Raw genomic sequence first — 56,101 nt, forward strand, 5'->3', positions numbered from 1 at the left:
TAACCAAAAACGCTGGGCCCCGGCGTACGGCACCTCGCTGAGGCTCGGTGTTCCTTCGCTCCGGGACTCATCCGAGGAGCATCGCCTCCGGTTTGCTTCGCTGCACCTCCTCTCGATGTGTTCGACTTCGTCGAACGGTCGCTTCGCTCCCACCCCCGGATAAATCCCTCCACTCAGCCTGCCGAAGGGGCCGGCACGCCAAAAGCGGTACTCGAGCTAACGCTCATCGTGTTGAGTGGTGAGATGCGAAAGGCGAAGGGCGACGGAGTGCTTTTGCTTTGATCGTTCCCACGCTCCGCGTGGGAATGCAGCCCGGGACGCTCCGCGTTCCATTTCCGAAGGCAACAAAAAAGGCGTGATCCTCTCGAATCACGCCTCTTTCATTACCACGATCTATCAGCTACCCAGCGCCTTCGATGCCAGCCAGAACAGGCCGGCCGACAGGGCCACGGTGGCCGGCAGGGTCAGAACCCAGGCCAGCAGGATGGTTTTCACGGTGCCGCTGTGCAGGCCGCTTTTGTTGGCGACCATGGTGCCGGCCACGCCCGAGGACAGGACGTGGGTGGTGGACACCGGCAGGCTGAAGATGTTGGCCAGGCCGATCATGCTCGCGGCAGTGATCTGCGCCGACATGCCCTGGGCATAGGTCATGCCTTGCTTGCCGATTTTCTCGCCAATGGTCAGGACCACGCGTTTCCAGCCGATCATGGTGCCCAGACCCAGGGCCAGGGCGACCGCCAGAATCACCCAGAACGGGGCGTATTCGGTGGTGGTGGTCAGGTCTTTGCGCAGCTTGTCGAGGTCGGCTTTTTCACGCGCTTCCAGGCCCGGGAGTTTGGCGACTTTCTTCGCGGTATCGTCCAGGCACAGCAGGTAGCGACGCACTTCGATGCGGCTTTCCGCCGGCAGCGAGTGGTAGTCCGATACACCTTTGAGCGTGTGGAGCAGGGCGGAAATGGTCGGTTCGGTCTGCTGCGGGTTGCAGCGGAATTTCTCCGGCAGATCGCCTTCCACGCTTTTGCCCAGGGCCAGGAACTCGCCGAGGGAAGAGGCGTTGCGCTGGTAGAACTGGCTCAGGTGCAGGGTCGCATCGCGGGTACGTTCGATCTGGTAGGTGGTGCTGTTCAGGTCGAGCACGAACTGCGCAGGCACGATACCGATCAGTACCAGCATGATCAGGCCGATGCCTTTCTGACCGTCGTTGGAGCCGTGCACGAAGCTCATGGCCATTGCGGACATCACCAGCACCAGACGATTCCAGAACGGCGGGTGTTTCTTGTCGTCGATCTTGCGACGCTGTTCCGGCGTCTTGTGCATTTTCGACAGCGGGCGCCACCATTTCAGGCCGATCAGCACCAGCGCGGCGACCAGGAAGCCAGCCATCGGCGAGAACACCAGCGAAGCACCGATATCGATCGCTTTCTGCCAGTTCACGCCATCACCCAGCGGAATATCGTTGATCAAGGCGTTGGCCAGGCCGACACCGAGGATCGAGCCGATCAGGGTGTGGGAGCTGGAAGCCGGGATACCGAAGTACCAGGTGCCCAGGTTCCAGGCGATGGCGGCAGCGAGCAGCGAGAACACCATGGCCAGACCATGGCCGGTGTTCACGTTGATCAACAGTTCTACCGGCAGCAGATGGACGATGGCATACGCCACGCCGACGCCGCCCAGCAATACGCCGAGGAAGTTGAACACGCCCGAGAAGAACACCGCCAGATGAGGCGGCATCGCTTTGGTGTAGATAACAGTGGCTACCGCGTTAGCGGTGTCATGAAATCCATTGATGAACTCGAAGGCGAGGACAAATGTCAGGGCGAGCAGGAGGCTCACAAGCACCCAGGCATCCAGTCCGCTGAATAAATCGATCATGAAGGTTTTCTGACCCGGTCATAAGGGGGCGCGATTATGCCAGAAAAGACTGGAAATCGATCCCCTACCTGCTCATCGGTCACCCTCTTCGCTCAATTAATTTGTATCAAGGTGCATTGCCCGAGCATTTTGCAGGGTTTTGCAACCTGTTGATTCAATTGGAAAAAGTGCTTAGGGGTGGCAGATTGGCCGGTGTCCGAGAGGGGGTGGAATCTTGTATGAAAAATCTGAAAGACGTGTCTGACGTGCTCCAGGCCCGCGCAATACGGGGAAGCTGGCCGCTGCCCGCGGGTAGCGGGCGCGCAAGGCCTCGTCAGTCCACCGTGCTTGTAACCCGGTGAGTACGCTGACCTTCGAAAGATACAAAGGACGACGTCAAGGCTCTTCGGCTTTGAGTTCCTTTTCCATCTTCTGCAGTTCCTGCTGGAAGACCTGATCCTGAACAGTGGCGCGTTTGCGCCAGGGTTTGCGTTCCGGTTCGGGCTGGGCGGCGTAGGTGGTGACTTCCCCGCCGTAAACTTCCTTGTAACGTTGTTCCTGGCGCTCAAGTTCCGCGCGCAGTTCGTCTTTCGTCACAGTGCTACCTGTATGAGTTGAGATAAATGTCTGGTGAAACGCACTGCAACGAATCGATTGACCCGTTCGCCGACAAGTCACTGCTCGAAAGGGCAGCGGTGCAATCGGCAAAGTGGCCAGGACTTCCATGTTACAGGCGGCTACGGCACCAGATTAAAACTGACGCAGCATCAGTTTCCTGATTTCAGCGAGCGCGCTGGCGGTGCATGGGTGATGAACATCAGGCGCTGGCCGGGCTGAATGCAATGGACATTGCTTCAGCGAATGGTGTCGGCAGCAGATAAAAGCGCGACACCATTAAGGGGCATTATAGCGGCCGATTCTGGATTGACTATCTTTGCCAAGTTAAAAACGGTTCCGGATGTGTGATTGTTTTGTGACGCGCAACTGTCAGCAGTAGTTGCGACCTTGTTCATCAGTGATGTGTTTCTGGCGCCAATGGTCGAACAACTATGGTTGCGGACCCGGAAGTAAGAAGTTGTTAAAAATCGTCGGCCTGTCGCTTGTGAGGCAATTGCGATTATCGGTCGGTGGTTCGATAATCGCCCGAAGTTGGCAGGCCGGTACTTGTGCATCGGACTGCGAGTCGCTTGTATAGCCGTCGATCCGTACAGGAAAAAAGTCCCGACATGAACGATCAAATGCGCAATTCCTTTACGTCAGTGGCGCCGCCGATCGTTGCCTCACCGGCCAAGCGCATCCAGGCCATGACCGGCGATCCTGATTTCATGACTTCTCTGGCCCGTGGCCTGGCGGTGGTGCAGGCGTTTCAGGAGCGCAAACGGCACCTGACCATCGCCCAGATCAGTCACCGCACGGAAATTCCCCGCGCCGCCGTGCGCCGTTGCCTGCACACCTTGATCAAACTCGGCTACGCCACCACCGACGGGCGTACCTACTCTTTGTTGCCGAAAGTGCTGACCCTCGGTCACGCCTATCTGTCGTCGACGCCGCTGGCCGTCTCCGCCCAACCGTACCTCGACCGCATGAGCGAGCAACTGCACGAAGCCTGCAACATGGCCACGCTGGAAGGGGACGACATCCTTTATATCGCACGTTCGGCCACGACCCAGCGCCTGATCTCGGTGGATCTGTCAGTGGGCGGGCGTTTGCCGGCCTACTGCACGTCCATGGGCCGGATCCTGCTGGCGGCGCTGGACGACACCTCGCTGCGCGAATACCTCGACCACGCCGAACTGGTGGCCAAGACCAGTCGCACATTGCACACCCCCGAGTCCTTGCTCGCCTGTCTGCAAGAGGTACGGCAGCAAGGCTGGTGCATCGTCGATCAGGAACTGGAGCAGGGTCTGCGTTCGATCGCAGTGCCGGTGTACGACGCTTCCGGCCAGGTGGTGGCGGCGCTCAATGTCAGCACTCATGCCGGCCGCGTCAGTCGCAGCGAACTGGAACAACGTTTTCTCCCGGGCCTGTTGAGCGCCAGCCGCGATCTCAGTGCGCAGTTGTTCGCCTGATGAAGCTGTTCGATAAACGCACAGAGTTGCGTTTATCGAATTGACGCTAAAACCCTCGGATCATTAATGTCGCGGCAGCGTCATCCGGCACCGAAATGAATGAGCCCGCCGGATCGTCGACTTCCATAATAATGACAAGAGGCAACTTCCCATGTGCACGTTCCCCGACTGTCGCCGCTCCCGGTCCTGTTGCCGATTTCAGCGCAACGCCTGATTCCCTCCTTATAGAGTTGTATCCGTGCCGGTCATTGGCCGGTCGCCGTTCGACTGCGTTTTCTGCGTGGAATAAAAATAATGAACCAGCCTCAGTCCGCTGTAGGTCACTGCCTCGACGTGCAGTCCTTCATCAATGCCCAACCGATCTCGCGCTATCAGTGGCGGGTGGTGATTCTGTGTTTCCTGATTGTCTTTCTCGATGGCCTCGACACGGCGGCCATGGGTTTTATCGCGCCGGCCCTGTCTCAGGATTGGGGCATCGACCGCGCCAGCCTCGGCCCGGTGATGAGCGCCGCGCTGATCGGCATGGTCTTCGGCGCGTTGGGTTCCGGGCCGTTGGCTGACCGCTTCGGGCGAAAAGTCGTATTGGTCGGCGCGGTTTTTCTGTTCGGTGCTTTCAGCCTGGCTTCGGCCTATGCCACCAGCGTCGAACAATTGCTGGTGCTGCGTTTCCTCACCGGGCTGGGACTGGGCGCGGGCATGCCGAACGCCACCACGCTGTTGTCGGAATACACCCCGGAGCGCAAGAAGTCGCTTTTGGTGACCAGCATGTTCTGTGGGTTCAACCTTGGCATGGCCGGTGGCGGATTCATTTCGGCCAAGCTGATTCCGGCGTTCGGCTGGCACAGTCTGTTGCTGATCGGCGGAATCCTGCCGTTGATCCTCGCCGGAGTATTGCTGGCCTGGTTGCCGGAATCGGCGCGCTATCTGGTGGTACGCAATCGCGGCACCGACAAGGTGCGCAAAACCCTCGCACCGATCGACCCGGCCACCGTCGCCCAAGCGGCGAGCTTCAGTGTGCCGGAACAGAAAACCGTAAAAGCCCGCAATGTGTTCGCGGTGATTTTCTCCGGCACCTACAGCGTCGGCACATTGCTGCTGTGGCTGACTTACTTCATGGGCCTGGTGATTGTTTATCTGTTGACCAGTTGGCTGCCGACCCTCATGCGTGACAGCGGCGCGAGCATGGAGCAGGCGGCCTTCATCGGCGCGCTGTTCCAGTTCGGAGGGGTGTTGAGCGCAGTGGGCGTAGGCTGGGCGATGGACCGGTTCAATCCGCACAAGGTCATCGGCATTTTCTACCTGCTGGCCGGGGTGTTTGCCTACGCGGTTGGGCAAAGCCTGGGCAACATCACATTGCTGGCGACGCTGGTACTGGTGGCGGGCATGTGCGTCAACGGCGCGCAATCGGCAATGCCGTCACTGGCGGCGCGGTTTTATCCGACCCAGGGCCGGGCGACAGGGGTGTCGTGGATGCTGGGGATCGGCCGCTTCGGTGCGATTCTCGGCGCATGGATGGGCGCGACCCTGCTGGGCCTGGGCTGGAACTTCGAACAAGTGCTCACGGCACTGGTGATCCCGGCGGGGCTGGCGACAGCAGCGGTGGTCATCAAGGGCCTGGTCAGTCACGCGGACGCAACCTGAGTTTCATTGCAGGATCGCTCCCACGTCGAACCGGCCTCAAAGGACGCTCCGTGCTCGGCTCAGGAAGGGACGCGGAGCGTCCCGGACTGCGTTCCCACGCAGAGCGTGGGAACGATCAGGGGCGGAACGATAGGTTGATAACAATCTGTTCGATAAACGAACACTCAGTCGATTATCGGATTGTTTGGTGAAAATCAGCGGCTTAATCTTCAGTGACTTCGGCGCATGACCTCGCGCCTTTTTTATCACTGGCGATTCACTGGAAAAACGGGAGCCCGCTCCATGGCTGAGATTCTTTCGCTGCACGACGCGGTGAAGCGATTCGTCAACGACGGCGACACCGTCGCGCTCGAAGGCTTCACGCACCTGATCCCTACGGCGGCGGGTCATGAAATCATTCGTCAGGGCAAGAAAGGTCTGACCCTGGTGCGGATGACCCCTGACCTGATCTATGACCAACTGATCGGTGCCGGTTGTGCCCGCAAACTGATCTTCTCCTGGGGCGGCAACCCGGGCGTGGGCTCGCTGCACCGTCTGCGCGACGCAGTCGAGAAACAATGGCCCCATGCGCTGGAAATCGAAGAGCACAGCCACGCCGACCTCGCCAACGCCTATGTCGCCGGCGCTTCCGGCCTGCCATTTGCGGTGTTGCGGGCCTACGCCGGTTCGGATCTGCCGAAGGTCAACCCGCTGATCAAATCCGTCACTTGCCCGTTCACCGGTGAAGTGCTGGCCGCCGTGCCTTCGGTGCGCCCGGACGTCACCGTGATCCACGCCCAGAAAGCCGACCGTCAGGGCAACGTGCTGTTGTGGGGCATTCTCGGTGTGCAGAAAGAAGCCGCACTGGCCGCCAGGCGTTGCATCGTCACCGTTGAAGAAATCGTCGACAACCTCGACGCGCCGATGAACGCCTGTGTGCTGCCGACCTGGGCTTTGAGCGCAGTCTGCCATGTACCCGGTGGCGCACATCCGTCCTACGCCCACGGTTACACCGAGCGTGACAACCGTTTCTATCAGGCGTGGGATCCGATCGCCCGCGACCGTGAGACGTTTACCGCGTGGATCAACGAATACATCCATGGCTGCGCTGACTTCAGCGAATTCCAGGCCAGATTGGCCGCTGCTTCGGAGGCCAAATAATGACGTACACCACCAACGAAATGATGACCGTCGCTGCGGCCCGTCGCCTGAAGAACGGCTCGGTGTGCTTCGTCGGCATCGGCCTGCCGTCGAAAGCCGCCAACCTGGCGCGCCTGACCTCGTCGCCGGACGTGGTGTTGATCTACGAGTCCGGTCCGATCGGCGCCAAACCCAGTGTGTTGCCACTGTCGATCGGTGACGGCGAGCTGGCGGAAACTGCCGACACCGTCGTGCCGACCGCCGAGATTTTTCGCTACTGGCTGCAGGGCGGGCGCATCGACGTCGGTTTCCTCGGCGCGGCGCAGGTCGACCGTTTCGGCAACATCAACACCACCGTGGTCGGCGATTATCACCAGCCGAAAGTGCGCCTGCCGGGTGCCGGTGGCGCGCCTGAAATTGCCGGCTCCGCGAAAAGCGTGCTGATCATCCTCAAGCAGTCGGCGCGTTCGTTTGTCGACAAGCTCGATTTCATTACATCGGTCGGCCATGGCGAGGGCGGCGATTCGCGCAAACGTCTGGGCCTGCCGGGTGCCGGTCCGGTCGGCATCATCACCGACCTGTGCATCATGGAACCGGAAGCGGGCACCAACGAGTTCGTGGTGACCGCCCTGCATCCGGGCGTGACCCGCGAACAAGTGGTCGCCGCCACCGGTTGGGCGATCCGGTTCGCCGACAGCGTTGCGGTCACTGCCGAACCGACCGAGGTGGAGCTGACCGCCCTGCGCGATCTTGAGGCCCGCACTGCAGCGGCCCACGGCCAGGCTCCGGGAGAAGCATGATGCGTGACGTTTATATCTGCGATGCGATTCGTACCCCCATCGGTCGTTTCGGTGGCGGTCTGGCGGCGGTGCGCGCCGATGACCTGGCAGCGGTGCCGATCAAGGCCCTGATGGAACGCAATCCGTCGGTGGACTGGAACGCCCTCGACGAAGTGTTCCTCGGCTGTGCCAACCAGGCCGGCGAAGACAACCGCAACGTGGCGCGCATGGCGCTGCTGCTGGCCGGGCTGCCGGAGAGCGTGCCCGGTGTCACCCTCAATCGTCTTTGCGCATCGGGCATGGACGCCATCGGCACCGCGTTCCGCGCTATCGCCAGCGGCGAAATGGAGCTGGCGATTGCCGGTGGCGTCGAGTCGATGTCCCGCGCACCGTTCGTGATGGGCAAGGCTGACGCGGCGTTCTCGCGCAACATGAAGCTGGAAGACACCACCATCGGCTGGCGTTTCATCAACCCGCTGATGAAGGCCCAGTACGGCGTCGACGCGATGCCGCAGACCGCCGACAACGTCGCCGACGACTATAAAGTGTCGCGCGAAGATCAGGACGCATTCGCCCTGCGCAGTCAGCAACGCACGGCCGCCGCCCAGGCTGCCGGCTACTTCGCCGAAGAGATCATCGAAGTGCGGATCGCCCACAAGAAAGGCGAAACCGTGGTCAGCCAGGATGAACATCCCCGCGCCGACACGACCCTTGAAGCGCTGAGCAAACTGAAACCGGTCAACGGCCCGGACAAGACCGTCACCGCCGGCAACGCGTCGGGTGTGAATGACGGTGCCGCCGCGCTGATTCTGGCCAGCGCCGAAGCGGTGAAAAAACACGGCCTGACCGCCCGTGCCAAAGTGCTGGGCATGGCCAGCGCGGGGGTCGCTCCACGGGTGATGGGCATCGGCCCGGTGCCGGCGGTGCGCAAGCTCACCGAGCGCCTCGGCGTGGCGGTCAGCGATTTCGATGTGATCGAACTCAACGAAGCCTTCGCCAGCCAGGGTCTGGCGGTGCTGCGCGAACTGGGTCTGGCGGACGACGCGGCCCAGGTCAACCCGAACGGTGGCGCGATTGCTTTGGGCCACCCGTTGGGTATGAGCGGCGCGCGTCTGGTGCTGACCGCGCTGCATCATCTGGAAAAGACCGGTGGCAAGAAAGGTCTGGCGACCATGTGCGTCGGTGTCGGTCAGGGTCTGGCCCTGGCCATCGAACGCGTCTGACGCAAGCCGTGACGAAAAAGAACAGAGGAAAGCGAAATGACTGACAAGCCTGGTTACCGCCGCCCGCAGGAAGGCACCCAGCCGCCGTACCTGCACCCGACCTATCAATCCACCAATCTGCGCTCGCCGTCCAAACCGTTGGTGTTTCTGCCCCATTCGCTGTCGGAAATCACCGGCCCGACCATCGGTGCCGAGCGTGTGGCCGAAACTGACAACGATCTGACGGCCCAGCATGCCGGCGAACCCTTGGGCGAGCGGATCATCATCCACGGGCGCGTGCTCGACGAAGACGGGCTGCCGGTGCCGGGAATTCTCGTGGAAATCTGGCAGGCCAACGCCGCCGGTCGCTACAACCACGCCCGCGATCTGCACGACGCGCCGCTGGACCCGAACTTCACCGGCACCGGTCGCACCGTGACCGACGCTGACGGCTGGTATCAGTTCCAGACCATCAAGCCCGGCGCCTATCCATGGGGTAATCACCACAACGCCTGGCGCCCGGCCCACGTGCATTTCTCGCTGTTCGGGCCGAGCATTCTGACGCGCCTGGTCACGCAGATGTATTTCCCGGGCGATCCGCTGCTGGCGTACGACCCGATCTACAACTGCGTGCCGGACACCTCGGCCAAGGAACGCCTGATCGCTGCCTTCGATCTGGAAAAAACCATTCCGTCCTACGCCCTCGCTTATCGCTGGGACATCGTGCTGCGCGGCCGCGAAGCCACGCCGATGGAGAAATGAGATGACCCTGACTGCGACCACGTCCCACACCGTCGGGCCGTATTACCACATCGGCCTGACCTGGCTGAACCGTGAAAACCTCGCCACCGAGCTGTCCCTCGGCGAGCGCGTGGCGATCACCGGGCAAGTGCTGGACGGCAACGGCGATGTCGTCAACGACGCCATGCTCGAAGTCTGGCAAGCCAACGCCGCTGGTAAATATGACCATCCGGAAGATCAGCAGCCCAAACCGCTGGACCCGAATTTCGAAGGCTTTGGCCGGGTACCGGTGGATGCCGAAGGGCGCTTTCGTTTCACCACGATCAAGCCGGGGACGGTCGAAGGCCTGAAAGGCACGACCCAGGCGCCGCATCTGGTGGTGCTGGTGTTTGCGCGAGGTCTGGTGAAGCACTTGCTGACGCGGATTTACTTCGAAGGCGATCCGGCGAACGTCAATGATCCGCTGCTCGAATGCGTGCCGGCCGAGCGCCGCACCACGTTGCTGGCGAAGCCGGATGCGGCGGGCGTTTATCAGTGGAATGTGATTCTGCAGGGCACTGATGCGGAAACCGTGTTCTTCGATTATTGAAAGAACACAGCACCTTCCCGCGCAGAGTACTGATCGTTCCCACGCTCCGCGTGGGAATGCATCCCGTGACGCTCTGCGTCACAGTGGACGCAGAGCGTCCATGGCGGCGTTCCCACGCAGAGCGTGGGAACGATCAACGTCGAGGCGCCGAATGCGTTTGCGTGGGAACGATCAATACAGGATGAGGAACGGGACTGTTGCGAAGTGTGTCTAGACTTTCACGTGTCCCCTTCGAGTACATAACAATGACAACCACCACCACGCATTACACCGGCGAAGAGCGCAGCAAGCGCATCTTCGCGATTGTCGGCGCCTCCTCCGGCAACCTGGTCGAATGGTTCGACTTCTACGTTTACGCCTTCTGCGCAATCTACTTCGCCCCGGCGTTCTTCCCCTCGGACAACCCCACGGTGCAACTGGTCAACACCGCCGGCGTGTTCGCCGCCGGGTTCCTGATGCGCCCGATCGGTGGCTGGATTTTCGGTCGGGTGGCGGACAAGCACGGGCGCAAGAATTCGATGCTGATTTCGATTCTGATGATGTGCTTCGGCTCGTTGCTCATCGCCTGTCTGCCGACCTACAACAGCATCGGCGTCTGGGCGCCGGTGCTGTTGCTGTTCGCGCGTCTGCTGCAAGGTTTGTCGGTGGGCGGCGAATATGGCGCCACCGCGACCTACATGAGTGAAGTCGCGCTCAAGGGCCAGCGTGGGTTCTTCGCTTCGTTCCAGTACGTGACGCTGATCGGCGGGCAACTGCTGGCGGTGCTGGTGGTGGTGATCCTGCAGCAGTTCCTCTCCGAAGACGAACTGCGGGCCTACGGCTGGCGGATTCCGTTCGTGGTCGGCGCGGTGGCGGCGCTGATTTCGCTGTTCCTGCGTCGCGCCCTGAAAGAAACCACCAACAAGGAAACCCGTGAGCACAAGGACGCCGGCAGCATCGGTGCATTGTTCCGCGATCACAAGGCCGCGTTCATTACCGTGCTGGGGTACACCGCCGGCGGCTCGCTGATTTTCTACACCTTCACCACCTATATGCAGAAATACCTGGTGAACACCGCCGGCATGCACGCCAAGACCGCCAGCTTCATCATGACCGGCGCGCTCTTCTTATATATGTGCATGCAGCCGCTGTTCGGCATGCTCGCCGACAGGATCGGGCGGCGTAACTCGATGCTTTGGTTCGGCGCCCTCGGCACGCTGTTCACCGTGCCGATCCTGCTGAGCCTGAAAAGCGTCAGCAGTCCGGTCCTGGCCTTCGTGCTGATTACCGTGGCGCTGGCGATCGTCAGTTTCTACACCTCGATCAGCGGCCTGGTAAAAGCCGAAATGTTCCCGCCGGAAGTGCGCGCTCTTGGCGTCGGCCTGGCGTATGCGGTGGCCAATGCGATCTTCGGCGGCTCTGCGGAATACGTGGCCCTGAGCCTGAAAGCCGGGGGCATGGAAAACGCCTTCTACTGGTATGTCACGGTGATGATGGCGGTGGCGTTCCTGTTCAGCCTGCGTCTGCCGAAACAGGCGGCGTACTTGCATCACGATCTCTAAACCGAAGTGCGCGGGCCGCGATGGCCCGCGCCGGCAAGGACTGTTTATGACTCAGCGACCGGGCAATCAATTGTTCGATGCCTACTTCACTGCCCGCCAAATGCGCGACGTGTTCTGCGATCAGGGCCGGGTGCAGGCGATGCTCGATTTTGAAGCCGCGCTGGCTCGGGCCGAAGCGCGGGTCGGGGTGATTCCGGCGAGTGCTGTCACCTCCATCGAAAACGCCTGCCGCGCCGGGCTGTTCGATTTCGCCGCGTTGGGCGAAGCCATCGCCACGGCGGGCAATTCGGCGATTCCGCTGGTCAAGGTGTTGGGCAAACGGATCGCGGCATCCGATGTCGAGGCCGAGCGCTACGTGCATCTGGGCGCCACCAGTCAGGACGTGATGGATTCGGGGCTGGTGCTGCAATTGCGTCAGGCGCTAGCGCTGATCGAAGGGGAATTGGCGCAACTGGCCGACGCCCTCGCCACTCAGGCACAGCGCCACGCCGCGACGCCCATGGCCGGGCGTACCTGGCTGCAACACGCGACGCCGGTGACACTCGGCATGAAGATCGCCGGCTGGCTCGGTGCGATCACTCGCAGCCGTCAGCGTCTGCGCGAACTCAAGCCGCGCCTGCTGGTGCTGCAATTCGGCGGCGCATCCGGCACTCTGGCGGCGCTGGGCGAACAGGCGTTGCCGATCGCCCGTGCCCTGGCCGAAGAACTGAATCTGGCCCTGCCCGAACAACCCTGGCACACCCAGCGTGATCGCATCGTCGAGTTCGGCGCGGTGCTCGGTCTGATCGCCGGCAGCCTCGGCAAACTGGGCCGCGACATCAGCCTGTTGATGCAGACCGAAGCGGCGGAAGTGTTCGAACCGTCGGCACCGGGCAAGGGCGGTTCCTCGACCATGCCGCACAAGCGCAACCCGGTGGGCGCGGCGGTACTAATCGGCGCGGCGACCCGTGTGCCGGGGCTGGTCTCGACGCTGTTCAGCGCCATGCCCCAGGAACACGAACGCAGCCTCGGCCTGTGGCACGCCGAATGGGAAGCCCTGCCGGAAATCTGCTGCCTGGTGTCGGGCGCGCTGCAACAGGCGCGGCTGCTGGCCGAGGGGCTTGAAGTCGATGCGGCGCGCATGGCCCGCAACCTCGAATTGACTCAAGGCCTGGTGCTGGCCGAAGCAGTGAGCATCGTCCTCGCGCAACGGGTCGGCCGCGACACCGCGCATCATCTGCTCGAACAGTGCTGCAAACGGGCAGTGGCCGAACAACGCCATTTGCGTGCGGTACTCGGCGACGAGCCGCAAGTGACCGCGCAACTGAGCGCAGCCGAACTGGATCATCTGCTCGATCCTGCCCGTTACCTCGGTCAGGCGCAGGTCTGGGTCGAGCGGGCCGTGGCCGAACACAACGCATTGTCTGACTGAAAGGAGAGGGCTGTGGCTTTCGTTCAACTCGCCGATGGCGAACTGCATTACACCTTGGAAGGTCCGTCCGGTGCGCCGGTGCTTGTGCTGTCCAACTCGCTGGGCACCGACCTGCACATGTGGGACGCCCAGATGCCGGCGTTCACTGAACATTTTCGGGTGCTGCGTTTTGATACTCGCGGCCACGGCCGGTCGCTGGTGACGCCGGGCCCTTACAGCATCGAGCAACTGGGCCGCGACGTGCTGGCGCTGCTGGATGCGCTGCACATCGAACGCACGCATTTCTGCGGTCTGTCGATGGGGGGGCTGATCGGTCAATGGCTGGGGATCAACGCCCACCAGCGTCTGAACAAACTGATCGTGTGCAACACGGCGGCGAAAATCGGTGACCCGTCGGTGTGGAATCCGCGCATCGAAACCGTGCTGCGTGACGGCCCGGCGGCGATGGTCGCGTTGCGCGATGCATCGATTGCCCGCTGGTTTACGCCTGATTTTTCGACGGCCAATCCGGCAGCGGCCAAGCAGATCACCGACATGCTCGCGGCCACGGATCCTGAAGGTTACGCCGCCAACTGCGCGGCGGTGCGCGATGCGGATTTTCGTGAGCAGTTGTCGTCGATCAAGGCTCCGTTGCTGGTGATTGCCGGCACGCAAGATGCGGTGACGCCACCGTCCGGCGGGCATTTCATTCAAGAGCATGTACGCGGCGCCGAGTACGCCGAGTTTTATGCGGCGCACCTTTCCAACGTTCAGGCCGGCGACGCGTTCAGCGACCGCGTGCTGAGCTTCCTGCTGGCTGATTGAGGGGACTTTTGTGGACGAGAAACAACGTTACGACGACGGCATGCAAGTGCGCCGGGCGGTGCTCGGCGATGCCCATGTCGACCGCAGCCTGACCACCCTGACCGAGTTCAATTCGGAATTCCAGGAAATGATCACCCGGCATGCCTGGGGCGACATCTGGACCCGCCCGGGCCTGCCGCGCCACACCCGCAGCCTGATCACCATCGCCATGCTGATCGGCATGAACCGTGAGGGCGAACTCAAGTTGCACCTGCGCGCAGCGGCCAACAACGGCGTGAGCCGTGGCGAGATCAAGGAAGTGATCATGCAGAGCGCGATCTACTGCGGGATTCCGGCGGCGAATGCGACCTTTCATCTGGCCGAATCGGTGTGGGATGAGCTGGGTGTCGAATCCCGAGCGTGATCTTCTCCGGGCTGGCCCCCTCCAGGACATTCGCGTCCTGGCGGGATCCAGTCATCTCGCATTAGTTACAGCAGATTGATCGGATAGCTGACGATCACCCGGTTCTCGTCGAACTCGTTATTGCTGTAGTCACGGCGCATGGTCGAGTTGCGCCAGCGCACGTTCAGGTCCTTGAGCACGCCGCTTTGCACGGTGTAGCCCAGCTCCGATTCGCGGCCCCATTCCTTGCCGTCGGTGATGGCGCCGGTGTGCACGTTGTCGCCGCTGATGTAGCGGTTCATCAGCGTCAGGCCGGGGAGGCCGAGGACGACGAAGTTGTAGTCGTGGCGGATTTGCCAGGAGCGTTCCTGAGCGTTGTCATAGCTTGAGTTGTAGCTGTCGTTGGCCAGGGTCCCGCCACTGGTGCCGTTGACCCGCATCCAGTTGCTGTCGCCGGTCAGTTTTTGCAGGCCGAGGTAAAAAGTGTTGCCGCCATATCGCGCAGAGAACATTCCCGACCAGGTCTTGTTGTCGAGCTTGCCGGCCCGGGCGCTGCCGTCATCCTTGCCGTAGAAGAAGCCGAGGTTGGCGCCCAGGGTCCAGCCGCCGAGTGGCTGGCTGTGGATCAGGTTGACGTACTGCTGGCTGTAGATGTCCTTGAGTTCGGCATTCCACAGGCCGATCTGCGTGCGTTTGTCATTGAATGCGAATTCGCCGCCCTGGAAGTTGAAGCGATCCGAGGTGAACGCCGGTTTACCGAACATCGACAGGTCGCTCATGCTGCTGTCGTCACGCGGGCTGTTGGCGCGGAACTGGCCGCCGTACAGGGTCAGGCCATCGATTTCCTTCGAGGTGATCTGCCCGCCGCGAAAGGTCTGTGGCAGCGAACGACCATCGTCCGAACGCAGGATCGGCAGCACCGGCATCCATTCGCCCAGCTTGATTTCGGTCTGCGACAGCCTGGCCTTGAACGCCACGTTGGTGCGACCGAAGTTGTCTGCCGGACGACCGTCATGATCCAGCGGCAACAGTTGCGTGCCGCCGGTGCCTTTGCCGCCATCGAGTTTCACCGAGTACAACCCCAATACGTCCATGCCGAAACCGACGGTGCCCTGGGTGAAACCGGATCTGGCGTCGAGGATGAAGCTCTGCGTCCATTCCTGCGCCATGCCCTGGGCCTTGGTCGGGTTGGTGAAGTTGCGGTTGATGTAGAAATTGCGCAGGTTGAGGCTGGCCTTGGCGCCGTCGATGAAACCGGCCTCTTCGGCCATGGCGGGTAAAGCGGCGCCGGTCAGTGCCAAAACAATCAAGCCAGGAAGTGCGCAAGGGGTTTTGCAGTGTGTCATGGGCTCGGGTCTCTCTTATTGTTCGGGGTGCAGCAGAGCGTGGCCGCAACCTGAGGTTGCAGACAAGAAACGGGATGTGAGGAGACGAAGGGCGGATCAGCCCGAGCGGCGAGGACGTGTCGTCATGGGGGGAGCCTTTTTATTGGTTTTGTTGTTGTGGGCAATGGTGAAGGGGATCGACGAGGGGATTCAATCGGGGTGAGCGGGGTTGTGTGCGATTATCGAACGATAATCGACGGTGGTTTTATTCATTGCCAGGTACACATTCTTAATTGAAACCCGTGGTTATGCTTCGTGTTGGTGGCTGTTCCGGCGGTGTTCTATTAATGGCAATTGTGGATGTGGTTATTGCTTTGGTTGTAGGAAATCAACTACAGAAGTTATTGCAATAAAGGCTGGGTAATTAATCGCGGGTTTCAACTTGCCAATTGGTGTTATCGCTTATCGTGAAAAGGTTTAACGGGATATTGTGTTGTATCTGGCAAAGGAAAGAGTCGTTGCTATATTCAAGATTCTCGAAGGGGGCATGGAGGCTGATTGTCACTTTCGAGAAGATTAATTATTGAAAACAAGGAGAGATAACATGCCTGCAAAAGTTAATCAGGAGCGTCTCGCGACGGTGGTCGGTCGTGCCCTTATTGATAAGGACTTTGCGGAACAGTTGCACAAGGATGCTGAAGGCGCGGCCAAGGGCATCGGTGTGCATTTGAGCGCATCCGAACTGGGCGCCGTCAAGAGTATTGATGTGACAAAATTGGGCACCGTCGGGGAGGGTATTCGCAGCAAGCTGGGAGCCGCTGCGATCTTTGACCAGCAACAGCAGCAGGCTCGGATGGATTGATGCCGGGGGCCGTTTGGCGTGCCACGCAGCAGTGATCCGCTTGCGCCACACGCCAAATGGCCCGATTGAAAAACTCGAACAGGGAGTGAGCGGTGTATGCCTGTCACCTTGGTTCCCATGGACGACACGGAATTTTCGGCGTTCACCGAAAGGGCGGTCGAGGAGTACGCCCAAGGCATGGTCGCTTCGGGAGAGTGGAGCCAGACAGAGGCGCCACACCGTTCCGGTACGGCGTTCGCGCAGTTGCTGGACCAGGGTCGGCTCACCGAGGGGCATCAGCTTTGGGTGCTCCGGGACGATCAGCGGCGCATCGGCGAATTGTGGATTGCCCGACGTCACGTCGGCCCCAAGCCGATTGCCTTCATTCTGGATATCTACATCGAACCTGGTGAACGCCGTCAGGGTCATGCCCGTCAAGCCATGCTGGCCGCCGAAAACTGGGCTCGCCGCAACGGCTGCCAGGAAATGCGTCTGCATGTGTTTGGCCGCAACCTGCCGGCCCGTGGTCTTTATGAACAACTGGGCTATGAAGTCGCCAGTCTGACCATGGCGAAACCATTACCGCCTGCCTGAAAGGATGGTTGAAAAATGGATATTGGAAACCACCGCGAATTCGATTCGACGGTTGATGACTTGTTTAAAGGGAATACGTTTCTTGCAGATGCTCGGTATTCCAGGTTTGAGATATTACTTGAGCATGTCAGTCGCAATCGTTTCACGACATTCATGGTTTTATATGCCGAGCTGTTCAAGCTGCTTGGCGAAGATTCGCGATTGTCGGCATTCTTCCAGCGAGCGGTGGAACTTGTATTGTTGCCGCCTCGTGAGCAGGCTTCGATTATCAATGATCCGGTTTTTCAGATATGGGCGGGACAGACTTTTCGGTTGACCAATCATTGTCTGGTCGGCAAGTCGGATAATACGGTCGAACTTGAAAAGGCATTGTTGGAATTCTCCGACATGCTCGACAGGGTCAAGGAGCGCAATACGTCCGTGGCCGCTCAGAGCGATCCGCCGGTCTACCGGTTCGATGCCGATCCTTTGATCATGCAGGCCACTCCGCCCAGCTACGAGTTCCCGGAAGACGAAGCGACGCGCAAGCGCCTGGAGCGGGGCGGATTTTCCAGCCGTTTCTTCGCCGACGTGGTGAAAATTGCCCTGTTGCGCATCGAACACACCTGGCCGGCCTGCCGTGAACAGATGAAGTCCCTGATCAAGTCGATTTGCTTCGTGCCGGACGGTACTTTTCGCAGTTGTTCGGCTTCGCGCTACACCGGCGTCATTCTCCTGGCGAGCCGGGACGAGTCGATTCTCGATCTTGAAGAATCCCTGGTGCATGAGGCGACTCACCAGTTGCTCTATCACATCGTCGAAGTGTCCGACGTGGTCGACCCTGATGCCTCGCAGGAGCCGTCATTCAGTTTGCCGTGGTCAGGGCAGAAGCGTGACCTGTATGGCTACTTTCATGCGTTTTACGTGTACATCGCGCTGGTCAAGTACATGGAGCGAGTGCGATCGCGTTCCGCGGAGGAAATGCAGCGGGCACAGAACCGTCTGCTGTTCATTCTGCGGGGGCTGATCCGGGCTTTGCCGGACTTTCAAGCCAGTGCGGACTTCACACCCCATGGGCGCCAGTTGCTGGACAACCTGGCCGCTGAAGTCCGGGCCATGGAGAGCAAATATGCCGGGCGGCTGGCCGCCTCGCCGACATTGACCACGACGCCGTCGGTATTGGGCGCAACGGCCTGAGCCGGGAGGCAAGCATGACGATGTTCGATGCTTCGCGATTTCCCGAGGCCGGGGTAGGGCTGGAGTACCACTTGCCCCGTCACCGGGTTGCCGATCATGCCGTCGATCCGGCCCTCGAACGGATCCTCGCCGAAGGTCTGCCGTATTTTGATTATCTGGAGTTTCAGCCAACCCACAGCATTCTCGAACCGCGTTTGCTCGAGGTCGGGGAGCAGACGCCCAGCCTGCTGCATTCTTCCAGCCTGTCTCTGGGCAGTGTGGGCATCGCGATGGATCGCGAGTTTCTGCAGATGACCCGACGGCTGTGCGACAGAACCCGCTCACCCTGGCTGGCGGAGCACATTTCCTGGTCGCGGTTTCATGGCGGCGACACCCAGCACTTCATTTTGCCGACCCTGGCCGCGGAGGTGGCCGATACGGTGGTCGCCAACGCTCTTGAGCTGCAGGCACTGACCGCGACGCCGCTGGTGCTGGAGAATGCTCCGCGCCTGTTTTCACTGACGGATGCGGCGGAACAGTCGGAAGGCGCGTTCATTTCCAGCGTGGTGCAGCGCAGCGGTGCGGGGTTTCTGCTGGATCTGGACAGCGCCATCGCGACCGCCAAGGCTCAGGGGTATGAACTCAACGATTATCTGCGTTCGTTGCCGCTGGACCGGTTGATCGAAATCCACACCGGTCATCCGCGCAGGGACTGGGATCTGTTGACGCAGTTGTTTGCCGTGTCTCCCGTGCGGGCGGTGACACTGGAATGGGATATCGCCGACAGGGACGACGACGCGCAACTGCAATGTCTGATTCGCGACATCAAGCGCCTCAAGCCCAGGGTGCTGTTCTGGCAGGGCCGCGACTCACCCTCCGAGCCGGAGACTCCGGCCCTCGAACCCGGTGAGTTGCTCAGACTCAGGGGCAGCGTATGGGTGAGTGTCGGACCTTCATCCTTCGTGTTGCGGGACCGGCAGTCGGGGCTGAGTCTGGAGTTCTGCCTGACCCTGCTGCCGTTGTTGAAGCACTTCATGGTTGCGCGCACGCTGGAGAGTGCCTTGATGCTGCCGGACATTCTGCAGGGGCCCGGGCAGGGCAACAATCTGGCGTTCCTGCAGACGCTGGTCAACCAGGGAATCGTGCAACCCGTCACGCCCCGGCGCGATCGGGTTCACAGACAACCGCTGCAGCTCTGGTCCCGCTGGGAAGCGGCGCTGGAGTTCTACCTCAGTACCCGCACCGGTCTGCAGACACCTTATGTCAGTGTCGTCGAACTCGAGGCCGAACTTGAGAAGAAAGCTTCGCAGCAGCGTCAGCCTTCGTCTTTCAAGGACTATCACTCGCATCCCTTCATTGCGCTGGAAAACCCGCTGCTGGTGCCCGGTGAGACCATCGCCGAAGCAACGCTGCTCGATACACTCTGTGCCCGGCGTACATCCCGGACATTCAGCGGCAAGCCGTTGACCCCGACGCAGCTGTCGCTGCTGCTCTATTACACCTGGGGGATGACGGCCATGGAACCGAACGGCATGGGCGACTATTTCCTGAAAAGAACCTCGCCCTCCGGCGGCTCGCTGCAGGTCACCGAGGTGTATGCAGTGCTGATGAATGTGCAGGGTTTCGAGCGGGGGCTCTATCACTACTCGGTGCGCCGACATGGACTGGAACTGCTGTCACGGGAGGATCCTCGGAGCTGGATAGGCGAGGCCTGTGGCGGGCAACCCTGGGTGAAAGACGCGGCAGCGGTATTTGTGTCTACCGCGCGGGTCGAGCGGCTGGCCTGGAAATACGAGTTCAGCCGTGCGCTGCGGGTGGCGCTGATGGATGCCGGGCATTTGAGCCAGACGTTTTCACTGGTGGCCACGGGGCTGAATCTCGGATGCTTCACCACGGCGGCATTGCGCGATGAAATGTTCGAAAACCGTCTGGGACTCGACTATCTGGAAGAACCGGTGTTTCTACTCAACGGAGTCGGCGGCTGAAGGCGTTGCGCAGACAACAAAAAGCCCACCGAAAGGTGGGCTCTTTGTTTATCGCGACACGATCAGAACAGTTTCATCTTCGGCGCTTCTTCTTTCAGCGGCTCGTTCTGCGCGGTCTGCGCATTCCAGCCGCCACCCAGGGCCTTGTACAGGTTGACCGCACTGGTCAATTGCGCGAGGCGGTCGGTGATCAGGGCCTGTTGGGCGCTGAACAGCTGACGCTGGGCATCGAGGAAGGTCAGGTTGCTGTCGACGCCGATGCGATAACGACGCTCGGCCAGACGGTAGTAGTCCTGGTTCGCGGCGACGAAATCACGCTGGGCCTGCAACTGCTCGGTGTAGGTCTGGCGCGCGGCCAGGCCGTCGGCGACTTCCTGGAAGGCCGTTTGAATGGACTTCTCGTAGTTCGCCACGCCGATGTCCTTCTGGATCTTGGCGTAGTCGAGGCTGGCGCGCAGGCTGCCGGCGTTGAAGATCGGCAGGTTGATCTGCGGCTGGAACAGCCACGTCCCCGAACCGCCCTTGAACAGGCCGGACAGGTCCGGGCTCAGGCTGCCCGCATTGGCGGTCAGGCTGATGCTCGGGAAGAACGCTGCACGGGCCGCGCCGATGTTGGCGTTGGCGGCCTTCAGGTTGTATTCGGCCTGAAGGATGTCCGGACGGCGTTGCAGCAGATCCGACGGCAGACCGGCCGGCACATCGCTGAGCAGGTCATCCGACAGCGGTCTGGCCGCTTGCAGGTTGGCCGGCACGCCGGTGCCCAGCAGCAGGGTCAGGCTGTTTTCGTCCTGGGCCACCTGGCGGGTGTAACGGGCCAGTTGGGCACGGGCGTTCTCGACCGAGGTGCGCGACTGCGCCAGATCCAGCGCCGAGGCCACACCCACTTCGTTGCTGCGACTGGTCAGCTTGTAGCTTTCCTCGAAGGCACCCAGGGTCTCCTGAGTCAGCTTCAGCAGCTCCTTGTCGGCCTGCCAGGTCAGGTAGGCATTGGCCACGCTGGCCACCAGGCTGATCTGGGTGCTGCGGCGCGCTTCTTCGGTGGCGAAGTATTGCTGCAGCGCTTGCTCGCTCAGGCTGCGAACCCGACCGAACAGGTCGAGTTCGTAGGCGCTGATGCCGACGGTGGCGGTGTAGGAACTGTTGATGGTCGCTTCACCGGTCTGCGATGCACGGGCCGGAACCCGCTGACGGCTGCCGCTGGCATTGGCCGAAACCGCCGGGAACAGATCGGCGCGCTGGATGCGGTACTGAGCGGCATAGGCGTCGATGTTCAGCGCCGCGACGCGCAGGTCGCGGTTGTTTTCCAGGGCCACCTGGATCAGCTGTTGCAGGGCAGGGTCATGGAAAAACTGCTTCCAGCCCTGCTCGGCAGCGGCCTGCGCCGGTGCCTGGGCCGACGAATACGCCGGACCCTGCGGGAATTGCGCGGCCACCGGTGTTTCAGGCCGCTGATAATCCGGTATCAGCGAGCAACCGCTCAGCACGAAGGCGGCGACTGCGATGGAGAGTAGCGACTTGCTCATTGGCCAGCCTCTTTAGGAGTTTCGATGGTGTCATCCTCGCCGGCAATTTTGCGCTGGCCCATGGACGACACAGTGACGAAGAACAGTGGAACCCAGAAAATCGCCAGGATCGTGGCCGTGAGCATACCGCCAATCACGCCCGTACCGATCGCGTGCTGACTGCCCGAACCGGCACCGGTGGAGATAGCCAACGGTACTACACCGAGAATGAAAGCCAGCGAGGTCATGATGATCGGTCGCAGACGCATGCGGCAGGCTTCGATCGCCGCATCACGCAGACTGCGCCCATGCTCGTGCAATTCCTTGGCGAATTCGACGATCAGAATGGCGTTTTTAGCCGCCAGACCGATGGTCGTCAACAGGCCCACCTGGAAGTACACGTCGTTCGACAGACCGCGCAGGCTGGTAGCCATCAATGCACCGATGATCCCCAGCGGTACCACGAGCATGACCGCGATCGGAATCGACCAGCTTTCATACAGCGCTGCCAGACACAGGAACACCATCAGCAGCGACAAAGCGTACAGCGCTGGCGCTTGCGAGCCGGACAGACGTTCCTCGTAGGACAGACCGGTCCAGGAAATACCCACACCCGGCGGCAGTTTCCTGGCAATGGCTTCGACTTCGGCCATCGCTTCACCGGTGGAGTAACCCGGCGCCGGAGAACCGAGGATCTCCATCGCTTCCACACCGTTGTAGCGCGCCAGTTTCGGCGAGCCGTAGATCCACTCGCCCTTGGCGAACGCGGAGAACGGAACCATGGTGCCGGCGCTGTTGCGCACGTACCACTTCTTCAGGTCTTCAGGGCTCATGCGCGCACCGGCCTGGCCTTGCACGTACACCTTCTTCACCCGACCGCGGTCGATGAAGTCGTTGACGTAGCTACTGCCGAAGGAAATCGACAGGGTGCTGTTGATGTCGGACAGGCTCAAGCCCAGGGCGCGGGCCTTCTCGTCATCGATTTCCAGGTGGTATTGCGGCTCGTCGTTCAGACCGTTCGGACGCACCTGGTAGAGCACCTTGCTCTGCGCGGCCATGCCGAGGAACTGGTTACGTGCTTCCATCAGTTTTTCGTGGCCGATACCGGCGCGGTCCTGCAGGAACACGTCGAAACCGGTGGCGTTACCCAGCTCCAGTACGGCCGGCGGAGCGAAGGCAAACACCATCGCGTCGCGGAAGCTGAAGAAGTGCTGCTGGGCACGTTGCGCCAGGGCGAACACGCTGTTGCTCGCGTCACGCTCGTGCCACGGCTTGAGCATGATGAACGCCAGGCCGGAGCTCTGGCCGCGACCGGCGAAGTTGAAGCCGTTCACGGTGAACACCGAGGCAACCGCACCGGCCTCTTTGTCCAGCAGGTAGGAGCGCATATTGTCGATCACCACCTGAGTGCGCTCGGCACTGGAGCCGGCCGGGGTCTGCACCTGGGCGAACAGTACACCCTGGTCTTCTTCCGGCAGGAACGCCGTCGGAATGCGGGTGAACAGCCAGATCATGCCGACCACGATCAGCAGGTAGGCCAGCAGATAAGGTGCCTTGCGCTGCAGAATGTTGCCGACACCGCGCTCGTAGCTGCGTACGCTGCGGTCGAAGTTGCGGTTGAACCAGCCGAAGAAACCGCGTTTCGGCGCGCCGTGCTCGCCTTTTGGAATTGCCTTGAGCATGGTGGCGCAGAGCGCCGGGGTGAAGATCAGCGCCACCATCACCGACAGGGCCATGGCCGAGACGATGGTGATCGAGAACTGACGGTAGATCACGCCGGTGGAACCACTGAAGAACGCCATCGGCAGCAGTACCGCCGACAGGACGAGGGCGATACCGACCAGTGCGCCCTGGATCTGGCCCATGGACTTCTTGGTCGCTTCCTTCGGTGACAGGCCTTCTTCGGCCATCACCCGCTCGACGTTTTCCACCACGACGATGGCGTCGTCCACCAGCAAGCCGATGGCCAATACCATACCGAACATGGTCAGGGTGTTGATGCTGAAACCGGCGGCCGCGAGGATGCCGAACGTACCGAGCAATACCACCGGCACGGTCATCGTGGTGATGACGGTGGCGCGGAAGTTCTGCAGGAACAGGAACATCACCAGGAACACCAGTACGATCGCCTCGACCAGGGTTTCAACCACACCCTTGATCGACTCGGTCACCACCGGGGTGGTGTCGTACGGGAACACCACTTCCATGCCTTGCGGGAAGAACGGCTTGAGGTCGTCAATCGTCTTGCGCAGGGCCTTGGCGGTGTCGAGAGCGTTGGCGCCGTTGGCCAGTTTCACCGCCAGACCGGAAGCCGGCTTGCCGTTGAATTGCGCCGAGATACTGGAGTTCTCACCACCCAGACCGACGTCGGCGACATCGCCGATACGCACTTGCGAGCCATCCTGGTTGACCTTCAGCAGAATCGCCTTGAACTGCTCGGCGGTCTGCAGACGGGTCTTGCCGATGATCGTGGCGTTCAGTTGCTGGCCAGGCAGCGCCGGCAGACCGCCGAGCTGACCGGAAGACACCTGGACGTTCTGCGCCGAGATCGCTGCGCTGACATCGGCCGGGGTCAGGTTGTACTTGTTCAGCTTGGCCGGGTCGAGCCAGATGCGCATCGCGTACTGGGCACCGAAGACCTGGAAGTCACCGACACCGGCGGTCCGCGAAATCGGGTCCTGCATGTTCGACACGATGTAGTTGGACAGGTCGTCCTTGGACATGCTGCCGTCACGGGACACCACGCCGATTACCAGCAGGAAGTTCTTCACGGCCTTGGTCACGCGGATACCCTGTTGCTGCACTTCCTGCGGCAACAGCGGGGTGGCCAGGTTCAGCTTGTTCTGGACCTGGACCTGCGCGGTATCGGAGTTGGTGCCTTGCTCGAAGGTCGCGGTGATGGTCATGCTGCCGTCGGAGTTACTTTCCGACGACACATAACGCAGGTTGTCGATACCGTTGAGCTGCTGCTCGATGACCTGCACCACGGTGTCCTGGACCGTCTGTGCCGAAGCACCTGGATAGGTCACGGAAATCGCAATGGCCGGTGGCGCAATGCTCGGGTACTGGTTGATCGGCAACTTGAGGATCGATAGAGCCCCGACCAGCATGATCACCAGGGCAATTACCCAGGCGAAAATCGGACGGTCGATGAAAAATTTCGACATGAGTTACTCCCCTTTGCCGCCGTAGGCCTTGTCATTTGCCTTGGCGGGTGCCGGGTTCTTGGCGACGTTGGTCGCTTCGGTCGGATTGACCTGGACACCCGGACGCACGAATTGCAGCCCTTCGGTGATCAGGCGATCGCCGGCTTTCAGGCCGTCTTCGATCAGCCACTGGCTGCCGACGGTGCGGCTGGCCTTGAGCTGACGCAGTTCGACCTTGTTGTCCGCACCCACCACCAGCGCGGTCGGAGTGCCCTTGAGATCACGGGTCACGCCTTGTTGCGGTGCCAGAATGGCCGCGGCGTTGACACCGGCCTGCAACTGGGCACGCACGAACATGCCAGGCAACAGGGTGTGATCCGGGTTCGGGAACACGGCACGCAGGGTCACGGAACCGGTGGTCGGGTCGACCGACACTTCGGAGAATTCCAGCTTACCGTCGAGCTTGTACTGGCTGCCGTCTTCCAGGGTCAGCTTGACCGCGGCGGCGTTGTCGCCGGCCTTCTGCAGACGGCCGCTTTCCAGCTCGCGGCGCAGTTCCAGCAGTTCGACCGAAGACTGCGTCACGTCAACGTAGATCGGGTCCAGTTGCTGGATGGTCGCCATCGCATCGGCCTGACCGTTGCTCACCAGCGCACCTTCGGTGACCGAAGAACGGCCGATACGCCCGGAGATTGGCGCGTAGACCTTGGTGTAACGCACGTTGATCTGCGCGCTCTGCAGCGAGGCTTCCGATTGCAGGCGGTTGGACACGGCCGTGTCGTATTCCTGACGGCTCACGGCCTGCTCGTCGACCAGTTGCTTGTAGCGGTCGGAGATCGACTTGGTCGAACGCAGGTTGGCTTCGGCGCTCTTCAGGGTCGCTTCATAGACCGACGGATCGATCTGGTACAGCTGCTGGCCGGCTTTGACATCGCCGCCTTCCTTGAACAGACGCTTGAGAATGATGCCGTTGACCTGCGGGCGGACTTCAGCGATGCGGAACGCACTGGTGCGGCCCGGAAGTTCCGACGTCAGGGTAAAGGCTTGTGGTTGCAGGGTGACGACGCCGACCTGAGGAGGCGGTGCGGCGGGAGCCGCCTCTTCCTTTTTACATCCGCTGAGCAGCGATGCCAGGGCGACGGCAGTGACCAGAGCGGTAACAGCTGGCTTGAATTGCATGAAGATCCTCGGGTCAGGCGCGCGAAAAGCGCACAAGAAGTGTGGAAGGGTAAAAAATGGGTGCCGGGTGGATAAGTAGCTTGCTAATGAATATACTTACGTTCATGGTTGTTTGTAAACACCTTGGCTGCGTACCCAATCGGTTACAAAAGTCGTGGCAAGGTCTGAAATTGTAGGCCGGGGAAGTGATCCGCGAGAGATCCGCCCCTTTTTATTCAGCGGATATTCAGCCATCCCTGAACCATCCTGTTTGAGGTTTTACTGCCATGGTTCGTCGTACCAAAGAGGAAGCTCAGGAAACGCGAAGCCAGATTCTGGAAGCCGCCGAGAAAGCTTTCTTCGAAAGGGGCGTGGCCCGCACGACGCTCTCCGACATCGCGAGCCTGGCCGGTGTGACCCGCGGTGCCATCTACTGGCACTTCAGCAACAAGGCGGATCTGTTGCAGGCGATGCTCGAGACGTTGCGTGAGCCGCTCGACGAGTTGGCCAAGGCCAGCGAAAGCGAGGACGAGCTGGATCCGCTGGGCTGCATGCGTCAGTTGCTGATTCATTTGTTTCAGCAGGTTGCGCTGGATCCGAAGACTCGGCGTATCAACGAAATTCTGTTTCATAAGTGCGAGTTCACCGATGAAATGTGCGACCTGCGCCAACAGCGCCGGACTGCCAGTCTCGATTGCAATGTGCGGATCGCGCTGACACTGAGTAACGCGGTCAATCGTGGGCAACTGCCAGCGGACCTCGACACCGCCCGTGCTGCCATCAGCATTCACGCCTTTATCGACGGCATCCTGTATCAGTGGCTGCTGGCCCCGGACAGCTTCGAGCTGTACGCCGAAGCCGAGCGCTGGGTCGATACAGGGCTGGATATGCTGCGCTGGAGTCCCGGCCTGCGCAAATGAAACAAAATGCAAAATCGGATCAGGTTGGATCAATCAAGCAGGCGAAAGAAGATCCCTGTTCGTTCGCCTTGCTGCAACGGACTGCTTTTATATACCTCATCGAATCGAGTTGATACGTAGCGAACTACGTATTTTGTAGGGATTTTGTTTCATGTTTGTGAGCAGGTGTCAGCGCCCAACCTGATCAGCGCCCATGAAAAAGCCCCGGCTCTGGCGAGTCGGGGCTTTTTGCGTTTCGGCGCAGTGGCTTACAGCGTTGGGTAGTCGATGTATCCGACCGGGCCCTTGCCGTAGAACAGTTCAGGGCGAGCATCGTTGAGAGGGGCATCGGCCTTCAAACGAGCCGGCAGGTCCGGGTTGGCAATGAACGGGATGCCGAATGCCACGGCGTCGGCCTTGCCCTCGGCCAGCCAGGCGTTGGCGCTGTCCTTGGTGAAGCGCTCGTTGGCGATGTACGCGCCGCCGAAGGCTTCTTTCAACTGCGGGCCGAGGCTGTCTGCGCCTTCTTTCTCGCGGGAGCAGATGAAGGCGATGCCACGCTTGCCCAGTTCGCGGGCGACGTAAGTGAAGGTTTCGGCCAGGTTGTCGTCGCCCATGTCATGGGAGTCGGCGCGTGGTGCCAGGTGTACGCCGACACGGCCGGCGCCCCAGACTTCGATCGCCGCGTCAGTCACTTCCAGCAGCAGGCGGGCACGGTTTTCCAGGGAGCCGCCGTAGTTGTCGGTGCGCTGGTTGGTGCTGCTTTGCAGGAACTGGTCGAGCAGGTAGCCGTTGGCGCCGTGGATTTCCACGCCGTCGAAACCGGCGGCCTTGGCGTTTTCCGCACCGACGCGGTAGGCGTCGACGATGTCGGCGATTTCAGCGGTTTCCAGCGCACGCGGGGTCGGGAAGTCGGCCAGTGGGCGAACCAGGCTGACGTGACCTTTCGGCTGGATGGCGCTAGGGGCGACCGGGGTTTCGCCGTTCAGGTACGACGGGTGGGAAATCCGCCCGACGTGCCACAGTTGCAGGACGATCTTGCCGCCGGCGGCATGAACCGCCTTGGTCACATTGGTCCAGCCGCGCACTTGATCGTTGGACCAGATGCCCGGGGTGTCCGGGTAGCCGACGCCCATCGGAGTGACGGAAGTGGCTTCGCTGAGGATCAGCCCGGCGGAGGCACGCTGCACGTAGTACTCGGCCATCAGTGCGTTCGGTACGCGGCCTTCGTCGGCGCGGCAGCGGGTCAGCGGCGCCATGATGATGCGGTTGGACAGCTCGAGATCGCCCAGCTTGATCGGATCGAAAATTGTTGCCATGAGATACAACCCTCGTGAAGTCAGTGAGTGAATCAGTTAGCGGTGGCCAGCTCGGGGTTACCGTTCTGGCGGAATGTGATCAGGGTCACCAGCAGCGCCAGGACCGCCAGCGCGGCAGCGGCGAGAGGCACGCTGGTCAGGCCGTAGTCGTGGGCGATGACGCTGCCGCCGACCCAGGCACCCAGCGCATTGCCGACGTTGAAGGCGCCGATGTTCAGGGTCGACACCAGGTTCGGTGCGGCCTGGCCGTAGGTCACGACGTTGACCTGCAGGGCCGGCACCGCGGCAAAACACGCGGTGGCCCAGAGGAACAAAGTGATTTCGGTGGGGATCAGCGCGATGCTGGTCCAGGTCAGAACGGTGGAGGTCAAGGCCATGGCGATGAACACGCCGATCAGCGTGGCTGCCAGGCCCTTGTCGGCCAGTTTGCCGCCGATGATGTTGCCGACGGTCAGGCCCAGTCCTATCAGCATCAGGGTCCAGGTCACGCCACGGGGCGAGACGCCGGTGACATCACCCAACAGTGGTGCGACGTAAGTGAACAGGGTGAACACCGACGCGGCGAACAGCGCAGTCATGCTCAGGGACAACCAGATCCCGGCGCCCTTGAGGGCGGCCAGTTCGGCGCGCAAGTCGAGTTTTTCCTCGTCACGCTTGGCCGGCAAAAAGCGGATCAGGCCGAGCAGCGCAATCACGCCGATCACGGTCACTGCCCAGAAGGTCGAACGCCAGCCGGCTTCCTGGCCGAGGGCGGTGCCCAGCGGTACGCCCAGCACGTTGGCCAGGGTCAGGCCGGTGAACATCAGCGCCACGGCAGACGCGCGTTTGTTCGGCGCCACCAGGTTGGCGGCAACCACCGAGCCGATGCCGAAGAACGCGCCGTGACAGAGGGCGGTGATCACTCGGGCAAACATCAGTACGTTGTAGTCAGTGGCGATGGCGCAAAGCAGGTTGCCGATAATGAAGATGCCCATCAGCGCGACCAGTGCAGCCTTGCGCGGCAATCGCGCAGTGGCCATCGCCATGAATGGTGCACCGATCGCCACGCCCAGGGCGTAACCGGTCACCAGCCAGCCGGCACCGGGGATCGACACACCGAGATCGGTCGCCACATTGGGCAGCAGGCCCATGATGACGAATTCCGTGGTGCCGATGGCGAAGGCGCTCAAGGCGAGTATGAGTAGCGAGAGGGGCATCGTTTGGTCCTTTTGGCTGGCTGACGTTAAGGGTCAGAGCTCTTTGCTGAGGGTGCTGAGGAACGCCTGGATCACGTCCTCGTTGCGTTTGAAAAAGTGCCACTGGCCGGCTTTCTGGCTGCTGATCAATCCAGCGCGTTGCAGGGTGGCCAGGTGGGCGGAGACAGTCGATTGCGACAGGCCGCAGCGTTGGTCGATCTGCCCGGCACAGATGCCGTACTCGTGGTTGTGGATCTGTTCCGGAAACTCGGCTTTCGGGTCTTTCAGCCAGTTGAGGATGTCTCGCCGTACTGGGTGTGCCAGGGCTTTTATTATTTCGTCGAGGTCAATGTTCATGGCTGGTTGCTCGTGATGTATGTAGCGTTATATCGCGATGAGGCGAACTTTAAATCGGTATTTCGCGATATACCAATATGAATTCGATCTGACGACCGCATAAATCGGTATATCGGGTTATAACGATATGTGAGGTGTAAACAAACGCCGGCGCGGTGCTAAGCTGCGCCCATGAACTATCTCGCACATTTGCACCTTGGTGGCCAGCGTCCCGGTCAATTGCTCGGCAGTCTGTATGGCGATTTCGTCAAAGGGCGGCTGCAAGGGCAGTTTGACCCGGAGATCGAAGCGGCGATCGCCCTGCATCGTCAGATCGATGTGTTCACCGATCGTCATCCCTTGGTGGACGCTTCACTGGCGCGGTTCACCTCGACCCGCCGCCGCTACGCCGGCATCGTCCTCGACGTGTTCTTCGACCATTGCCTGGCCCGGGACTGGGCGCTGTACGCCGACCGACCGCTGGGGCAGTTCACCACCGATGTTTACCGCGTGCTGTCCAGCGAGCGGCAATTGCCCGAGCGCCTGGCGAAGATCGCGCCGCACATGGTGGCCAATGACTGGTTGGGTTCGTATCAGGAGTTCGAAGTGCTGGAGCAGGTGCTGCGCGGAATTTCCCGGCGCCTGAGCAAACCTGAAGAACTGGCGGGGGCGATGCAGGAATTGCGGCAGTTGTATGAACCGCTCAGTGATGACTTTCGCTTGTTCTACCCACAGCTGCAGGACTTTGCAGGCCGACAGCTGTAGGCAGAGGATGACGATCAGGCCGCAATCAGTTCGCCTGCGCGGCGTGGCTCGGCCGGTTTGGCCACCTCGCCGAACAACGCTTTCTGCACCGCTTGCTGGGCTTCATACGCCAGCGCCGCGCGCTCCCGACCCTGGCAGGCAATCGGCTTGAGCAGGTGAATGTCCACCTCGCCGCAATCGTTGCTGAACAGACGCATCAGGTGCGACAGCAAATCATCGTCACCAATGAACGGTGCCAGCGTATCGATCTCGCCATTGCGCAGATAACGGATCGCCACCGGTTGCAGCATCACTTCCGAATCAATCGCCGCCGACAGCAGGCGACCATGAAAGGTGCGCAGCGAACGACCGTCGGTGGTGGTGCCTTCCGGGAACATCAGCAGCGGATGATCTGTTTGCAGGTGACGGGTCATCTGTTTGCGGATCAACTGGCTGTCGCCCGAACCGCGACGGATGAACAGGCTGCCGGCCTTCGCCGCCAGCCAACCGGCCACCGGCCAGGTACGCACTTCGGCCTTGGACAGAAACGACAGCGGCGTCAGCATGCCGAGCAATGGAATGTCAGTCCATGAAACGTGGTTGCTGACCCACAGCATCGGCTGCTTCGGCAGCTCACCGTGGACGGTCACGCGAAAGGGCAGGGCATTGCTCAGGCGCGCCATGAAAAAACGCGACCAGCGCTGCCGGCGCTGCATCGAATGGGCCAGCCCCAGGCGTTCGAAAACCCCGAAGACACTGGCCATGCTCAGGCCCAGCGTCACCACCAGCAGCACCCGCGCGATTCGCGCGTACACCCGCAGCCGGCTCATCACACGGCCGCCTTGAAGTGCCTGGCATAGCGCGGGCAGAGCTCGTCGCGCTTGAGCAGGATGAACACGTCGGCGACCTGGAAATCTTCGTCCCAGCACGGCTCGCCACAGATCTTCGCCCCGAGGCGCATGTAGGCCTTGAGCAACGGCGGCATTTCGGCGATCACGTTGGAAGGAATATCCAGCGCCGGCAGCGGATTCTTCGGTTCGGCACGCAAGTGTTCGGTGCACAGATAACGCTCGCGCAGACGCTGCATGATCGCGTGCGCCTGTACGCCACCGTCCTGCATCGGGATGCTCGCGCAACCCATCAGGTAGCTGTAGCCGCCCTGGTTCAGCACCTCGGCCAGTTCGCCCCAGAGCACGGCGATGGTGCCGCCGTTGCGGTAGGCCGGGTCGACACAGGTGCGACCGATTTCCAGGATCGGCCCTTGAAGACCGGCGAGGCCATGCAGGCTGAATTCTTCTTCGCTGTAGAACCGGCCCAGGCTGCTGGCGGCGGTGTGATCGAGCAAACGGGTGGTCGCCACCAGGCGACCGGTGTTCAGGTCACGCACGCCGATGTGGCTGCAGTGAACATCATAGTCATCCATGTCCAGACCCAGTTCCGCGCCTTTCAGCTTGGCGTTGAACTCGCCGCTGAACACGTTGAAACGCAAGGCCTGGGCTTGCTGCAACGCTTCGGCGCCGATCAGGCGTTCGGCTTGCAGGCGGCGTTCATTGCCGGTGTCGCTGATGCGGGCGATCTGAGTCATTTGAATCTCCGTACGGGCCTTTAACCCGTCGTGGGTTACAGCCGATCGACTTTCTTTATGCAGCTGTGTTGTGCAAAGTCAGGCTATGTAGCCCCGGTGTCATCGCCATGAATGTTTGGTGATGCTTATATGACAGCCCACAAGGAGCCTCTGATGACCTGGTCGACCCTGCTTGAATGCCGCGAACGCCTGCCCGCCGTTGCCGATCTGGCGGAGGGTTTCGCCACGCTGTTGCATCAACTGGGCAGCGTCACGCCGTTCGAACTGGCGGTGGCGGGAGGGCGGCGGATGGCGACGCCGGGGCTGGCGTTTCTGGTGGGCTATCAGGCGGCGTTGCGCATGCTCTGGCCGAGCGCACCGCCGAGCCTGGGCGCGTTGTGTGCGACCGAGCAGCGCAGCCTGCGTCCGGCGGACATGCAGACCCGCCTCACGGATCTGCGCCTCACCGGGCAAAAGGATTTCGTCACCGCCGGCGATGCGGCGGACTGGCTGCTGATCGCCGCGCGCAGTGAGCAACCCGGCGAATCACCGCGTCTGAGTCTGGCGGTGGTGTACCCCGGCGAGTCCGGCGTGCGTGTGGAAAAACTCCCGGCGTTGCCGTTGATGCCGGATATCAGTCATGGTCGTTTGCACCTCGACGACGCCCTGTGCGAGTTGCTCGCCGGAGACGGTTGGGATGCCTACGTCAAACCCTTCCGTACCCTTGAAGATGTCTATGTACTGAGCGCCATGACCGCGTGGTTGTTCGGCGTCGGTCAGGACAGCGGCTGGCCGCAGCCGCTGCAATTGCGCTTGCTGGCGCTGTTGGCCGGGTGTGCGGAGGCCAGTCGCCAGCCGCCGAACAATCCGGCGGGGCATGTGTTGCTCGGCGGGTTGTTTGCGCAGTTCGACGGGCTCAAGCCGGAGGTCGATCAGGCGTTGCGCGACAGCCGTCCGGAGTGGGCGGCGATGTGGCAGCGCGATCAGGCGTTGATGCAGTTGGCGGCGGGGGCTCGGGCCAAACGGCTGGCCAAGGCATTGGCAGTGAATTGACTGACCCCTTCGCGAGCAGGCTCGCTCCCACATTCGAACGCTTTCCAATTGGAGGAACTCGATCAAATGTGGGAGCGAGCCTGCTCGCGATGGCGCCCTCAAAAACACCACACATCTGTCATGAACGCCGGCTAGGCTTGGCGGGTTCATCTCCAGAGCCCTCAACATGTTCAAAGGCCTGCCCCTTTTTCTGCTGCTGATCAGCTTCACGGTCCAGGCCGAACAATGGCCGGGCGAACAATGGCCGACCGCTCCGAAAATCACCGGCCCGGCCGTCGAGGCACTGGAGGCTTACGCCTTTCCCGCCCGCGACGACAACACCCGCCTGGGCATCCGCACCGATGCCTTGCTGGTGGTCCGCGACGGCCAGATCGTCTATGAACGCTATGGCGCCGCGACCACCGCCGACACTCCACACCTGACCTGGTCGATCAGCAAAAGCCTGATGGCCACGGTGATGGGGGTGGCCTACGGCGAAGGTTTGTTCAAGCTGGACGATCCCGTCGCAAAGTTTTACCCGGTGCTGGAAAAACACCCCGCGATCAAGATGGCCGATCTGCTGCACTGGGCCTCGGGCATCGACTGGCAGGAAGACTACGAATACGCCCCGCTGAAGTCCTCGGTGGTGGCGATGCTTTACACCCGTGGCCACCGCGACATGGCCGCGTTCACCGCCGATCACGACAGCTACGCGCCGGCGGGCCAGGCGTTCCGCTATTCCAGCGGCGACAGCAATCTGTTGGCGGCGGCGCTGAAAACCATGGTCGGTCCGCAGCGTTATCCGGACTATCCATGGACAGCGCTTTTCGATCCGTTGGGCATCCGCCACGCCACCTGGGAAACCGATGCCACAGGCACCTTCGTCGCGTCGTCCTATGCCTACCTGACGGCCCGGGATCTTGCGCGGATCGGCCTGCTGATGGAACGGAACGGGCGCTGGAACGACCGGCAGTTGCTGCCAGAAGAATGGGTGGCGTTCAACCGCCAGCCCTTCGGCGGCTACAAGGCTGATCAGGACGAAGCCGTACCCGGCGGACAGTGGTGGCTCAATCGCTCGGCGGAGGGCGCCCCCTCGCCATGGCCCGATGCACCGCCCGACACCTTCGCCGCCCTCGGTCACTGGGGCCAGGCGCTGTACGTGATCCCGAGCGAAAGACTGGTGATCGTGCGCTACGGCGATGACCGCGACGGCAGCTATCGCCATAACGAATTGCTCAAGCGCGTGCTCGGGGCGGTGCGGCCATGAAATTGTTCAGACGCCTCCTGTTGGTGTTGTTTGTCGTGCTGCTGGGCTGGGGCTGGCATGAACGGGAAAACCTGTGGGCCTTCCCCGATATCATCAGCGCCTATACCGCCAAGGAATACTGTTCGTGCCGCTACGTAATGAACAACGATGCCGAATATTGCCGGGGTTACGTCAAGCAGTGGTTGCCCGCTGAGCTGACCGATAACGCTGCACAAAAACTCGTCAGTGCCAGCGGCATGGGCCGTATCAACAGCGCCCAATGGCAGGGCGAGCGTCAGGGCTGTCGTCTCAATCCCTGATCAGCAAAATGAACTGCCAGTTTGCAACCCGGCTTCAGGCAGTTAAGGTTCGTGCAGGTTAATCGGCCCCACGAGTTTTCAATGTTCAACCGTTCTCTGTGCAACGCCTTCGCCGGCCTGCTGCTGGGCGCCGCTGCGCTGCCGGCCCAGGCCAACTGGTATCTGGACGGCGAGTCGTCGCGGCTCTCCTTCGTCAGCACGAAAAACGCCAACGTGTCCGAAGTTCAACGCTTTCTGGTACTGCACGGCAAGGTCGATCCCGATGGTCGCGCCGAAGTCGAGGTCGAACTGGATTCGATCAACAGCGGCATTCCGCTGCGCGACGAGCGCATGCGCAAGGAACTGTTCCAGATCGAACAATTTCCCGAAGCGACCATCACCACACAGATCGACCTGCGCCCGATCAACGATCTGGCGCCTGGCGCGCAGCTTGAATTGCGCCTGCCGCTGACCGTCAATCTGCATGGCAAACAGCGTGAATATCCCGCCGAATTGCTTGCCACGCGCCTCGATGACCGACGTTTTCAAGTGGTGACCCTTGAACCGCTGGTGATCAGTGCCGAGGACTTCGATCTGCTGCCGGGGCTGGAAAGCCTGCGCAAAATGGCCGGCCTGTCGGCCATCAGTCTGTCGGTGCCGGTGGGTGCGGTGCTGATCTTTGCGGCACGCTGACATGCGCGGCGCAGTGTTCCCCTGGCGTGACGGCAACCGCTTCGAACTGTTGATCGACGGCCCGCAATTCTTCCCGCGCATGCTTGAAGAAATCGCGGCGGCCCGGGAGCAGATCGAGCTGGAACTGTATCTGGTGGAGGCCGGCGCCTGTGCCGAAACCGTGGTCCAGGCGCTGGTGCTGGCGGCCGAGCGCGGGGTGCGGGTGCGGTGTCTGTTCGATGATTACGGCAGTCTCGCCTTCACCCTGACCTTGCGTCAGCGCCTGACCCTCGCCGGTGTCGAGCTGCGTTTTTACAATCGCCTGAGCTGGCGGCGCTGGGTCGGCAATTTCTACCGCGATCACCGCAAGCTGTTGCTGGTGGATCAGCGGCTGGCGGTGGTGGGCGGCACCGGGGTCACTGACGAGTTCTGGAAGCCGGGCCATGACAGCAGTGAATGGCATGAAGTGATGGTGCACATCTCTGGCCCGCTGGTGCTCGACTGGCAATTGCTGTTCGACCGCCAGTGGATCGCCAACCGCCATCGCCGGGCCTGGAAGCCCCACGCGAATTTTGGTCTGCCTCGACTGCCGCGAGTGCCTGACACGGGGGAGGGCATGGGCCGGGTGGCTTACGCCGACGCCCGTCAGCATCGCGACATCCTGCAGTCCTTGTTCCGTGCCCTGAACAGCGGCCAACAGCGCATCTGGCTGGCCACGCCGTACTTCCTGCCGACCTGGAAGATCCGCCGCTCCCTGCGCAAGGCTGCCGCCCGTGGTCTCGATGTGCGTCTGCTGTTGACCGGGCCGCGCACCGATCATCCGTCGGTGCGTTATGCCGGCCATCGCTACTACCCGCGCCTGCTCAAGGCCGGGGTGAAAATCTTTGAATACCAGCCGTGTTTCCTGCACCTGAAAATGGTGCTGGTGGACGATTGGGTGAGCATCGGTTCGTGCAACTTCGATCACTGGAATCTGCGCTTCAACCTCGAGGCGAATCTGGAAGCGCTGGACCCGTCATTGACGGCAGAGGTGGTGGCGAGTTTCGAGAAGGACTTCGGCCTGAGTCAGCAGGTGAGTCTGGAAGAATGGCAGCGTCGGCCATTGTGGCGCCGGGTGAAGCAGCGGATCTGGGGCTGGGTGGATCGGGTGGTGGTCAACCTGCTGGACAGACGCGGCTAGTCGCTGCCCCAAAACAACTGTGGGAGCGAGCTTGCTCGCGAATGCGGCCTGACAGTCAACATCAATGTTGAATGTGATGGCCTCTTCGTCGGATCGCCGCCCGGAGCAAGCTCGCTCCCACAGGTTTTGCAGTGTGCCTACTGTTACAGCAATTCAAAGCTCTGCTGCGTCACATCCTGGGAATCCAGGCCGATCTGCACGTTGAACTTGCCCGGCTCGGCGGCATATTTGAGCTGGGCGTTGTAGAACTTCAGGTCATCCTCGGTGATGGTGAAGTGCACGACTTTCTGTTCGCCGGCCTTGAGCATGATCTTCTGGAAGTTCTTCAGCTCCTTGACCGGGCGGATCATCGAACCGGTAACGTCCTGAATGTACAACTGCACCACGGTTTCGCCATCCCGCTTGCCGGTGTTCTTGACCATGACACTGGCGTCAAGCTTGCCGGTGGCGTTCAGGGTGGTCGACGACAGCGCCATGTCGCTCAGGCTGAAATCGGTGTAGCTCAGGCCGTAACCGAACGGAAACAGCGGACCTGTGGTGTCATCGAAATACTGCGAGGTGTAGTTGCCCGGTTTGCCCGGCGTGAAAGGCCGACCGATGCTCAGGTGGTTGTAGTAAGTCGGGATCTGGCCCACCGAACGCGGGAATGTCACCGGCAGTTTGCCCGACGGGTTGTAGTCACCGAACAGCACGTCGGCGATGGCGTTGCCGCCCTCTGTGCCGCTGAACCAGGTTTCCAGGATCGCGTCAGCCTGTTCCTTCTCCTGAAGGATCGTCAGCGGACGGCCGTTCATCAGCACCAGCACCAGCGGCTTGCCGGTGGCTTTCAGAGCGCGGATCAGCTCCCGCTGATTTTCCGGAATGTTCAGGTCGGTGCGGCTCGACGATTCGTGAGACATGCCACGGGATTCGCCCACGGCGGCAACCACCACGTCGGCCTCTTTGGCGGCTTTCACCGCTTCGTCGATCAATACGTTGGCCGGGCGCGGGTCATCGACCACTTCCGGGGCATCGAAGTTGAGGAAGTTCAGGTAATCGAGGATCTTCTTGTCGCTGGTGATGTTGGCACCACGGGCGTAGATCAGGTTCGACTTGTCGCCGATCACATTGCTCATGCCGTCGAACAGGGTCACCGATTGCGCCGGACGACCGGCGGCGGCCCAGCTGCCCATCATGTCGATCGGCGCCTTGGCCAGCGGGCCGACCAGCGCGACTCTGGCGGTTTTCTTCAACGGCAGGGTTTCGTTACGGTTCGTCAGCAGCACCAGGCTGCGGCGGGCCACTTCACGTGCTTCGGCGCGGTGCAGGCGGCTGTCGGCGTAGGTGTCGGCCGGATCGTCTTCAGCCTTGCCGATGCGCAGGTACGGGTCCTTGAACAGGCCCATGTCGTACTTGGCGGCGAGGACTTCCCGCACGGCGTTGTCGATGTCTTTCTGTTCGATCTCGCCGGACTTGAGCAGCCCCGGCAGCTCTTTGCCGTACAGGGTGTCGTTCATGCTCATGTCGATGCCGGCCTTGATCGCCAGCTTCGCCGCTTCACGACCGTCGGCGGCCACGCCGTGCTTGATCAGTTCGAAGATCGCGCCGTGGTCGCTGACCGCCAGGCCCTTGAAGCCCCACTCCTTGCGCAGCAGGTCGTTCATCAGCCAGGTGTTGGCGGTGGCCGGGATGCCGTTGACCGAGTTCAGCGCGACCATCACGCCACCGGCGCCGGCATCGATGGCGGCGCGGTACGGCGGCAGATAGTCCTGGTACATCTTCACCGGGCTCATGTCCACGGTGTTGTAGTCGCGACCGCCTTCGACCGCGCCGTACAGGGCGAAATGCTTGACGCTGGCCATGATGCTGTCGGCCGCGCTCGGCGTGTCGCCCTGATAGGCCTTGACCATCACTTTGGCGATGCGCGAAGTCAGGTAGGTGTCTTCACCGAAACCTTCGGAACTGCGACCCCAGCGCGGGTCGCGGGAGATGTCGACCATCGGCGCGAAGGTGATGTCGAGGCTGTCGGCTGCGGCCTCTTTGGCGGCGATGCGCCCGGACTGGCCAATGGCATCCATGTCCCAGCTCGACGCCAGGGCCAGGGGAATCGGGAAAATCGTACGGTGACCATGGATCACGTCGTACGCGAAAAACATCGGAATCTTCAGGCGGCTGCGCATCGCAGCGTCCTGCATCGGACGGTTTTCCGGGCGGGTGATCGAGTTGAACGTGCCACCGATGTTGCCGGCAGCGATCTCTTTGCGGATCAGCTCGCGGGGCATTTCCGGGCCGATGCTGATCAGGCGCAACTGGCCGATCTTCTCGTCGAGGGTCATTTGTTTCATCAGGTTACTGATGAACGCGTCCTTGTTTTCCAGAGGTACCGGGGTCGTGGCGGCCAGTACTTGATGACTGGCCAGACTGACGAACAGGCCCAGCAAACACAGCTTCTTCATGAATAGTTTTCTCAAGGGCCTAAACGGCGTTACAACACCGGCCAGCCAAAATTTAGGGAGCGACTATTGTTGTTCGGGTGCTGATTCAAAAAACGACAGCCGAATAGACGGCGCCAATGTCGGCGACGTGATCGCGCAGGGCCTCTTTTTAGCCCATCGGCCCGCTGCAATCCAGTGGCGCGGCTGATTATGTCCCGGGAGCCGGCCCGGAAGGTCCGGTGTGCGGTCATTCATGTCATGTGCAAGGGAGCTTCGAAACGATGAATGTCAGTCCTGTCTACCGCTCGCGCTTGCAGGTCGCCACCTTGCTGGTGCTGGCCATGCTGTTGACCGCTTGCGGCATCAACAACATTCCCACCCTCGACGAGCAGGCCAAGGCCGCCTGGGGTCAGGTGCAGAACCAGTACCAGCGCCGCGCCGACCTGATCCCCAATCTGGTGGAAACCGTGAAGGGCTACGCGAAACACGAAGAGGCCACCCTGACGGCGGTGGTCGAGGCCCGGGCGAAGGCAACGTCGATCCAGGTGGATGCCAGCACCCTCGACAACCCCGAAAAGCTCAAGCAGTTCCAGCAGGCGCAGGATCAACTGACCGGTGCCTTGAGCCGGTTGATGGTGGTGTCCGAGCGTTATCCGGACCTGAAGGCCAACCAGAATTTCCTCGCCCTGCAATCGCAACTTGAAGGCACGGAGAACCGCATCGCCGTGGCGCGCCGGGATTTCATTCTGGCGGTGCAGAAATACAACACCGAGATCCGCACCTTCCCTGGTCGCCTGTGGCACAGCGTGATGTACAGCGATCTGCCGATCCGCGAAACCTTCGAAGCCACCAGCCCCGGCGCGGACAAGGCCCCGGAAGTGAAGTTCTGAGCCGGGGATGCCCATGCGTGCGTTGAAGTGGGGCCTGGTGCTGATGCTGTGGCTGTTCGCGGTCAGCGCCCGGGCCGATTTGACCTTTCCGGCATTGACCGGACGGGTGGTGGACGATGCGCAGATGATCGAGCCGTCGGTGCGCGCGCAACTGAGCCAGCAACTGCAGGCCCACGAACAGGCCACCGGCGAGCAACTGGTGGTCGTGACGTTGCCGAACCTGCAAGGCGCCACTATCGAGGATTACGGCGTTGAACTCGGTCGGCACTGGGGCATCGGCCAGAAGGACAAGAACAACGGCGCACTGTTGATCGTCGCCCGGGACGAGCGCAAGTTGCGTATCGAGGTCGGCTACGGGCTGGAGGACCGGCTGACCGATGCCCAGAGCTCGGTGATCATCCATCAGGTGATCACACCGGCGTTCAAGACCGGTAATTTCAGCAAGGGCATCAGCGACGGCGTGGCGGCGATGCTGGTGGTGCTGGGCGGCAATCCGCTGGATGAACCGTCCACGGTGTACGAATCGTCTGGCGACCCTTCGGACGACTTTGTCTCGCGACACCCGGGAATATTCGTATTTCTGGTGATGTTGTTCATCCTGACTGTTTTTGTCTGCCAGATGCTCGGTATCCTTCCCGCCGGCCGTGGTGGTTCCGGAGGAGGGGGCGGCTTCGGTGGCGGTGGTTTCGGCGGCGGCGGTGGAGGCGGGGGCTTCAGCGGCGGCGGTGGCAGTTTCGGCGGGGGCGGTTCCTCCGGCGGCTGGTGATAACAATAACGAGCGGGCATTTCACGACATGGCACTACTGACTGAACACGAACAACGCAAGGTCGCCGAGGCCATCGCCCGGGTCGAGCGCGACACTGACGCCGAACTGGTGACGGTGCTGGCGGCCCGCGCCGATGATTACGCGTACATTCCGTTGCTGTGGGCCAGTCTGCTGGCGCTGGTGGTGCCGGGCATTCTGCACTACCTGACCGGATGGCTGACGATGCACAGTCTGTTGCTGGTGCAGTGGATCAGTTTTGTCTTGCTGTGCCTGGTGTTTCGCCTGCCCAGGGTCACCACTCATCTGGTCCCGCGCCACGTCCGGCACTGGCGCGCCTCGAACCTTGCGCGTCGGCAATTTCTCGAGCAGAACCTGCATCACACGGTGGGCGGCACCGGGATGCTGATTTTTGTCTGCGAGGCCGAGCGGTATGTGGAGATTCTGGTGGATGAAGGTATTTCCAGACGGCTGGACGACAGAAGCTGGGACGCGATTGTCGCGGCGTTTACCGAGCAGGTGCGTCAGGGCCAGACGTTGCAGGGCTTCGTCACTTGCATCGAGGCGTGCGGCGAGTTGCTCAAGGTGCATGTGCCGGTGACGCAGGTGCGCAATGAATTGCCGAATCGGTTGGTGGTGTTGGGATAAGCCGTTCGGGAAAATAGCCGTGCCCTCGAACGCCATCCCCCCTTAAACTAGCGGCCATTCCCGATTTGCCCGTCCGAGGCCGTTTTCTGCATGTCTGCCACCGCCGTTTCCACCCCCGATCACCACGCCCGTTTCATCGAGTTGCTGCAAACCAGCCTCGAACAGAACGGTTTCATCAAACTGGTGCTGGCCAGGTACGTCGGCGAAGAAGCGGATCTGCAGCGGATCATCATCAAACCGGTGACGGTCAAGGCGCAGCCTAATCTGTCATTCGTCTATCGCTACAAGACTCGCGACATCACCAAGAACCTGCCGCTGACCGAGGCGGTGGCGACGATTGCAGGGCTGCTGCCGGCGGCTTTCAAGAACGCGCATTTGCTGACATTGACGGATGAAGCCCAGCTCGAATACAGCAAAAAGGGCAAGAGCTCGCTGTTCATGAGCAAGCCCCAGCAATTGCGCGAAGTGCCGTCCGCCGGGCACAACCGCGAGAAGAACCGCTTCCTTGAGTTGAGTCGCCCGTTCCTCAAGGATCTGGGCGTGACCAACGCGCAACACGAGCTGATTCCGGCGATGTCGCGCAAGTGGAAGCAGATCAACAAGTTCATCGAAGTCTTCAGCCATGCTTTGACGTCCTCGCCGCTGGCCCTGGACAAACCGGTGCGGGTGGCGGACTTCGGTTCGGGCAAGGGATACCTGACGTTCGCCATTCATGATTACTTGCGCAACACGTTGAAGGCCGAGGGCGAAGTCACCGGCGTCGAATTGCGCGAAGAGATGGTCAACCTGTGCAATGCCGCCGCGCAGAAGCTCGAGCATCCCGGGCTGGTGTTCAAATGCGGGGATGTGCGCAGCGTGGCGCCGAGCGAACTGGAGGTGATGATCGCGCTGCATGCCTGCGACATCGCCACCGACTATGCGATCCACACCGGCATCCGCTCCGGCGCGTCGATCATCATGTGCTCGCCGTGCTGCCACAAACAGATCCGCTTGCAGATCCAGAGCCCGGCGCTGCTCAAGCCGATGCTGCAATACGGTTTGCACTTGGGCCAGCAGGCGGAAATGGTCACCGACAGCCTGCGCGCGCTGTTCCTTGAGGCCTGCGGTTACGAGACCAAGGTCTTCGAGTTCATCTCGCTGGAACACACCAACAAGAACAAGATGATCCTCGCCGTAAAGCGCGCCGAGCCGGTGGACCCGACTCAGCTGCTGGTGAAAATCCAGGAACTCAAGGCGTTCTACCACATCAGCGAGCATTGCCTGGAAACCCTGCTGCTCGCCGATGGCCTGCTGGCTTGACCTGGGCCCCTGTGGGGCGAGCTTGCTCCGGGCGGCGATCCGACGAAGGGGCCATAACAGGCGACATCATCGTTGACTGTCAGTCCGTCTTCGCGAGCAAGCTCGCTCCCACATGGGGTTTGATGGCGGTCTTGCGCCCGAGCATCACTGTCGCGATCACCCCGCAGGCGAACAGCCAGGTGATCGGCTCCACGTGCTCACCAAAGAACAGCGCGGAAAAGGCGATGGTGAAGAAGATCTGCAACAGCTGGATCTGACTGACCCGGGCAATACCGCCCATGGCCAGCCCGGCGTACCAGGCGAAGAAGCCCAGAAACTGCGAAAACAGCGCGACGTAACCGAAGGCCCACCAGGTTTTCGCCGACACCGCGCCCTGATGCTGGAGCGCCAGGTACAGCACCGGGCCGATCAGCAGCGGCGTCGACAGCACCAGCGCCCAGCAGATCACCTGCCAGCCGCCCATCTCCTTGGCCAGGCGCCCGCCTTCGGCATAACCCAGACCGCCCACCGCAATCGCACCCAACATCAGCAAATCCCCGGCCTGAATGCTGCCGGCGCCGGTGTACAACGCATAACCCAGCACCAGCGCACTGCCCAACGCGGCGCAGGCCCAGAAGGCTTTCGATGGACGCTCATGGGACAGCCACGCCGCGTACAGCGCCACGCACAGCGGCTGCAAACCGTTGACCAGCGCGCCGTGGGACGCCGGCAAGGTCTGCATGGCCCACGCCGACAGCACCGGGAACCCGAGAATCACCCCGGCGATCACCAGGCTCAGACCTTTGATCTGTTTCCAGGTGGGCCACTTTTCCCGTCGCCACAACAGCAGCAATGCCGCCGGAATCGCCGCGAACAATGCGCGGCCCAGGCCGTTGAGCAACGGGTGCAGTTCCTGCACCACGATGCGGGTGAAGGGCAGGGTGAGGCTGAAGATCACAACGCCGAGCAGGCCCAGGGCCATGCCGGTGTTTTCGCGCGAAGACATGATGGCAACCAGATTCAAAGATGACAGGGAGGAAGCTTCATCTAGCCACAAACCTCGCGTTTCACGCTGTTACAGTCCTGCACAGAGTTAGCCGTACAGTTAGGGTAATGCCCGTTGCGAGGGAGCAAGCTCCCTCGCCACGAATTGGACTACTTTGAATACTCCTGTGCATTTACCAGAGGAGTCCTGTCCATGGCCGCGAAAAAGATTCTGATGCTGGTCGGCGATTACGTCGAAGACTATGAAGTGATGGTGCCGTTCCAGGCCCTGCAAATGGTCGGGCACACCGTGCACGCCGTGTGCCCCGATAAAGCTGCCGGCAAGACCGTGCGCACCGCGATCCATGACTTCGAAGGGGACCAGACCTACAGCGAGAAACCCGGTCACCAGTTCGCCCTGAATTTCGATTTCGCCAGAGTCGATGCCAAGGATTACGACGCGCTGCTGATTCCAGGCGGGCGTGCGCCGGAATATCTGCGGCTGAACGAAAAGGTCCTGGAACTGGTGCGAGCCTTCGACAAGGCCGGCAAGCCGATTGCTGCCGTCTGTCACGGCGCGCAACTGCTGGCGGCGGCGGGGATTCTCGAAGGGCGGGAGTGCAGCGCCTATCCGGCCTGCGCACCGGAAGTGCGGCTGGCCGGTGGCACCTACATCGATATTCCGGTCACGGACGGTCATGTGCAGGGCAATCTGGCCACTGCGCCCGCCTGGCCGGCGCATCCAAAATGGCTGGCCGGGTTCCTGGGGTTGCTCGGGACTAAAATCACCCTGTGATCCATCGACCAGGAGGCACAGCATGTCCGGGTGGTATGAGTTGAGCAAAAGCAGCAACGGCCAGTTCAGGTTCGTACTGAAAGCGGCCAATGCCGAAACGATTCTGACCAGCGAGTTGTACACCTCCCACAGCGCTGCTGAAAACGGTATCGCTGCGGTGCAGGGCAACAGTCCGCTGGATGAGCGCTACGAGAAGAAAACGACGAAGGACGGGCATCCCTACTTCAATCTCAAGGCCGCCAATCACCAGATCATCGGCAGCAGCGAGTCCTATTCATCGGACGCGGCGTGTGCCAAGGGGATCGCCGCCGTGAAGAGCAACGGGCCGACGAAAGTGATCAAGGACAAAACCCTGCCGGTACTTTGAATCCAGCACAAAACCCTGTGGGAGCAAGCTCGCTCCCACAGGGTTGATGTGTGGTTTAAAGATCAGCTCAGGGTTTTGAGAATGCCCTGCAACTGGCTGCGCCCGGCCTCGTTCAACGGGAAGACCGGCAAGCGCGGATCGCCGGCTTCCAGATCGGTCAGGCGCAAACCTGCCTTGATCGTCGCCGGCAAACCGCCCTTGAGGATGAAATCCAGCAGCGGCAACTGGCGGTAAAACAATTCCCGTGCCTTGCCCAGATCCCCCGCCAGCGTGGCTTCGTACAGATCCAGGTTGAGTTGCGGGATCAGGTTCGGCGCCGCGGTGCACCAGCCCTTGGCGCCAGCGGCGAACGCTTCCAGCGCCAGCGGGTTGCAGCCGTTGTAGAACGGCACCCGGCCTTCGCCGAGCAGTTGCAGCTTGTGCATGCGCTGGATGTCGCCGGTGCTCTCCTTGACCATGGTCACGTTTTCCACATCGTTGACGATGCGCAGAATCAGCTCCACCGACATGTCGGTGCCGCTGGTGGCCGGGTTGTTGTAGAGCATGATCGGCACGCCGATGCTGTCGCCGATGGCGCGGTAGTGGGCCAGGATTTCCGCTTCGGTGAGCTTCCAGTAGGACGCCGGCAACACCATCACCACGTCGGCGCCGTGGGCTTCGGCGAAGCGTGCCCGACGCACGGCTTTGGCGGTGGTCAGGTCGGAGACGCTGACCACGGTCGGTACCCGTCCGGCGACGTGTTTGATGCTGAACTCGGCGACCTGGTCCCACTCCGCATCGCTCAGGTAGGCGCCTTCGCCGGTGCTGCCCAGCGGTGCGATGGCGTGGACGCCACCGGCGATCAGACGATCGATCGAGCGGCCGAGGGCCGGCAGGTCAAGGCCTTCGCCATGGGCGCCGAACGGGGTGATGGTGTAGCCGATGATGCCGTGAATGTTGGTCATGTGAGTGCTCCGCAAGGATGGGGATTCAGTTCAGGCAATCGGCGTGTTGATGCAAGTTCTGCCGGGCGTAGTAGTTGAAGGCAGCGGCGTGGCGCTTGGGTTTCGACACCCAGTCATGCGCCTCGCGCCCCAGTTCGGGAATGATCGGTTTGATCGTGCCGGCGGCCATGGCCAGCAGTTGCAGTCTGGCGGCGCGCTCGATCAGTTGCGCGATGACACAGGCTTCCTCGATGGTCGCCCCGGTGGACAGTTGACCGTGGTGGGAAAGCAGGATCGCCCGCTTGTCGCCCAACGCGCCGGCAATCAGTTCGCCTTCTTCGTTGCCCACCGGAACGCCGGGCCAGCCTTCAAGGAATGCGCAGTCTTCGTACAGCGGGCACAGGTCCATGTGGGAAACCTGCAGCGGTACTTCCAGCATCGACAGCGCGGCGATGTGTGTCGGGTGGGTGTGGATGATGCAGTTCACGTCCGGCCTGGCGCGATAAACCCAGCTGTGGAAACGGTTGGCCGGATTGGCCATGCCGTGGCCTTCGAGCACTTCCAGATCTTCGTTGACCAGCAGCAGATTGCTCGCGGTGATTTCATCGAAACCCAGCCCCAGTTGCTGGGTGTAGTAAGTGCCCGGCTGCGGGCCACGGGCGGTGATCTGCCCGGCAAGGCCCGAATCGTGACCGTTTTCGAAGAGGATCCGGCAGGTCAGGGCCAGCTTTTGCCGGTCCGTCCACGTATTATCCGCCAGGGTGTTTTGCATCTGTGTCAGCGCTTGCCTGACCAGTTGGTCTTTGGGGAGTGTTAATGTCTTGGCCATATCGGTGTCCTGTGGTGTTGCACATGGATGATACTTGAGAGGCTATATGACACTTTGTGTCATTGGCAAGGGCAAATCGTCTTTCCTCTGCTGGAATAATCGCTGCGCATGTCTATCCGTTTGAAATTATTGAGAAAAAAACTTGGTGTAACCCTGGAAGCGCTGGCCGAGAAATCCGGCATGACCAAGAGTTACCTGTCGAAGGTGGAGCGCGGCTTGAACACGCCGTCGATTGCCGCCGCGTTGAAACTGGCGAAAGCGCTGAACGTGAAAGTCGAGGAATTGTTCTCCGAAGACAACGTCAGCCTCGACAGCTACAGCCTGGTGCGCAGCCACGAACGCCAGTCACTGGCGGCCAACGATCACAGCCCCGGTTACGCGGTGCTGGCTCACCAGGTCAGCGAGCGCAGTCTGTTGCCGTTCATCATCTATCCGCCGACCGAATTCACTGACAAGACCTTCAAGGAACACCTGGGCGAGGAGTTTCTGTTCGTCCATGAAGGCCGGGTCGAAGTGGATTTCATGAACGAACGGGTGCTGCTGGAGCGGGGCGATGCGCTGCACTTCAATGCGCAGAAACCGCACCGGATCCGCTCGGTGGGCGAGAAGCAGGCTCAGTTGCTGGTGGTGGTGCACAGCAGCGAGGAATGATCAGTCCTCGACCGGCACCGACAGCTTCGGGTTGCCCAGTGCATGGGACTTCGAGTCAAAGAACCGCAGTTCCACGCCGGTTCCGTCGAACACCTTCGCGTAATGCCGCTTCTGGTGCTGGATGAACGCAGCACTGCGCGGGTAGATCGAGATCGCCACGGTTTTCGGTTTTGCCAGGCGCAGGGCACGCACGATGTGTGCATCCTGCTCGCCGAGGGCATGGCCGAAGATGCACAGGCTGTCACCGTGCCCCAGCAACTGGTCGTAGCAGAACGACAGGTAATCCGAACTGCGGATGGTCTTGAGTTTGTCTGCACTCGGCCCTTCGTTGACGAACAGCGGTACGTCGTCGAGGGTCTTGAGGGTGTTGTTGATCGCAAAGTTGCCCAGCAGCGTGCCTTCGGTGGCGGTCAGCTTGCGGGCGCTGCCGTCCAGATTGCGCACCAGATGCAGGCCGCCGTGCAGGTACAGCAGACGGGGCTTGTCGCTGCGGCTTGCGCACAGATCGAAGTTGGCGTCGGGGCCGTTGAACAGATCGTCGATGGCGTCGCTGTCGTGTTGCAGGGCCCAGTAGTTGAGCAGGTCGTAATTGGTGGTGAACACCGTGCGATAGCTTGCCAATTCTTTGTTCAGCGTAGCCAGAGTCGAGGTTTCAATCAGCCGCCACGGAATATGCACCGCATGGACGGTGTTGATCAGCGCCTCCTTGATCGCGTAATAACGATTGCGCGGTGCGGCGGAGCTGACGGCCAGTGCCTTGTTGACCCGGCTGGTGGTTTTCAACGCGCCGAGCACCTGCTCGAAACTGCGTGTCTGCAGGGCGTCGAACACGCTCAGTTCCGACGGGCTCAACGGTTTTTCCTCCACCGTGCGGGCGTTTTCGAACAGCGAGTCATAGCCGAAATCGTCCCATACTGTGCGGCTGGCGCCGTTGCCCACCAGCAAACCGCTGAAGTCGGTGGTGGCGCGCAACGCGTTCCAGTCTTCGAGGGTGGCGTCGACATCCAGAAAATCGGTCATTGCAGGGCACGTCTCAAAACTAAGGGGCAGATGGACGGCGACTTTATCACGAGCGGGCATTGAGCCAGATCAACATCCGCCGTGACCGATCGGTCGATCCTGTATGCATCCGCCGGATCGCAGGAGTCGAACCGGCCCCTGTCAGGAGACGCGCCATGAGCAGCACCTTTTTCATTCCCGCGGTAAACATCATGGGCAGCGGCTGCCTCGACGACGCCATGAATGCCATCCGCAACCACGGTTTTCGCAAGGCGCTGATCGTCACCGACGCGGGCCTGGCCAAGGCTGGCGTGGCAACGATGATCGCCGAGAAACTGGCGATGCAGGACATTGATTCGGTGATCTTCGACGGCGCCAGACCCAACCCGAGCATCGCCAACGTCGAGGCCGGGCTGGCGCTGCTCAAGGACAGCCGCTGCGATTTCGTTGTCTCCCTCGGCGGCGGCTCGCCCCATGACTGCGCCAAGGGCATCGCGCTGTGCGCGACCAACGGCGGGCAGATCCGTGATTACGAAGGCGTCGATCAGTCGGCCAAGCCGCAATTGCCGTTGATCGCCATCAACACCACCGCCGGCACGGCCAGCGAGATGACCCGGTTCTGCATCATCACCGACGAAACCCGGCACGTGAAAATGGCCATCGTCGACCGCAACGTCACGCCGCTGCTGTCGGTCAACGACCCGGCGCTGATGGTCGCCATGCCGAAAAGCCTGACCGCCGCCACCGGCATGGACGCACTGACCCATGCCATCGAAGCCTATGTGTCCACTGCGGCCAACCCGATCACCGACGCCTGCGCGCTGAAAGCGATGACTCTGATCAGCAACAACCTGCGTCTGGCGGTACGTGACGGCAGCGATCTGGCGGCGCGGGAAAACATGGCCTACGCGCAATTTCTCGCCGGCATGGCATTCAACAACGCGTCCCTTGGTTACGTGCATGCGATGGCGCACCAGTTGGGCGGTTTCTACGACCTGCCGCACGGGGTGTGCAATGCGGTGTTGCTACCCCACGTGCAGACGTTCAACGCGCTGGTTTGCGCCGATCGCCTCACCGATGTGGCTCACGCCATGGGCGCCGACATTCGTGGTTTCAGCCCGGAGGAGGGTGCAAAAGCTGCGATTGACGCGATCCGCAGCCTGGCCAGGGACGTCGACATCCCTGGTGGCTTGCGCGACCTCGGCGCCAAATGCACTGACATCCCGATACTCGCCGCCAATGCCATGAAAGACGCCTGCGGTTTCACCAACCCTCGGGCGGCGGATCAACGGCAGATCGAGGAGATTTTCCGCAGCGCGTTTTAAGCGGACTGACGATCGGGCGCGAACCTCGTGCAGAGCACCGCGCCTGACACCAGCCCGTAACCTCCCCGCGCCGCCAGATAAATGCTCATGCCCGGTTGGGCGAGGAACACGGTGGCGCAGGTAAGAAGCAGGATAAGGCCGGGGTTCATGAGTCGTCCGTGCAGGCTCAGTGGTCGCGATGGCCGCGGTGAGCCAGAAACAACCCGATGATCACATCGCAGAAGTGGTGGATCAGTGTCGATTCCATATCGGCGCGCAATGTAACGCGAATCGCGGCTTTACCTTGAGCCACCACCGGAAAAAATACCGCGCTGGTGAAAAAGCCGTATTCGGCCAGCTCTATGGCAATACGCGTGGCCAGGGTGGCCTCACCGCAATTGATCAAGCGAATGGCCATGGGGCTGCCATGCTGTTCGGTGCTCAGAAGACTGTCGAACAGGCGAATGTTGGCCTGGAGCCGAACCTGCAGTGCGCGCAGTTCAGCACTGCGATGCAACTGGATCGAAGCAAGGCCCGCGCCGATGGCGGCGCAATTGAGGCTTTGCGACCAGTTGCTCGGCCCGCCGTAACGCTGAATCAACTTCCTCTGCCGCTCATTCCCCAACATCACCAGCCCGCCGCTGGCCCCAAACGATTTGGCCAGTGACGCGACGATCAGACACTCCTCTTCCAATGCCGGCATTCTTGGCCGCACCAGTCCGGCCCCGTTGTTGCCGACCGCCGACAGCGCATGGGAGTCGTCCAGATAAAGGAACAGGCCGTAACGTTCTTTCAGGTACAGCAGACCGTCCAGATTGGCGACGCCGCCCATGCTGTAGGCACCGTCGGCAACGTAGGCGACCGTGGCATGGCGCTGGCACACCGATTCGAGAAAATCCATGTCGTTATGGGGACAGGTCAACACGAGGGTTTCATCGGCGCAACTGGCCTTCAGGTGGTTCATCGAATAGTGCGCCAGACGATCGAACACCATCACCGGCGGGCGGTTGTGCGTGAACGCCCCGCTGGCTAACAGCGGCAGGATCCCGGCACTGGCGGCGCTGCAGGACAGACTGCTCAGGCACACGGCGCCGAACAGTTCAGACAGTTCGCATTCGTAACGATCGAGCAGCGCCAGTTTGCAGCGGTTTTTAGAGTTGGCGATCCGCAGCGTGCCGGTTTCCCGCAGTGCCGAGATGGCGCCTTCGAGCAGGGCCGGGTGGTGATCGAGGCCCAGGTAGGACGTGGTGCAAAAGTGATGGAAGGAGCGCCCGTGCTGATCGACCAGTTCGTTGCAGCCTTTGACTTCGACATTGAGGGCGGCGATTTTTCCGGCTTCGGCGGCTTCCCAGTCGTGGTCCGCCAGAGTGATGACCTTGCGATAGTGAGTGAAGGTGTGGGCGGCGGTATCGGACAGATGATTCACGGCAGCTCTCCTTGAGCATGGCAATCCATGGGATGTTGCAATTTGTGTGTGTTGCCAGACTTTACAGAGAGCGATACCGGGTCAGAATCGGTCATATCTGATAGCGCTGAGGGGCGTTGGAGTTTTGTTTGTAGGGCAATGCCAGGCAGAAGCGTCAGATCGTGAAACGCCTGACGACTGCCGGGTGATGAATCATCCTGCCGTCACAGCGCTTTTTTCTATCGCAGTGGAAAACTGGATCAACACCACACCGGCGATCAACAGCATTGCCCCGAAAACCCGTGGCAAGGTCAGTTGTTTTTCCAGCAGGCCGAATAACCCGAAGTGATCCAGCACCATCGACGCCAGGACCTGCCCGGCCAGGGCCAGCGCGAAGAACCCCGATGCACCGAGCTTCGGCACCAGCACCACCGCCAATGCCACAAAGCACACCCCGAAAGCGCCACCGGCCCACATCCACAGCGGCGCCTTGCCGATGAACGCCAGGGATGGCAGCGGCAAGCGCAGCGCGACGATGACCGGCAACAACACCAGCACACTGACCAGCAATGATGCCAATGTCGCCCACAACGGATGGCCCAGTCCCCGGGCAAGGCTGGTGTTGATCGCACTCTGAAACGGCACTACCGCCCCGGCGAATGCGGCCAGCAGCAACAGGCCAGCCCAATGCAATGTACTCATGTTCGTTCTCCAGCAAGGTTTTGCTGGACTCTAGGGTATTCGTCGCGCAGATTTAAATTCTGTTTTGTCATGCGGAACATGCATCAGATGAATGATCTTCGGCGCATCGATCTCAACCTGTTGGTCGTCCTCGACGCCTTGCTCGCCGAGCAACACGTGACCCGCGCTGCCGAGCGTCTACACTTGAGCCAGCCGGCGGTCAGCCATGCGCTGGCCCGTTTGCGCGACTTGCTCGGTGACCCCTTGCTGGTGCGTGCCGGTTCGGGGCTGGTGCCCACCGCCCGGGCACTGGAACTGATTGCGCCGCTGTCCGAAGCCCTGGCCCAGGTGCAATCGCTGCTGGCGCCGAACACCTTCGATCCCGCCAGTGCCCGTCGGATCTTTCGGCTTGCGATGTCGGATTACGGTGCGGCGATCATCCTGCCCGGGCTGATTCGCACGTTGCGCACGGAGGCTCCGGGCATCGACCTGCAAATCCGTCATGCCAGCCGCGAAGGCATGGTCGAAGGTTTGCTCAACGGCGACATCGACCTCGCTGCCGGCGTACTCCCGGAATTGCCCGGCGAGTTGTGCAGCATGCCGCTGTTCGAGGAACGCTATGTCTGCCTGCTGGATCGCCAGAGCCTTCCCGCCGGTGGTGCTCTCGATCTGCCAACCTACCTTTCCCGCCCCCACGTCCTGCTGGAGATGCGCGGCAGCGGCACGCCGGAAATCGAACGCACCCTGACCGCCCTGCGCGAGCGCCGCCGCGTCGCCGTCAGCCTGCCGCACTGGAGCGTTGCGCCGCAGTTCATCAGCGGCACGGATCTGATCCTGACCGTAGCTTCGCGGGCCCTGAATGGTGTGGATGACAAATCGCTAATCGTCGTGCCGCCGCCGTTCGAGATCGCACCGTTCACCTTTGTCTCGGCGTGGCACAAGCGACGGGGTGGGGATCAGGCGTTGAACTGGTTGAATCGGCGGATCGGGGAGGGGATAGTGCGCGGCTGAAAAACATCAAGGAGTGGGGCGTGACAGTGAAGTCTGTGGTGACGGTGGGGCTGGCGCTTTGCGGGGCGCTGATGGCGGGGGCGGTGTTGGCTGATTGTGTGCCTGCGCCGGTGACGAACGAACGGGATTTTTCTGTTTGCAAGGATTGGCCGGCGTATCCCGGACTGACGCTGAATGCGGTTTCGAAGTTTGAGCCGGATCCGGTGTATGGCAAAAGCGGTGATGTCGGCAGTTATGACCTTGCTCTCTCTGTCGTTTCGGGCGGGGGGTCAGAACCTCTGGCCAGCTATTACAAGCCTTCTGCATTTCTGTCCGATGCTTTCGCACTGGAAAGTGTGGAGTTCGATACCGCGCGCTACAAATTGACCCCTGAAATTCGGGCTTTTGGTGTTCGGGTTGCCTTCAAAGGTTCCTCCCGCGTCAATCCCATGGATGAGACTTCGCTGTCCCTTTACGTGAGAGAGGGTGACACGTTACGTCCAGTGCTGGATCGGCTTGTGGTGTATGGCTACAACGGAGAGTGGGATGGCAATTGTGCAGGCGAACGCGCCAGTACCCAGCGCACCATCGAAATTGGAAAGACCAGTTCTCATGGTTACGCCGATCTGATCGTCAAATCGGTGACTACGGGAACGGTTGGCAAAGGTGATCCAGGCACTTGTAATGAGAAAACCACAACCGGTAAACCTGTGCTGACAACCCTTCACTACGACGGCAAATCATACGTCTTGCCTAAAGGTTTCAAAGCCATCGAGTGATACAGAGCCAACGCGACTTATTTCAAGGAAGAACAATGCTCACCTCGACCCGACTTTTCATTGCCCTCGGTTTTCTGGCCGTAACCGCTCCAGCTCAGGCTCAGGTTTCCTGTGTCACCAAGGATTTCGACAACCAGTCAATGGCACGCTGCAAGACATGGCCGGCGTTCAAGAATCAGGCGATTGCCCTTAAATCCACCTACGTGCCGGATGCTGGTAGTGACGATGCCGGTGTGTTTGATCTTGATTTGGCGATCATAGATACCAGCAACTGGAAAACGCTGGCGACGTATGCGAAACCCGGTGCCTATAACTCCGATGCCATTCGTTTTACCGATCTGTTGGTCGATACCGCTCGCTATCGGCTGGCCCCGGATGTTCGCGCGTTCGGGCTGCGGTCAAAGTTCTCGCACAGTTCAAGTGCCACCCCCTATGAAAAAACCGACCTCACACTCTATGTGCGCGAGGGTAATAAACTGCGTCCGGTACTGGATGGTCTGGTGGTCTACAAAAATAACGGTGAGTGGCTGGAAAACTGCGTGGGTGAAGGTCAGCAAATTCGCCGCACCGTGGAAATCGGCCCGACCAGCCACAACGGTTATTCCGACCTGATCGTCACCACAAGCGGTACGGCGATGAAAACTGTCAAGGCCGGCAAGGAATGCGTTTCCCAGGATTCCCCACTGAAGAAAACCCAAATCACCCTGACCTACGACGGCAAGCAATACACCATCCCCGAAGACCTGCGAGGTTACTGACCGATGCTCACCGGCCTCAACCACCTGACCCTCGCCGTCAGCGACCTGGATCGCAGCCTCACGTTTTACCGCGACGTGCTGGGCTTGCGGGTCGAGGCCACGTGGGACGCCGGTGCCTACTTGTCGCTGCCGGGCTTGTGGTTGTGTCTCTCCCTCGATGCACAACGCCAATCCGAGCCCGCCGCCGACTACACCCATTACGCCTTCACCCTCGGCGCTGCGGATTTCCCGCTGTTCGTGCATCAGCTTCGTGCCGCGAACGTGCCGGAATGGCGCGACAACCGCAGCGAAGGCGCATCGTTCTACTTCCTCGACCCGGACGGGCACAAGCTCGAGGCCCACGTCGGCGATCTGGCCTCGCGGCTGGCCGCGTGTCGGCAAAAGCCCTATGTCGGGATGCGTTTTTTCAACGAGCCGTGAATATTCAAAAGCCGCTGGGATAGACTGGCGGCCACGTTTTCCGGCACTTGCAGGTTCTCCATGACTCCATCGTTGCTTATGGCCGTGCTGGCCTCGGGTTTCATCTACGGCATCACGCCGGGGCCGGGTGTGCTGGCGGTGTTCGGCATCGGCGCTGCGCGCGGTCGTCGGGCCGGGGCGGGGTTTCTGTGCGGACATCTGCTGGGCGATGTGATCTGGTGCAGCACCGCACTGATCGCGATTGTCGGTGCCCGGGAAATCGGCAGTACTGCGTTCGATGTGCTCGGTGTGCTCAGCGGTCTGTACCTGTTCTGGCTCGGCTGGCGCGCCGTGCGGGCCAGACGCAGCAACGGCGATCAACCCCGGGGCGCGGCACGCCAGCCGTTCTGGCATGGCATCCTGTTCGGCCTGACCAACCCCAAGGCCTATCCGGTGGCGGTGGCGACGTTCACCGCGTTGCTGTCGAGCCGTGCCGAACTGCTCAACTGGTCGATGTTGCCGATGCTGATTGCCTTGAGTTTCCTCGGCGGATTGCTCGCCTACGCTATTCTCATTGGCGTTGTCGGCGCCCGTCAGGTGCGTACGCTGTATCAACGCCATGAACTGGCCATTACCCGGCTGTGCGGGATAATGTTCATCGGTTTCGCCATCAACGCGCTGGTGCATGCGCTGCCGGGGCTGATGCCGAACAAGGCTTGAAAGTAATCGCCGGGATGCGAGGTCGAGGTCAGGGACGGTTGATCAGTGCTGCATTGCCGGACACCCACGCTGAACCATGGAAAGCCGAAATTCTGCGCCATTGGCGAGTTACATCGATCTGTTGCTGGACGCCGTCTGCGCGGTCGACAAACAAGGTCGTTTCGTTTTTGTCAGCGCGGCCTGCGAGCGGATTCTCGGCTACACCCCTGACGAACTGATCGGTCAGTCGATGATCGACTACGTCTATCCCGGCGACCGGGAACGCACCCTGGCCGCCGCCAGAGACATCATGGGCGGCGAGCCCAAGCACAATTTCGAAAACCGCTACGTGCGCAAGGACGGCAGCATCGTGCACATCCTCTGGTCGGCACGCTGGTCGGAAGTCGATCAACTGCGCATTGCCGTGGCGCGGGACATCACCGAGCGCAAACTCGCCGAATCCCGTCAGGCGGCGTTGTATGCGATCTCCGAAGCGGCCCATGCGGCGGAAGATCTGCTGGCATTGTTCAAACGCATCCACACGATCATCGGTGAGTGGCTGCCGGCGCTGAATTTTTCCGTGGCGCTGTACGACGAGCACTGTGCAAAGCTGGATTTTCCCTATCACGTCGACGATGACGAGGCGCAACCGGAGCAACCGGGCACGGTGACCGGGCGCCTGTGCGCCGAGGTGATCCGCAGCGGCCAGCCGATCCTGCTGACCCCGGATTGCCCGCAGGCGCCGCCGGGTTTCGAAGCGCTGGTGGCCGGGCAGCAATCACCGTGCTGGCTCGGCGTACCGCTGAATTCGAAGAACGGCACCATCGGCGCCCTGATCGTCAAAAGCCTGCCCGGCGGCGAGCGCTACACCGAGCGCGACAAGGAACTGCTGCAATACGTCTGCGCCCAGGTCGCCACGGCCATCGAGCGCCAGCAATTGCACGCCCGTCTGCGACGCATGGCGCAATATGATCAGTTGACCCAACTGCCCAACCGCGGACTGTTGCGCGAGCGACTCAAGGCTGCGCTGGCCGCTGCCCGGGAAGGCTCGGGGCACATGGCCCTGCTGTATGTCGATCTGGATCGCTTCAAGCAGGTCAACGACACCTTTGGCCACGGCGTCGGCGACATGTTGCTGCAGACCGTGGCCAACCGCCTCAAGGGCTGCGTACGCGAGACCGACACCGTGGCACGGATCGGTGGTGACGAGTTCGTGGTACTGCTGCACAGCGTCCATGCCCC

Annotated in this window: 55 protein-coding genes (1 of these 55 cut by a window edge); 37 read left to right on the plus strand and 18 right to left on the minus strand. The window is 61.3% G+C overall.

What is annotated here, in order from left to right:
• Positions 1–396: 396 nt before the first annotated feature.
• Both BBF94_RS02940 and BBF94_RS02945 read right to left on the minus strand, forming a co-directional pair.
• Positions 397–1,872, minus strand: a complete 1,476-nt coding sequence (locus BBF94_RS02940) for an inorganic phosphate transporter (protein ID WP_065257561.1) — start codon at positions 1,870–1,872, stop codon at positions 397–399.
• 375 nt (positions 1,873–2,247) lie between these two features.
• Positions 2,248–2,448, minus strand: a complete 201-nt coding sequence (locus BBF94_RS02945; protein WP_007986337.1) for a hypothetical protein — start codon at positions 2,446–2,448, stop codon at positions 2,248–2,250.
• Between the two features lie 629 nt (positions 2,449–3,077).
• On the opposite strand from BBF94_RS02945, the gene pcaR reads away from it, so the two are divergent.
• From pcaR to pcaC, 11 genes are all read left to right on the plus strand, one after another.
• Positions 3,078–3,920, plus strand: coding sequence for a pca regulon transcriptional regulator PcaR (gene pcaR / locus BBF94_RS02950; RefSeq protein WP_065257562.1), 843 nt, complete (start codon positions 3,078–3,080; stop codon positions 3,918–3,920).
• Between the two features lie 294 nt (positions 3,921–4,214).
• Positions 4,215–5,561 carry an MFS transporter gene (locus BBF94_RS02955; protein ID WP_065257563.1) on the plus strand — a complete coding sequence of 449 codons (1,347 nt, stop codon included), beginning with the start codon at positions 4,215–4,217 and terminating at the stop codon, positions 5,559–5,561.
• A gap of 282 nt (positions 5,562–5,843) precedes the next feature.
• Positions 5,844–6,701 (plus strand): CoA transferase subunit A, encoded by an 858-nt coding sequence (locus tag BBF94_RS02960; RefSeq protein WP_065257564.1) that lies wholly within the window; start codon positions 5,844–5,846, stop codon positions 6,699–6,701.
• Positions 6,698–7,480, plus strand: coding sequence for a CoA-transferase subunit beta (locus BBF94_RS02965; RefSeq protein ID WP_176704405.1), 783 nt, complete (start codon positions 6,698–6,700; stop codon positions 7,478–7,480). Before BBF94_RS02960 ends, BBF94_RS02965 begins: the two co-directional genes overlap by 4 nt.
• Positions 7,477–8,682, plus strand: coding sequence for a 3-oxoadipyl-CoA thiolase (gene pcaF / locus BBF94_RS02970; RefSeq protein ID WP_176704403.1), 1,206 nt, complete (start codon positions 7,477–7,479; stop codon positions 8,680–8,682). Before BBF94_RS02965 ends, pcaF begins: the two co-directional genes overlap by 4 nt.
• Positions 8,683–8,718: 36 nt before the next feature.
• Positions 8,719–9,423 carry a protocatechuate 3,4-dioxygenase subunit beta gene (gene pcaH / locus BBF94_RS02975; protein ID WP_065257567.1) on the plus strand — a complete coding sequence of 235 codons (705 nt, stop codon included), beginning with the start codon at positions 8,719–8,721 and terminating at the stop codon, positions 9,421–9,423.
• A gap of 1 nt (position 9,424) precedes the next feature.
• Entirely contained in the window at positions 9,425–9,991 is a 567-nt protein-coding gene (gene pcaG / locus BBF94_RS02980; protein WP_065257568.1) for a protocatechuate 3,4-dioxygenase subunit alpha, read from the plus strand.
• 245 nt (positions 9,992–10,236) lie between these two features.
• A complete protein-coding gene (locus tag BBF94_RS02985; protein WP_065257569.1) occupies positions 10,237–11,532 on the plus strand; it encodes an MFS family transporter in 1,296 nt (431 codons plus the stop codon).
• Positions 11,533–11,578: 46 nt separating this feature from the next.
• The gene (locus tag BBF94_RS02990) at positions 11,579–12,943 is read left to right on the plus strand and encodes a 3-carboxy-cis,cis-muconate cycloisomerase (RefSeq protein WP_065257570.1); all 1,365 of its coding nucleotides are present in this window, start codon (positions 11,579–11,581) and stop codon (positions 12,941–12,943) included.
• Positions 12,944–12,955: 12 nt separating this feature from the next.
• On the plus strand, positions 12,956–13,747 hold the full coding sequence (gene pcaD / locus BBF94_RS02995; RefSeq protein WP_065257571.1) for a 3-oxoadipate enol-lactonase: 792 nt from the start codon (positions 12,956–12,958) through the stop codon (positions 13,745–13,747).
• 10 nt (positions 13,748–13,757) lie between these two features.
• Complete coding sequence (gene pcaC / locus BBF94_RS03000; protein WP_065257572.1) at positions 13,758–14,150, plus strand: 4-carboxymuconolactone decarboxylase; 393 nt, start codon at positions 13,758–13,760, stop codon at positions 14,148–14,150.
• Between the two features lie 65 nt (positions 14,151–14,215).
• Here the strand turns inward: pcaC and BBF94_RS03005 are convergent, their stop codons facing one another.
• A complete protein-coding gene (locus BBF94_RS03005; RefSeq protein ID WP_065257573.1) occupies positions 14,216–15,475 on the minus strand; it encodes an OprD family porin in 1,260 nt (419 codons plus the stop codon).
• Between the two features lie 583 nt (positions 15,476–16,058).
• Here BBF94_RS03005 and BBF94_RS03010 point away from each other — a divergent pair.
• From BBF94_RS03010 to BBF94_RS03025, 4 genes are all read left to right on the plus strand, one after another.
• Positions 16,059–16,316, plus strand: coding sequence for an Os1348 family RiPP precursor (locus BBF94_RS03010; protein WP_065257574.1), 258 nt, complete (start codon positions 16,059–16,061; stop codon positions 16,314–16,316).
• 96 nt (positions 16,317–16,412) lie between these two features.
• Entirely contained in the window at positions 16,413–16,889 is a 477-nt protein-coding gene (locus BBF94_RS03015; RefSeq protein WP_065257575.1) for a GNAT family N-acetyltransferase, read from the plus strand.
• A 153-nt stretch (positions 16,890–17,042) separates the two neighbouring features.
• Positions 17,043–18,065 (plus strand): aKG-HExxH-type peptide beta-hydroxylase, encoded by a 1,023-nt coding sequence (locus tag BBF94_RS03020; RefSeq protein WP_225875036.1) that lies wholly within the window; start codon positions 17,043–17,045, stop codon positions 18,063–18,065.
• A gap of 14 nt (positions 18,066–18,079) precedes the next feature.
• Complete coding sequence (locus BBF94_RS03025) at positions 18,080–20,029, plus strand: multinuclear nonheme iron-dependent oxidase (RefSeq protein WP_065257577.1); 1,950 nt, start codon at positions 18,080–18,082, stop codon at positions 20,027–20,029.
• Positions 20,030–20,091: 62 nt separating this feature from the next.
• Here the strand turns inward: BBF94_RS03025 and emhC are convergent, their stop codons facing one another.
• From emhC to emhA, 3 genes are read right to left on the minus strand one after another with little or no spacing between them, the layout of a single operon-like run.
• Positions 20,092–21,552, minus strand: coding sequence for an efflux RND transporter outer membrane subunit EmhC (emhC, locus tag BBF94_RS03030; RefSeq protein WP_065257578.1), 1,461 nt, complete (start codon positions 21,550–21,552; stop codon positions 20,092–20,094).
• Positions 21,549–24,698 (minus strand): efflux RND transporter permease subunit EmhB, encoded by a 3,150-nt coding sequence (gene emhB, locus BBF94_RS03035; RefSeq protein ID WP_065257579.1) that lies wholly within the window; start codon positions 24,696–24,698, stop codon positions 21,549–21,551. The genes emhC and emhB overlap by 4 nt, the downstream gene beginning before the upstream one ends.
• A gap of 3 nt (positions 24,699–24,701) precedes the next feature.
• The gene (gene emhA / locus BBF94_RS03040; protein ID WP_065257580.1) at positions 24,702–25,856 is read right to left on the minus strand and encodes an efflux RND transporter periplasmic adaptor subunit EmhA; all 1,155 of its coding nucleotides are present in this window, start codon (positions 25,854–25,856) and stop codon (positions 24,702–24,704) included.
• Positions 25,857–26,122: 266 nt separating this feature from the next.
• On the opposite strand from emhA, the gene emhR reads away from it, so the two are divergent.
• Positions 26,123–26,755 carry an efflux system transcriptional repressor EmhR gene (gene emhR / locus BBF94_RS03045; RefSeq protein ID WP_065257581.1) on the plus strand — a complete coding sequence of 211 codons (633 nt, stop codon included), beginning with the start codon at positions 26,123–26,125 and terminating at the stop codon, positions 26,753–26,755.
• A 248-nt stretch (positions 26,756–27,003) separates the two neighbouring features.
• Here the strand turns inward: emhR and BBF94_RS03050 are convergent, their stop codons facing one another.
• From BBF94_RS03050 to BBF94_RS03060, 3 genes are read right to left on the minus strand one after another with little or no spacing between them, the layout of a single operon-like run.
• On the minus strand, positions 27,004–28,053 hold the full coding sequence (locus BBF94_RS03050) for an alkene reductase (protein WP_065257582.1): 1,050 nt from the start codon (positions 28,051–28,053) through the stop codon (positions 27,004–27,006).
• A 32-nt stretch (positions 28,054–28,085) separates the two neighbouring features.
• Positions 28,086–29,249 carry an MFS transporter gene (locus BBF94_RS03055; RefSeq protein ID WP_065257583.1) on the minus strand — a complete coding sequence of 388 codons (1,164 nt, stop codon included), beginning with the start codon at positions 29,247–29,249 and terminating at the stop codon, positions 28,086–28,088.
• Between the two features lie 33 nt (positions 29,250–29,282).
• Positions 29,283–29,585, minus strand: coding sequence for an ArsR/SmtB family transcription factor (locus BBF94_RS03060; RefSeq protein ID WP_065257584.1), 303 nt, complete (start codon positions 29,583–29,585; stop codon positions 29,283–29,285).
• 171 nt (positions 29,586–29,756) lie between these two features.
• Here BBF94_RS03060 and BBF94_RS03065 point away from each other — a divergent pair, with 171 nt between their 5' ends.
• Positions 29,757–30,329, plus strand: coding sequence for an acyl carrier protein phosphodiesterase (locus BBF94_RS03065; RefSeq protein WP_065257585.1), 573 nt, complete (start codon positions 29,757–29,759; stop codon positions 30,327–30,329).
• Between the two features lie 14 nt (positions 30,330–30,343).
• Here the strand turns inward: BBF94_RS03065 and BBF94_RS03070 are convergent, their stop codons facing one another.
• Together BBF94_RS03070 and olsB are read right to left on the minus strand one after the other, a co-directional pair.
• Positions 30,344–31,138: a lysophospholipid acyltransferase family protein gene (locus BBF94_RS03070; RefSeq protein ID WP_065257586.1), complete on the minus strand. Its 795-nt coding sequence runs from the start codon at positions 31,136–31,138 to the stop codon at positions 30,344–30,346.
• Positions 31,138–31,893, minus strand: coding sequence for an L-ornithine N(alpha)-acyltransferase (gene olsB, locus BBF94_RS03075; RefSeq protein ID WP_065257587.1), 756 nt, complete (start codon positions 31,891–31,893; stop codon positions 31,138–31,140). Before olsB ends, BBF94_RS03070 begins: the two co-directional genes overlap by 1 nt.
• Before the next feature lie 153 nt (positions 31,894–32,046).
• Between olsB and BBF94_RS03080 the strand changes: the two genes are divergently transcribed.
• The 5 genes from BBF94_RS03080 to BBF94_RS03100 all read left to right on the plus strand — a co-directional run bounded on the left by BBF94_RS03080 (position 32,047) and on the right by BBF94_RS03100 (position 36,301).
• Complete coding sequence (locus tag BBF94_RS03080; protein ID WP_065257588.1) at positions 32,047–32,925, plus strand: acyl-CoA dehydrogenase middle domain-containing protein; 879 nt, start codon at positions 32,047–32,049, stop codon at positions 32,923–32,925.
• A 166-nt stretch (positions 32,926–33,091) separates the two neighbouring features.
• The gene (locus BBF94_RS03085) at positions 33,092–34,171 is read left to right on the plus strand and encodes a serine hydrolase domain-containing protein (protein WP_065257589.1); all 1,080 of its coding nucleotides are present in this window, start codon (positions 33,092–33,094) and stop codon (positions 34,169–34,171) included.
• Entirely contained in the window at positions 34,168–34,470 is a 303-nt protein-coding gene (locus BBF94_RS03090; protein WP_065257590.1) for an amidase, read from the plus strand. The genes BBF94_RS03085 and BBF94_RS03090 overlap by 4 nt, the downstream gene beginning before the upstream one ends.
• Before the next feature lie 81 nt (positions 34,471–34,551).
• A complete protein-coding gene (locus tag BBF94_RS03095) occupies positions 34,552–35,142 on the plus strand; it encodes a YceI family protein (RefSeq protein ID WP_065257591.1) in 591 nt (196 codons plus the stop codon).
• A 1-nt stretch (position 35,143) separates the two neighbouring features.
• Positions 35,144–36,301 (plus strand): phospholipase D-like domain-containing protein, encoded by a 1,158-nt coding sequence (locus tag BBF94_RS03100; protein ID WP_065257592.1) that lies wholly within the window; start codon positions 35,144–35,146, stop codon positions 36,299–36,301.
• 143 nt (positions 36,302–36,444) lie between these two features.
• On the opposite strand, the gene bglX is transcribed toward BBF94_RS03100, so the two are convergent.
• Positions 36,445–38,736, minus strand: coding sequence for a beta-glucosidase BglX (gene bglX, locus BBF94_RS03105; protein ID WP_065257593.1), 2,292 nt, complete (start codon positions 38,734–38,736; stop codon positions 36,445–36,447).
• On the opposite strand from bglX, the gene BBF94_RS27440 reads away from it, so the two are divergent.
• The 5 genes from BBF94_RS27440 to BBF94_RS03125 all read left to right on the plus strand — a co-directional run bounded on the left by BBF94_RS27440 (position 38,735) and on the right by BBF94_RS03125 (position 42,316).
• On the plus strand, positions 38,735–38,923 hold the full coding sequence (locus tag BBF94_RS27440) for a hypothetical protein (RefSeq protein ID WP_141676545.1): 189 nt from the start codon (positions 38,735–38,737) through the stop codon (positions 38,921–38,923). The genes bglX and BBF94_RS27440 overlap by 2 nt on opposite strands.
• Before the next feature lie 73 nt (positions 38,924–38,996).
• Entirely contained in the window at positions 38,997–39,605 is a 609-nt protein-coding gene (locus BBF94_RS03110; protein WP_065257594.1) for a LemA family protein, read from the plus strand.
• A gap of 13 nt (positions 39,606–39,618) precedes the next feature.
• Positions 39,619–40,371, plus strand: a complete 753-nt coding sequence (locus BBF94_RS03115) for a TPM domain-containing protein (RefSeq protein WP_065257595.1) — start codon at positions 39,619–39,621, stop codon at positions 40,369–40,371.
• Between the two features lie 28 nt (positions 40,372–40,399).
• Positions 40,400–41,017, plus strand: a complete 618-nt coding sequence (locus BBF94_RS03120; RefSeq protein ID WP_065257596.1) for a TPM domain-containing protein — start codon at positions 40,400–40,402, stop codon at positions 41,015–41,017.
• A 90-nt stretch (positions 41,018–41,107) separates the two neighbouring features.
• The gene (locus BBF94_RS03125) at positions 41,108–42,316 is read left to right on the plus strand and encodes a class I SAM-dependent methyltransferase (protein ID WP_065257597.1); all 1,209 of its coding nucleotides are present in this window, start codon (positions 41,108–41,110) and stop codon (positions 42,314–42,316) included.
• A 79-nt stretch (positions 42,317–42,395) separates the two neighbouring features.
• Here the strand turns inward: BBF94_RS03125 and BBF94_RS03130 are convergent, their stop codons facing one another.
• Complete coding sequence (locus BBF94_RS03130) at positions 42,396–43,301, minus strand: DMT family transporter (RefSeq protein ID WP_065257665.1); 906 nt, start codon at positions 43,299–43,301, stop codon at positions 42,396–42,398.
• 192 nt (positions 43,302–43,493) lie between these two features.
• Here BBF94_RS03130 and BBF94_RS03135 point away from each other — a divergent pair, with 192 nt between their 5' ends.
• The gene (locus BBF94_RS03135; protein ID WP_065257598.1) at positions 43,494–44,075 is read left to right on the plus strand and encodes a DJ-1/PfpI family protein; all 582 of its coding nucleotides are present in this window, start codon (positions 43,494–43,496) and stop codon (positions 44,073–44,075) included.
• Between the two features lie 22 nt (positions 44,076–44,097).
• A complete protein-coding gene (locus BBF94_RS03140; protein ID WP_065257599.1) occupies positions 44,098–44,442 on the plus strand; it encodes a YegP family protein in 345 nt (114 codons plus the stop codon).
• A 62-nt stretch (positions 44,443–44,504) separates the two neighbouring features.
• Here BBF94_RS03140 and BBF94_RS03145 read toward each other — a convergent pair whose 3' ends face one another.
• Positions 44,505–45,386, minus strand: coding sequence for a dihydrodipicolinate synthase family protein (locus BBF94_RS03145; protein WP_065257600.1), 882 nt, complete (start codon positions 45,384–45,386; stop codon positions 44,505–44,507).
• A gap of 25 nt (positions 45,387–45,411) precedes the next feature.
• Positions 45,412–46,194 carry an aldolase gene (locus BBF94_RS03150; RefSeq protein WP_065257601.1) on the minus strand — a complete coding sequence of 261 codons (783 nt, stop codon included), beginning with the start codon at positions 46,192–46,194 and terminating at the stop codon, positions 45,412–45,414.
• A gap of 108 nt (positions 46,195–46,302) precedes the next feature.
• Between BBF94_RS03150 and BBF94_RS03155 the strand changes: the two genes are divergently transcribed.
• Positions 46,303–46,845: a helix-turn-helix domain-containing protein gene (locus BBF94_RS03155; protein WP_065257602.1), complete on the plus strand. Its 543-nt coding sequence runs from the start codon at positions 46,303–46,305 to the stop codon at positions 46,843–46,845.
• Here BBF94_RS03155 and BBF94_RS03160 read toward each other — a convergent pair whose 3' ends face one another.
• Complete coding sequence (locus BBF94_RS03160) at positions 46,846–47,865, minus strand: DUF4917 family protein (protein ID WP_065257603.1); 1,020 nt, start codon at positions 47,863–47,865, stop codon at positions 46,846–46,848.
• A 155-nt stretch (positions 47,866–48,020) separates the two neighbouring features.
• On the opposite strand from BBF94_RS03160, the gene yiaY reads away from it, so the two are divergent.
• A complete protein-coding gene (gene yiaY / locus BBF94_RS03165) occupies positions 48,021–49,169 on the plus strand; it encodes an L-threonine dehydrogenase (RefSeq protein ID WP_065257604.1) in 1,149 nt (382 codons plus the stop codon).
• Positions 49,170–49,335: 166 nt separating this feature from the next.
• On the opposite strand, the gene BBF94_RS03170 is transcribed toward yiaY, so the two are convergent.
• Positions 49,336–50,565: an aminotransferase class I/II-fold pyridoxal phosphate-dependent enzyme gene (locus BBF94_RS03170; protein ID WP_065257666.1), complete on the minus strand. Its 1,230-nt coding sequence runs from the start codon at positions 50,563–50,565 to the stop codon at positions 49,336–49,338.
• A 201-nt stretch (positions 50,566–50,766) separates the two neighbouring features.
• Complete coding sequence (locus tag BBF94_RS03175; RefSeq protein WP_065257605.1) at positions 50,767–51,255, minus strand: DMT family transporter; 489 nt, start codon at positions 51,253–51,255, stop codon at positions 50,767–50,769.
• Between the two features lie 78 nt (positions 51,256–51,333).
• On the opposite strand from BBF94_RS03175, the gene BBF94_RS03180 reads away from it, so the two are divergent.
• From BBF94_RS03180 to BBF94_RS03205, 6 genes are all read left to right on the plus strand, one after another.
• Positions 51,334–52,245 carry a LysR family transcriptional regulator gene (locus BBF94_RS03180; RefSeq protein WP_176704404.1) on the plus strand — a complete coding sequence of 304 codons (912 nt, stop codon included), beginning with the start codon at positions 51,334–51,336 and terminating at the stop codon, positions 52,243–52,245.
• A 20-nt stretch (positions 52,246–52,265) separates the two neighbouring features.
• On the plus strand, positions 52,266–53,003 hold the full coding sequence (locus BBF94_RS03185; RefSeq protein WP_082302356.1) for a PA3715 family protein: 738 nt from the start codon (positions 52,266–52,268) through the stop codon (positions 53,001–53,003).
• 35 nt (positions 53,004–53,038) lie between these two features.
• The gene (locus tag BBF94_RS03190) at positions 53,039–53,761 is read left to right on the plus strand and encodes a PA3715 family protein (protein ID WP_065257607.1); all 723 of its coding nucleotides are present in this window, start codon (positions 53,039–53,041) and stop codon (positions 53,759–53,761) included.
• A 3-nt stretch (positions 53,762–53,764) separates the two neighbouring features.
• Positions 53,765–54,181: a fosfomycin resistance glutathione transferase gene (gene fos / locus BBF94_RS03195; RefSeq protein ID WP_065257608.1), complete on the plus strand. Its 417-nt coding sequence runs from the start codon at positions 53,765–53,767 to the stop codon at positions 54,179–54,181.
• 60 nt (positions 54,182–54,241) lie between these two features.
• The gene (locus BBF94_RS03200; protein WP_065257609.1) at positions 54,242–54,880 is read left to right on the plus strand and encodes a LysE family translocator; all 639 of its coding nucleotides are present in this window, start codon (positions 54,242–54,244) and stop codon (positions 54,878–54,880) included.
• A gap of 76 nt (positions 54,881–54,956) precedes the next feature.
• Positions 54,957–56,101, plus strand: the 5' portion of a protein-coding gene (locus tag BBF94_RS03205; protein WP_065257610.1) for a sensor domain-containing protein. It continues 205 nt past the right edge of the window; 1,145 of the gene's 1,350 nt are visible here — the first part of the coding sequence; its start codon is at positions 54,957–54,959; its stop codon lies beyond the right edge, outside the window.

Source organism: Pseudomonas bananamidigenes, assembly GCF_001679645.1.
GTDB classification, from domain to species: Bacteria; Pseudomonadota; Gammaproteobacteria; order Pseudomonadales; family Pseudomonadaceae; genus Aquipseudomonas; species Aquipseudomonas bananamidigenes.

What these genes read in the sequence shown, in the direction of transcription:
- BBF94_RS02940 (WP_065257561.1), bottom strand. Translation starts at nt 1,872, where the DNA reads ATGATCGATTTATTCAGCGGACTGGATGCCTGGGTGCTTGTGAGCCTC.
- pcaR (WP_065257562.1), top strand. Translation starts at nt 3,078, where the DNA reads ATGAACGATCAAATGCGCAATTCCTTTACGTCAGTGGCGCCGCCGATC.
- BBF94_RS02955 (WP_065257563.1), top strand. Translation starts at nt 4,215, where the DNA reads ATGAACCAGCCTCAGTCCGCTGTAGGTCACTGCCTCGACGTGCAGTCC.
- BBF94_RS02960 (WP_065257564.1), top strand. Translation starts at nt 5,844, where the DNA reads ATGGCTGAGATTCTTTCGCTGCACGACGCGGTGAAGCGATTCGTCAAC.
- pcaF (WP_176704403.1), top strand. Translation starts at nt 7,477, where the DNA reads ATGATGCGTGACGTTTATATCTGCGATGCGATTCGTACCCCCATCGGT.
- pcaH (WP_065257567.1), top strand. Translation starts at nt 8,719, where the DNA reads ATGACTGACAAGCCTGGTTACCGCCGCCCGCAGGAAGGCACCCAGCCG.
- pcaG (WP_065257568.1), top strand. Translation starts at nt 9,425, where the DNA reads ATGACCCTGACTGCGACCACGTCCCACACCGTCGGGCCGTATTACCAC.
- BBF94_RS02985 (WP_065257569.1), top strand. Translation starts at nt 10,237, where the DNA reads ATGACAACCACCACCACGCATTACACCGGCGAAGAGCGCAGCAAGCGC.
- BBF94_RS02990 (WP_065257570.1), top strand. Translation starts at nt 11,579, where the DNA reads ATGACTCAGCGACCGGGCAATCAATTGTTCGATGCCTACTTCACTGCC.
- BBF94_RS03005 (WP_065257573.1), bottom strand. Translation starts at nt 15,475, where the DNA reads ATGACACACTGCAAAACCCCTTGCGCACTTCCTGGCTTGATTGTTTTG.
- BBF94_RS03010 (WP_065257574.1), top strand. Translation starts at nt 16,059, where the DNA reads ATGCCTGCAAAAGTTAATCAGGAGCGTCTCGCGACGGTGGTCGGTCGT.
- BBF94_RS03015 (WP_065257575.1), top strand. Translation starts at nt 16,413, where the DNA reads ATGCCTGTCACCTTGGTTCCCATGGACGACACGGAATTTTCGGCGTTC.
- BBF94_RS03020 (WP_225875036.1), top strand. Translation starts at nt 17,043, where the DNA reads ATGGTTTTATATGCCGAGCTGTTCAAGCTGCTTGGCGAAGATTCGCGA.
- BBF94_RS03025 (WP_065257577.1), top strand. Translation starts at nt 18,080, where the DNA reads ATGACGATGTTCGATGCTTCGCGATTTCCCGAGGCCGGGGTAGGGCTG.
- emhC (WP_065257578.1), bottom strand. Translation starts at nt 21,552, where the DNA reads ATGAGCAAGTCGCTACTCTCCATCGCAGTCGCCGCCTTCGTGCTGAGC.
- emhB (WP_065257579.1), bottom strand. Translation starts at nt 24,698, where the DNA reads ATGTCGAAATTTTTCATCGACCGTCCGATTTTCGCCTGGGTAATTGCC.
- emhA (WP_065257580.1), bottom strand. Translation starts at nt 25,856, where the DNA reads ATGCAATTCAAGCCAGCTGTTACCGCTCTGGTCACTGCCGTCGCCCTG.
- emhR (WP_065257581.1), top strand. Translation starts at nt 26,123, where the DNA reads ATGGTTCGTCGTACCAAAGAGGAAGCTCAGGAAACGCGAAGCCAGATT.
- BBF94_RS03050 (WP_065257582.1), bottom strand. Translation starts at nt 28,053, where the DNA reads ATGGCAACAATTTTCGATCCGATCAAGCTGGGCGATCTCGAGCTGTCC.
- BBF94_RS03055 (WP_065257583.1), bottom strand. Translation starts at nt 29,249, where the DNA reads ATGCCCCTCTCGCTACTCATACTCGCCTTGAGCGCCTTCGCCATCGGC.
- BBF94_RS03060 (WP_065257584.1), bottom strand. Translation starts at nt 29,585, where the DNA reads ATGAACATTGACCTCGACGAAATAATAAAAGCCCTGGCACACCCAGTA.
- BBF94_RS03065 (WP_065257585.1), top strand. Translation starts at nt 29,757, where the DNA reads ATGAACTATCTCGCACATTTGCACCTTGGTGGCCAGCGTCCCGGTCAA.
- BBF94_RS03070 (WP_065257586.1), bottom strand. Translation starts at nt 31,138, where the DNA reads ATGAGCCGGCTGCGGGTGTACGCGCGAATCGCGCGGGTGCTGCTGGTG.
- olsB (WP_065257587.1), bottom strand. Translation starts at nt 31,893, where the DNA reads ATGACTCAGATCGCCCGCATCAGCGACACCGGCAATGAACGCCGCCTG.
- BBF94_RS03080 (WP_065257588.1), top strand. Translation starts at nt 32,047, where the DNA reads ATGACCTGGTCGACCCTGCTTGAATGCCGCGAACGCCTGCCCGCCGTT.
- BBF94_RS03085 (WP_065257589.1), top strand. Translation starts at nt 33,092, where the DNA reads ATGTTCAAAGGCCTGCCCCTTTTTCTGCTGCTGATCAGCTTCACGGTC.
- BBF94_RS03090 (WP_065257590.1), top strand. Translation starts at nt 34,168, where the DNA reads ATGAAATTGTTCAGACGCCTCCTGTTGGTGTTGTTTGTCGTGCTGCTG.
- BBF94_RS03095 (WP_065257591.1), top strand. Translation starts at nt 34,552, where the DNA reads ATGTTCAACCGTTCTCTGTGCAACGCCTTCGCCGGCCTGCTGCTGGGC.
- BBF94_RS03100 (WP_065257592.1), top strand. Translation starts at nt 35,144, where the DNA reads ATGCGCGGCGCAGTGTTCCCCTGGCGTGACGGCAACCGCTTCGAACTG.
- BBF94_RS27440 (WP_141676545.1), top strand. Translation starts at nt 38,735, where the DNA reads ATGAATAGTTTTCTCAAGGGCCTAAACGGCGTTACAACACCGGCCAGC.
- bglX (WP_065257593.1), bottom strand. Translation starts at nt 38,736, where the DNA reads ATGAAGAAGCTGTGTTTGCTGGGCCTGTTCGTCAGTCTGGCCAGTCAT.
- BBF94_RS03110 (WP_065257594.1), top strand. Translation starts at nt 38,997, where the DNA reads ATGAATGTCAGTCCTGTCTACCGCTCGCGCTTGCAGGTCGCCACCTTG.
- BBF94_RS03115 (WP_065257595.1), top strand. Translation starts at nt 39,619, where the DNA reads ATGCGTGCGTTGAAGTGGGGCCTGGTGCTGATGCTGTGGCTGTTCGCG.
- BBF94_RS03120 (WP_065257596.1), top strand. Translation starts at nt 40,400, where the DNA reads ATGGCACTACTGACTGAACACGAACAACGCAAGGTCGCCGAGGCCATC.
- BBF94_RS03125 (WP_065257597.1), top strand. Translation starts at nt 41,108, where the DNA reads ATGTCTGCCACCGCCGTTTCCACCCCCGATCACCACGCCCGTTTCATC.
- BBF94_RS03130 (WP_065257665.1), bottom strand. Translation starts at nt 43,301, where the DNA reads ATGTCTTCGCGCGAAAACACCGGCATGGCCCTGGGCCTGCTCGGCGTT.
- BBF94_RS03135 (WP_065257598.1), top strand. Translation starts at nt 43,494, where the DNA reads ATGGCCGCGAAAAAGATTCTGATGCTGGTCGGCGATTACGTCGAAGAC.
- BBF94_RS03140 (WP_065257599.1), top strand. Translation starts at nt 44,098, where the DNA reads ATGTCCGGGTGGTATGAGTTGAGCAAAAGCAGCAACGGCCAGTTCAGG.
- BBF94_RS03145 (WP_065257600.1), bottom strand. Translation starts at nt 45,386, where the DNA reads ATGACCAACATTCACGGCATCATCGGCTACACCATCACCCCGTTCGGC.
- BBF94_RS03150 (WP_065257601.1), bottom strand. Translation starts at nt 46,194, where the DNA reads ATGGCCAAGACATTAACACTCCCCAAAGACCAACTGGTCAGGCAAGCG.
- BBF94_RS03155 (WP_065257602.1), top strand. Translation starts at nt 46,303, where the DNA reads ATGTCTATCCGTTTGAAATTATTGAGAAAAAAACTTGGTGTAACCCTG.
- BBF94_RS03160 (WP_065257603.1), bottom strand. Translation starts at nt 47,865, where the DNA reads ATGACCGATTTTCTGGATGTCGACGCCACCCTCGAAGACTGGAACGCG.
- yiaY (WP_065257604.1), top strand. Translation starts at nt 48,021, where the DNA reads ATGAGCAGCACCTTTTTCATTCCCGCGGTAAACATCATGGGCAGCGGC.
- BBF94_RS03175 (WP_065257605.1), bottom strand. Translation starts at nt 51,255, where the DNA reads ATGAGTACATTGCATTGGGCTGGCCTGTTGCTGCTGGCCGCATTCGCC.
- BBF94_RS03180 (WP_176704404.1), top strand. Translation starts at nt 51,334, where the DNA reads ATGCATCAGATGAATGATCTTCGGCGCATCGATCTCAACCTGTTGGTC.
- BBF94_RS03190 (WP_065257607.1), top strand. Translation starts at nt 53,039, where the DNA reads ATGCTCACCTCGACCCGACTTTTCATTGCCCTCGGTTTTCTGGCCGTA.
- fos (WP_065257608.1), top strand. Translation starts at nt 53,765, where the DNA reads ATGCTCACCGGCCTCAACCACCTGACCCTCGCCGTCAGCGACCTGGAT.
- BBF94_RS03200 (WP_065257609.1), top strand. Translation starts at nt 54,242, where the DNA reads ATGACTCCATCGTTGCTTATGGCCGTGCTGGCCTCGGGTTTCATCTAC.